The organism is Salinivirga sp., from assembly GCF_055145285.1.
Genome location: NZ_JBSRDC010000062.1, coordinates 115,343 through 173,013, shown reverse-complemented (window position 1 = coordinate 173,013; position 57,671 = coordinate 115,343). Strand labels below are relative to the sequence as shown.

50 protein-coding genes (2 of these 50 running past the window's edge) are annotated in these 57,671 nt (G+C 39.6%); 22 read left to right on the top strand and 28 right to left on the bottom strand.

All coding sequences use genetic code 11. The features are described 5' to 3' along the window. On the bottom strand, positions 1-2,840 hold the 5' portion of the coding sequence (locus tag ACTB0Y_RS13260) for a choice-of-anchor J domain-containing protein (protein WP_463207310.1). The gene continues 1,075 nt to the left of window position 1, outside the view; 2,840 of the gene's 3,915 nt are visible here — the first part of the coding sequence; it begins with the start codon at positions 2,838-2,840; its stop codon lies beyond the left edge, outside the window. A gap of 307 nt (positions 2,841-3,147) precedes the next feature. Between ACTB0Y_RS13260 and queG the strand changes: the two genes are divergently transcribed. The 7 genes from queG (at position 3,148) to ACTB0Y_RS13225 (ending at position 10,452) form a co-directional block, all read left to right on the top strand. Further along, positions 3,148-4,077 carry a tRNA epoxyqueuosine(34) reductase QueG gene (queG, locus tag ACTB0Y_RS13255; RefSeq protein WP_463207309.1) on the top strand — a complete coding sequence of 310 codons (930 nt, stop codon included), beginning with the start codon at positions 3,148-3,150 and terminating at the stop codon, positions 4,075-4,077. Beyond that, complete coding sequence (locus ACTB0Y_RS13250; RefSeq protein ID WP_463207308.1) at positions 4,074-5,873, top strand: carboxypeptidase-like regulatory domain-containing protein; 1,800 nt, start codon at positions 4,074-4,076, stop codon at positions 5,871-5,873. The genes queG and ACTB0Y_RS13250 overlap by 4 nt, the downstream gene beginning before the upstream one ends. 601 nt (positions 5,874-6,474) lie before the next feature. After that, positions 6,475-7,383, top strand: coding sequence for an aspartate carbamoyltransferase (gene pyrB, locus ACTB0Y_RS13245; protein ID WP_463207307.1), 909 nt, complete (start codon positions 6,475-6,477; stop codon positions 7,381-7,383). Between the two features lie 13 nt (positions 7,384-7,396). Continuing rightward, entirely contained in the window at positions 7,397-7,852 is a 456-nt protein-coding gene (gene pyrI / locus ACTB0Y_RS13240) for an aspartate carbamoyltransferase regulatory subunit (RefSeq protein ID WP_463207306.1), read from the top strand. 506 nt (positions 7,853-8,358) lie between these two features. Continuing rightward, complete coding sequence (locus tag ACTB0Y_RS13235; RefSeq protein ID WP_463207305.1) at positions 8,359-8,838, top strand: PaaI family thioesterase; 480 nt, start codon at positions 8,359-8,361, stop codon at positions 8,836-8,838. A gap of 35 nt (positions 8,839-8,873) precedes the next feature. Continuing rightward, complete coding sequence (locus ACTB0Y_RS13230; protein WP_463207304.1) at positions 8,874-10,070, top strand: FprA family A-type flavoprotein; 1,197 nt, start codon at positions 8,874-8,876, stop codon at positions 10,068-10,070. 4 nt (positions 10,071-10,074) lie between these two features. Beyond that, positions 10,075-10,452 (top strand): DUF1987 domain-containing protein, encoded by a 378-nt coding sequence (locus ACTB0Y_RS13225; RefSeq protein ID WP_463207303.1) that lies wholly within the window; start codon positions 10,075-10,077, stop codon positions 10,450-10,452. 794 nt (positions 10,453-11,246) lie between these two features. Here ACTB0Y_RS13225 and ACTB0Y_RS13220 read toward each other — a convergent pair. Both ACTB0Y_RS13220 and ACTB0Y_RS13215 read right to left on the bottom strand, forming a co-directional pair. Further along, positions 11,247-15,572, bottom strand: a complete 4,326-nt coding sequence (locus ACTB0Y_RS13220) for a right-handed parallel beta-helix repeat-containing protein (RefSeq protein ID WP_463207302.1) — start codon at positions 15,570-15,572, stop codon at positions 11,247-11,249. Between the two features lie 236 nt (positions 15,573-15,808). Further along, the gene (locus ACTB0Y_RS13215; protein ID WP_463207301.1) at positions 15,809-17,419 is read right to left on the bottom strand and encodes a C1 family peptidase; all 1,611 of its coding nucleotides are present in this window, start codon (positions 17,417-17,419) and stop codon (positions 15,809-15,811) included. Between the two features lie 244 nt (positions 17,420-17,663). Between ACTB0Y_RS13215 and ACTB0Y_RS13210 the strand changes: the two genes are divergently transcribed. The 4 genes from ACTB0Y_RS13210 to ACTB0Y_RS13195 all read left to right on the top strand — a co-directional run bounded on the left by ACTB0Y_RS13210 (position 17,664) and on the right by ACTB0Y_RS13195 (position 22,028). Then, positions 17,664-18,875, top strand: a complete 1,212-nt coding sequence (locus ACTB0Y_RS13210) for a carboxypeptidase-like regulatory domain-containing protein (RefSeq protein ID WP_463207300.1) — start codon at positions 17,664-17,666, stop codon at positions 18,873-18,875. A gap of 164 nt (positions 18,876-19,039) precedes the next feature. After that, the gene (locus ACTB0Y_RS13205; protein ID WP_463207299.1) at positions 19,040-19,579 is read left to right on the top strand and encodes an RNA polymerase sigma-70 factor; all 540 of its coding nucleotides are present in this window, start codon (positions 19,040-19,042) and stop codon (positions 19,577-19,579) included. Beyond that, positions 19,576-20,541, top strand: a complete 966-nt coding sequence (locus tag ACTB0Y_RS13200; protein WP_463207298.1) for a FecR family protein — start codon at positions 19,576-19,578, stop codon at positions 20,539-20,541. The genes ACTB0Y_RS13205 and ACTB0Y_RS13200 overlap by 4 nt, the downstream gene beginning before the upstream one ends. Continuing rightward, positions 20,538-22,028, top strand: a complete 1,491-nt coding sequence (locus tag ACTB0Y_RS13195) for a carboxypeptidase-like regulatory domain-containing protein (RefSeq protein WP_463207297.1) — start codon at positions 20,538-20,540, stop codon at positions 22,026-22,028. Before ACTB0Y_RS13200 ends, ACTB0Y_RS13195 begins: the two co-directional genes overlap by 4 nt. A gap of 271 nt (positions 22,029-22,299) precedes the next feature. Here ACTB0Y_RS13195 and ACTB0Y_RS13190 read toward each other — a convergent pair whose 3' ends face one another. The 20 genes from ACTB0Y_RS13190 to msrB all read right to left on the bottom strand — a co-directional run bounded on the left by ACTB0Y_RS13190 (position 22,300) and on the right by msrB (position 40,076). After that, positions 22,300-25,074: a glycoside hydrolase family 3 N-terminal domain-containing protein gene (locus ACTB0Y_RS13190; RefSeq protein WP_463207296.1), complete on the bottom strand. Its 2,775-nt coding sequence runs from the start codon at positions 25,072-25,074 to the stop codon at positions 22,300-22,302. A 292-nt stretch (positions 25,075-25,366) separates the two neighbouring features. Continuing rightward, positions 25,367-25,747, bottom strand: a complete 381-nt coding sequence (locus ACTB0Y_RS13185; RefSeq protein WP_463207295.1) for a hypothetical protein — start codon at positions 25,745-25,747, stop codon at positions 25,367-25,369. 341 nt (positions 25,748-26,088) lie between these two features. After that, positions 26,089-26,496: a hypothetical protein gene (locus ACTB0Y_RS13180; protein WP_463207294.1), complete on the bottom strand. Its 408-nt coding sequence runs from the start codon at positions 26,494-26,496 to the stop codon at positions 26,089-26,091. 194 nt (positions 26,497-26,690) lie between these two features. Beyond that, positions 26,691-27,251 (bottom strand): hypothetical protein, encoded by a 561-nt coding sequence (locus tag ACTB0Y_RS13175; protein WP_463207293.1) that lies wholly within the window; start codon positions 27,249-27,251, stop codon positions 26,691-26,693. A gap of 11 nt (positions 27,252-27,262) precedes the next feature. Continuing rightward, a complete protein-coding gene (locus tag ACTB0Y_RS13170) occupies positions 27,263-27,646 on the bottom strand; it encodes a septum formation initiator family protein (RefSeq protein ID WP_463207292.1) in 384 nt (127 codons plus the stop codon). A 248-nt stretch (positions 27,647-27,894) separates the two neighbouring features. Further along, positions 27,895-28,416, bottom strand: a complete 522-nt coding sequence (locus tag ACTB0Y_RS13165; RefSeq protein WP_463207291.1) for a YkgJ family cysteine cluster protein — start codon at positions 28,414-28,416, stop codon at positions 27,895-27,897. A 130-nt stretch (positions 28,417-28,546) separates the two neighbouring features. Then, positions 28,547-29,149 (bottom strand): toxin-antitoxin system YwqK family antitoxin, encoded by a 603-nt coding sequence (locus tag ACTB0Y_RS13160; protein ID WP_463207290.1) that lies wholly within the window; start codon positions 29,147-29,149, stop codon positions 28,547-28,549. A gap of 253 nt (positions 29,150-29,402) precedes the next feature. Next, on the bottom strand, positions 29,403-30,254 hold the full coding sequence (locus ACTB0Y_RS13155; RefSeq protein WP_463207289.1) for a hypothetical protein: 852 nt from the start codon (positions 30,252-30,254) through the stop codon (positions 29,403-29,405). Between the two features lie 19 nt (positions 30,255-30,273). After that, entirely contained in the window at positions 30,274-31,260 is a 987-nt protein-coding gene (locus ACTB0Y_RS13150; RefSeq protein WP_463207288.1) for a DUF4339 domain-containing protein, read from the bottom strand. A gap of 292 nt (positions 31,261-31,552) precedes the next feature. Then, the gene (locus ACTB0Y_RS13145) at positions 31,553-31,780 is read right to left on the bottom strand and encodes a UPF0175 family protein (protein ID WP_463207287.1); all 228 of its coding nucleotides are present in this window, start codon (positions 31,778-31,780) and stop codon (positions 31,553-31,555) included. Positions 31,781-32,015: 235 nt separating this feature from the next. After that, entirely contained in the window at positions 32,016-33,416 is a 1,401-nt protein-coding gene (locus tag ACTB0Y_RS13140; RefSeq protein ID WP_463207286.1) for a DUF4932 domain-containing protein, read from the bottom strand. Positions 33,417-33,825: 409 nt separating this feature from the next. Beyond that, complete coding sequence (locus ACTB0Y_RS13135; protein WP_463207285.1) at positions 33,826-34,944, bottom strand: Fic family protein; 1,119 nt, start codon at positions 34,942-34,944, stop codon at positions 33,826-33,828. A gap of 324 nt (positions 34,945-35,268) precedes the next feature. Continuing rightward, positions 35,269-35,682 (bottom strand): PIN domain-containing protein, encoded by a 414-nt coding sequence (locus tag ACTB0Y_RS13130; protein ID WP_463207284.1) that lies wholly within the window; start codon positions 35,680-35,682, stop codon positions 35,269-35,271. Next, positions 35,675-35,911, bottom strand: coding sequence for a hypothetical protein (locus tag ACTB0Y_RS13125; RefSeq protein WP_463207283.1), 237 nt, complete (start codon positions 35,909-35,911; stop codon positions 35,675-35,677). Before ACTB0Y_RS13125 ends, ACTB0Y_RS13130 begins: the two co-directional genes overlap by 8 nt. Positions 35,912-36,293: 382 nt before the next feature. After that, a complete protein-coding gene (locus ACTB0Y_RS13120; RefSeq protein WP_463207282.1) occupies positions 36,294-36,620 on the bottom strand; it encodes a helix-turn-helix domain-containing protein in 327 nt (108 codons plus the stop codon). 111 nt (positions 36,621-36,731) lie between these two features. Further along, complete coding sequence (locus ACTB0Y_RS13115; protein WP_463207281.1) at positions 36,732-36,968, bottom strand: type II toxin-antitoxin system RelE/ParE family toxin; 237 nt, start codon at positions 36,966-36,968, stop codon at positions 36,732-36,734. Positions 36,969-37,312: 344 nt separating this feature from the next. Further along, positions 37,313-38,437, bottom strand: a complete 1,125-nt coding sequence (locus tag ACTB0Y_RS13110; protein WP_463207280.1) for an alanine racemase — start codon at positions 38,435-38,437, stop codon at positions 37,313-37,315. 345 nt (positions 38,438-38,782) lie between these two features. Beyond that, a complete protein-coding gene (locus ACTB0Y_RS13105) occupies positions 38,783-39,097 on the bottom strand; it encodes a nucleotidyltransferase family protein (RefSeq protein WP_463207279.1) in 315 nt (104 codons plus the stop codon). Further along, on the bottom strand, positions 39,076-39,477 hold the full coding sequence (locus ACTB0Y_RS13100) for a HEPN domain-containing protein (RefSeq protein WP_463207278.1): 402 nt from the start codon (positions 39,475-39,477) through the stop codon (positions 39,076-39,078). Before ACTB0Y_RS13100 ends, ACTB0Y_RS13105 begins: the two co-directional genes overlap by 22 nt. Positions 39,478-39,563: 86 nt before the next feature. Next, complete coding sequence (gene msrB / locus ACTB0Y_RS13095) at positions 39,564-40,076, bottom strand: peptide-methionine (R)-S-oxide reductase MsrB (protein WP_463207277.1); 513 nt, start codon at positions 40,074-40,076, stop codon at positions 39,564-39,566. 335 nt (positions 40,077-40,411) lie between these two features. On the opposite strand from msrB, the gene ACTB0Y_RS13090 reads away from it, so the two are divergent. From ACTB0Y_RS13090 to ACTB0Y_RS13075, 4 genes are all read left to right on the top strand, one after another. Next, complete coding sequence (locus tag ACTB0Y_RS13090) at positions 40,412-42,337, top strand: aminotransferase class I/II-fold pyridoxal phosphate-dependent enzyme (protein ID WP_463207276.1); 1,926 nt, start codon at positions 40,412-40,414, stop codon at positions 42,335-42,337. 54 nt (positions 42,338-42,391) lie between these two features. Continuing rightward, positions 42,392-43,891, top strand: a complete 1,500-nt coding sequence (locus ACTB0Y_RS13085; protein ID WP_463207275.1) for a Na+/H+ antiporter NhaC family protein — start codon at positions 42,392-42,394, stop codon at positions 43,889-43,891. A 185-nt stretch (positions 43,892-44,076) separates the two neighbouring features. Continuing rightward, positions 44,077-45,333, top strand: a complete 1,257-nt coding sequence (locus ACTB0Y_RS13080; RefSeq protein WP_463207274.1) for an arginine deiminase — start codon at positions 44,077-44,079, stop codon at positions 45,331-45,333. A 126-nt stretch (positions 45,334-45,459) separates the two neighbouring features. Next, positions 45,460-47,418, top strand: coding sequence for a putative porin (locus ACTB0Y_RS13075; protein ID WP_463207273.1), 1,959 nt, complete (start codon positions 45,460-45,462; stop codon positions 47,416-47,418). 230 nt (positions 47,419-47,648) lie between these two features. Here ACTB0Y_RS13075 and mgtE read toward each other — a convergent pair whose 3' ends face one another. Continuing rightward, positions 47,649-49,007 (bottom strand): magnesium transporter, encoded by a 1,359-nt coding sequence (mgtE, locus tag ACTB0Y_RS13070; RefSeq protein WP_463207272.1) that lies wholly within the window; start codon positions 49,005-49,007, stop codon positions 47,649-47,651. A 16-nt stretch (positions 49,008-49,023) separates the two neighbouring features. Continuing rightward, a complete protein-coding gene (gene rsmA / locus ACTB0Y_RS13065; RefSeq protein ID WP_463207271.1) occupies positions 49,024-49,779 on the bottom strand; it encodes a 16S rRNA (adenine(1518)-N(6)/adenine(1519)-N(6))-dimethyltransferase RsmA in 756 nt (251 codons plus the stop codon). 77 nt (positions 49,780-49,856) lie between these two features. Here rsmA and ACTB0Y_RS13060 point away from each other — a divergent pair, with 77 nt between their 5' ends. The 4 genes from ACTB0Y_RS13060 to ACTB0Y_RS13045 all read left to right on the top strand — a co-directional run bounded on the left by ACTB0Y_RS13060 (position 49,857) and on the right by ACTB0Y_RS13045 (position 53,350). Further along, complete coding sequence (locus tag ACTB0Y_RS13060; protein ID WP_463207270.1) at positions 49,857-50,816, top strand: lysylphosphatidylglycerol synthase domain-containing protein; 960 nt, start codon at positions 49,857-49,859, stop codon at positions 50,814-50,816. Further along, positions 50,810-51,292 carry a DUF456 domain-containing protein gene (locus ACTB0Y_RS13055; protein ID WP_463207269.1) on the top strand — a complete coding sequence of 161 codons (483 nt, stop codon included), beginning with the start codon at positions 50,810-50,812 and terminating at the stop codon, positions 51,290-51,292. The genes ACTB0Y_RS13060 and ACTB0Y_RS13055 overlap by 7 nt, the downstream gene beginning before the upstream one ends. Before the next feature lie 70 nt (positions 51,293-51,362). After that, the gene (locus ACTB0Y_RS13050) at positions 51,363-52,034 is read left to right on the top strand and encodes an inorganic pyrophosphatase (protein ID WP_463207268.1); all 672 of its coding nucleotides are present in this window, start codon (positions 51,363-51,365) and stop codon (positions 52,032-52,034) included. Between the two features lie 98 nt (positions 52,035-52,132). Continuing rightward, on the top strand, positions 52,133-53,350 hold the full coding sequence (locus ACTB0Y_RS13045; protein ID WP_463207267.1) for a serine hydrolase domain-containing protein: 1,218 nt from the start codon (positions 52,133-52,135) through the stop codon (positions 53,348-53,350). Here the strand turns inward: ACTB0Y_RS13045 and ACTB0Y_RS13040 are convergent, their stop codons facing one another. Next, positions 53,351-53,695, bottom strand: coding sequence for a phenylpyruvate tautomerase MIF-related protein (locus ACTB0Y_RS13040; RefSeq protein WP_463207266.1), 345 nt, complete (start codon positions 53,693-53,695; stop codon positions 53,351-53,353). It abuts the gene before it with no gap. A gap of 60 nt (positions 53,696-53,755) precedes the next feature. Here ACTB0Y_RS13040 and ACTB0Y_RS13035 point away from each other — a divergent pair, with 60 nt between their 5' ends. Together ACTB0Y_RS13035 and ACTB0Y_RS13030 are read left to right on the top strand one after the other, a co-directional pair. Next, positions 53,756-53,893 carry a hypothetical protein gene (locus ACTB0Y_RS13035; RefSeq protein WP_463207265.1) on the top strand — a complete coding sequence of 46 codons (138 nt, stop codon included), beginning with the start codon at positions 53,756-53,758 and terminating at the stop codon, positions 53,891-53,893. A 69-nt stretch (positions 53,894-53,962) separates the two neighbouring features. Next, on the top strand, positions 53,963-55,207 hold the full coding sequence (locus ACTB0Y_RS13030) for a radical SAM protein (protein ID WP_463207264.1): 1,245 nt from the start codon (positions 53,963-53,965) through the stop codon (positions 55,205-55,207). A gap of 3 nt (positions 55,208-55,210) precedes the next feature. Here ACTB0Y_RS13030 and ACTB0Y_RS13025 read toward each other — a convergent pair whose 3' ends face one another. Together ACTB0Y_RS13025 and ACTB0Y_RS13020 are read right to left on the bottom strand one after the other, a co-directional pair. Then, on the bottom strand, positions 55,211-56,077 hold the full coding sequence (locus tag ACTB0Y_RS13025; RefSeq protein WP_463207263.1) for an N-acetylmuramoyl-L-alanine amidase: 867 nt from the start codon (positions 56,075-56,077) through the stop codon (positions 55,211-55,213). Beyond that, positions 56,070-56,534 (bottom strand): 3TM-type holin, encoded by a 465-nt coding sequence (locus tag ACTB0Y_RS13020; protein ID WP_463207262.1) that lies wholly within the window; start codon positions 56,532-56,534, stop codon positions 56,070-56,072. The genes ACTB0Y_RS13025 and ACTB0Y_RS13020 overlap by 8 nt, the downstream gene beginning before the upstream one ends. 210 nt (positions 56,535-56,744) lie before the next feature. Here ACTB0Y_RS13020 and ACTB0Y_RS13015 point away from each other — a divergent pair, with 210 nt between their 5' ends. Beyond that, a protein-coding gene (locus ACTB0Y_RS13015; protein WP_463207261.1) for a right-handed parallel beta-helix repeat-containing protein crosses the window boundary here: on the top strand, positions 56,745-57,671 show its 5' portion. It continues 807 nt past the right edge of the window; the window shows 927 of its 1,734 coding nt (coding positions 1-927); the start codon lies at positions 56,745-56,747; its stop codon lies off the right edge, out of view.

The following is a 57,671-nucleotide window of genomic DNA, read 5'->3' as shown; positions in this document are numbered from 1 at the left end:
GCAATAGAGTTATCAGCTACATAGTCACCTTCGGCGTAAGCCTCAAAGTCGTCCATAAATGGGAATGGTATTGGTGTAATGAACTCTAAATTTACAGTTTCATTACCACCAGCCACTGTAACAGTACCAGTAATATCATCAAAACCGGTGAGTGAAACCGTGTATGGATAATCTCCATCCATAAGTCCAATGTAGGCCATGCCGTCAACATCTGTCGTCAGATCCTGTCCATCAATGCTAATTGTTGCACCTTCTGCAGGATTTCCATCTTGCATTACATTGAAAGTTACCAAATATTCATTGGCCCAAACATCGTTAAGCGTAACAGGAGCACCAGCTACTGTAAAGGAACGGTTATCGGCGCCTTCCCATTCGCCACCGCTCCATCCTGCACCATTGAAATACTTGTACTCATAGGTACCGTCTGCAAGCTCCATACTTAATGTATAGATACCGTCTTGATCCGGGTCTTCCATGAACATTGAAGGATCAGTTCCTGGTTCAGCCCAGGTATTCATATCACCAGCAAGAATTACTGTATCATTAGCGGGATCGAATTCACCCATCAGGATAGGCTTATTCATATCTACATTGAACGTAACAACCGGGGCCAATTGTGGTCCAACAACGTGGTCAATGGCATATAAAGTGCTATAACTTCCGTCACCGGTAACTTGTGCTCTGAAACCAATATGATAGGCTCCTGCGGGTATTGCACTTAGATCATAAGAATAAAGCTCCATTCCACCTGTTACGGGTATATCAACTGCGATATCTGTCCATGTAACACCATCGGCTGAATAAACAAGATCTAATTGATGCGCTCCTATGCCTGCATTACCAAGTGCCGCGTAAAAATGGAACATCTCATTGGTTCCGGTTATCGCAACTTTTGGTGTAGCAAGGATTACGCTATCGCGTGTACTTGCATCTGGTACGGAGGTACCGGCTACTGTAGTTCCTTCATAAGCTCCTACAAATGGATCGGCCCACTGGAACCAAATACTACCAGTATCTGCTACCCAACCATCTGGCGGGAATGCAGCTTCAAATCCCTCATAGAGCCATCCATCGCCAACTACAACGCCTTCAATAGACTTGATGTCGTTTCCTGTAGCATCATCAGCCGGAACGGCTACTTCAAATACATGGTGTCCTGCTGTGGCTGTCCATGTAAATTCAACCATTTCAGTTTGGCTATAAGCTAAAGTTCCAATATTAGCTGTAGCTGCTGGAGCTCCATCAACATTTAATGTAACTTCAGTCCCTGTTTGCTCAGTAGTACCAAAATTTTGTACTTCGGCCATTAAGGTTATTACATCGCCGTCCATTACAAAATCATTGGGGTATGAAACAGAAACAATTCCAAGGTCATTGGCCTGAACATTTGTCATCATAGGTCCCATAACGTTATCAATTCCAACCCAGGCTGTATAACCTGCAAGATCAAAGGTGGAAGTAACCTCAAAGGCAAAATAATAATCACCATTAGGAATGGCGCTGAGGTCAACTACAACTCTTTGAAGCGCCTCTCCTGCTGCTAAATCAAGAGTATCGCCAACATCAGTCCATGTTGTACCATCAGCGGAATATTTAACAACAATTTTTGAGCTACCATATCCACCTGTATTATTACCACCTATTACGTCATAACTCAGTTCAGTAACTGAACCGTCAAGTGTAAGTTGAGGAGTAACCAGTGTATCCATTGTTGTATTGATATCTCCCTGTACATAGGTAAAATATCCATCCATTGGTCCAAACCAGGTGTTGTCATCTCCCAATTCCCATGTAAAATCGTTTGGTCCGGCAGATGTTGCCCAACCAGTAGGTACCGCCATGCCAGCGCTGAAATTTTCTAATAATTGTCCGGCATAAATTACATTAACCGGATCTACCATAAGTGTATCATTGGCATTGTTTTCATCCACACCAGCATTGGGAGCTTCAGTCCAAACCTTCAATGTGTGCGCACCAACTGGAAAATCAAAAGTACCCAGTGTTACTTCTTCAGATGCTCCATAGGCCAGATCACCTGTCCAACTAAATGGTGTTTGGGCTGTTCCATTAACTTCCCAGGCTAATGTAGCCTCTGTTAAGTTGTTTACACCATAATTAGAAATCTCAACTGTAACATCTTTAACTCCTGCAATAACTGGATTTTGTGGTGCAACAAAAGCTGAAACACCAGCATCAAGTTCGGGTTCATAAACCGAGACATCATCAACCAACCAATACCAACTATAATCGCCAGTCCAGTGAAATTTCACTAGTACTTCTGTTTGGCCAGCTGCAATACTTGAAATATCGTACATTGCTAATTCAGCATTGTCGGTATCCGAAGCATCCCATCCTTCTAATGAAGTCCATGTGGTACCATTATCACCACTTACAAGAACTTCTGCTGCTCCACCCCAACCTGAATTAAAATAATGCTCAAAAGAAAGCATCACCAATGTGTTTGTAGAACAATCAATAGGTGGTGTGATCAAATCACAATCTTCAGCACCACCGCCAGAGCCATAAAAATCACTATCAAATGCGGCAAAACCATTGGCACTTGATGTTGAATTTAATGTTTGTGCTCCTGGGTTGTCAAAACGCCAGATTTCACCTGCTCCGGCATTATCAACAATTTGCCAGCCAGTAGGTAAGGTGTCAGAGGCAAAATCCTCTGAAAAAACAACGGCCTTCGATGCTAAAACATTGTTTTGTTTGACAATACTTTTAGCCGGCTGCCATGTTTTCTTTCCATTATCCGGTACTTTGAACTTTTGCGCATCAGCTGCAAAAATAAAAAACAGCATGCTAATGGCAAGTGTAAAAATTTTTTGTCTCATAATAATTTTAACTTTTGGTTAATAATTTTGAAAATTCACTCTCACCTGTAAATTTAATTTTTTTTTGCTTCCAATCAAAAATAAGCATGACAAAAATCAGTTATCTAAATCCCTTCGATACGTTAAAAAACTACAAAACAAGGAATTAAATAATAAAACAAATATCGGTCACACCTGTTAATCATTTGTTAAACATCCGTGCTTAAAAGGATAACACAGAGCATACTGATAAAAACAAAATTGTTTTGCGCGTTTTAATCTACCGGTTTATAAAACTCACGCTTATATTTTTTCATTATTTTCGCATATGATCCGAATCGAAAAACACGGAAAAACCATCAAGCAAAAAGCACTGGAACTGGGCTTCTATACTGTAGGGTTCAGTGATTTAACCCAACCAAACCGGGAGCTTGAAAAGTTTTATGATACCTGGCTGGAAAAAGATTTTCATGGTGAGATGCACTACCTGAAAAAACATGCAGCACAACGGTTTAAACCCGATTTGTTGGTTCAAAATGCAAAATCGGCCATAGTAGTGCTGGCACCATACAACCACGGCAAGCCACAACTAACAAGCAAATACAAAATTTCGCGCTATGCGGTAGGGCTGGATTACCATTACGTGGTTAAACAAAAACTAAGCGATTTACTGGCATTTTTGAAAACACTCGATCCTGCAATTGAAGGACGCGCTTTTACAGATACAGCCCCGGTGCCCGAACGATACCTCGCTGCCAAAGCCGGGCTGGGCTTTATCGGCAAAAACGGCATGTTGATTAATCCCGAAATTGGTTCGTATGTTTTTATTGGAGAGCTCTACATTAATGCCACACTCGAATACGATAAACCACTGGAAGGGTACAGCTGTGGCGAGTGCACCCGCTGCCTGCAAGCCTGCCCCAACAATGCAATTGTAGCACCGGGAGAGGTCGACAGCCGCAGGTGCATATCTTATAAAACCATTGAGCATAAAAGTGAATTTGAGCAGCCCGAAAACCTCTCCGGACACATTTTCGGTTGTGACATTTGCCAAAACGTGTGTCCTTACAATAAAAACGCTCCGGTAAATGGCTGGCAGGAATTTCGTGTTAAACCAGAAATAGCCGGCATGGCCACAGAAGATTGGGAGGCTTTGGGTAGTAGCGCTTTCAAAAAGCAGTTTAGTGATACAGTGCTATTCCGCACAGGCTTGAGAAGGCTCAGAAGAAATATGAAACAAATAACAAAAACGCAATGAAACAGCAACTCTTCTTAATACTAATATTTATTTTACCTGTCTATTTGTACGGACAATCAGCAGGTAAGAAAGGATTGAAGGCGAAAGTTATCAATCAGCAAACCGGTAAACCTTTAATTTATGCCAACATTTATAACCTAAACACTGATAATGGTACACTTTCAGACCACAATGGTTTTTTTAGTCTTCCCCAATACAATCCTGGCGACAGTGTAAAAATATCATATATTGGCTTTTATGACACTACATTAAGTAATAAAGATGTTTCTTATGAAACAATAGCACTGAGGCCCAAGGTAGAATTACTCAGTGAAGTACTTGTTTTTGCTGATAGTGATTATCTATACAGTTTGTTGGCAAAAATCAGAAGGAATTACATGTTCTCGAATGCAATAGAATTACCATCTAAGGTCAGGTCCGGTAAAACATATTATCAATTAGAAACTTATTGCAAAGGGCAAAGGACAGAACTGCTTGAGGCATATTACAACGGAGAATTTTCGCCATATGAGATAGATAAATTACACATCAAAAAAGGGAGAGCCGGAATAAAACCATTAGATTCTAATATTTATATTACCTCTGAAACATCCAAAACATTTTACTTGCATAAACTTTTCTATAAAAATGAGCATTTTCCCATAAATCCGCTTCAGCTTAATAAAAGAAAACTAAAAAAACACTACTCCCTCAAACTAACAAACGCATTTAACGAACAGAAAAATAAAATCTTACAAATTAAATTTATCCCAAAAGAACACCCTGCTAAATACTTCACAGGCACCGTTTGGGTGGATATTAAGAATCTTTTTGTAAAAAAAATCAAGTTAAACGCAATTAAGACAAATAGGCATCCCTTTCTTGCATTTGGAAATATAAAGGAAATCAGCCAGGTTGATATGTCAATTACAAAAACTTTTCAATTAACAGAGAATGAAGTTTATGTAAAATCTATTGACTTTAATTACGACCTCCAATGTAACTATAAGCATAAAAAAACAAGGAAATATAGTACAAGAGCTGTAATTCAGGCTTATAATTATTATGAACAATTTAATTTACCTTTCTTTGAATTCTCAAAATCATTACATCAGGATTACCGCAATATCAGCGCTTTACCTTACGATACTACTTTTTGGGAACAAACAAAAGAATTCGCGATGCATATGAATAGTGAAGCGAAACGGGAATTTATAGAGCAGCATTCCATCCAGATCAAAAGACCTCCACTAAAAACCTTATCGCCCAAATCCAGTATCCATGACTTTTTTTACAGACCGTGGCAAACAAAAAGATTATCTTTTAAAGATATGACCAGGTACAATCCGGACCAACGAGCAATTATCAAGAAAAACGGGCTGGAACACCCAACTACGAATTACTTCCTCAACACAAAACTATATCTGGATTATGTCTTAATGAACGATTCTGTTTGGTTTACAACAAAAACACTAATAGATCCGGTTGGTACATTTGATGAGCATGAATTGACGCGTGAAACAAAGGCTTTCATTAATATGTATTTTGACCTACTGGAGATAACAAGACGGGACCTTATCGAAGACCTAAAGTCAATAAAGCATCCTGACATTAATAAAATTACACAACTGTACAACAAGCATTTAACACTGCACAATAAAACAATTAAAAAATTCATTTCCGATGTGCATCATGGTGAAACATATGATGCTATGCGGTTATGGAACAGGGTTATCCTGGAAAAGACAGGAGTAAACAATATTGAAAAATATAAACTTTTTGAATCATTAGAAAAAGAAATATTATACAAGGAATAAAGAACCGGAAAAGCAAAGATTATTGCTAATGAAACCTCCATGACAAGGCTTTTGACACACTTCGCCTTCGCATAGCTTCATCGGAGCAAGGCTGCGCCTTTGCGAAGCTTTCGCTTCCCTTCGGTCGCCATAGGCTTGCCGCAGGTGAAACGCTATAGCTTCAGCGAACGCGGACAGCGGAGCAAGGCTGCGCCTTCGCATAGCTTCGGCGGAGCAAGGCACGACCATGATTATTTGGAAGAATGCAGTTAAAGTTTTGTTTGTGAGTTAAAAAGAGGTTCCCCCGCCTTCTGCGGGGCAGGCTATCCGATAGTTATCGGATGACAAATAAAATCAAAATTATAAACGGATGAAACAACCCTTTATTCATTAATTTATTAGATAAAACACAGGACAATTGATAGTAAAAAAATAATGGGGAAAGACTACAAATTTACGAAAAACAAAGTTGATATCCTATATTGACTCGTGAAATATCTTGCCTTAATTTTACCTGATTTTTGTGCTTAAAAAAAGCCAATACAACACAGACCTTAGTAACGTTACATAAGATGACTGCGAACCTTAAATTGCTATTGAAAACGTAAACAAAACAAATCCTATGAAGAACAAAAGCCTGATTTCAATCACCGATTATTCCAAAGCGGAATATCTCAGGTTAATTGAAATTGCCGAAGAATTTGAGCAAAATCCAAAACAGCAATTATTAGAAGGGGTCGTTATCGCGTCCCTTTTTTTTGAGCCTTCTACGCGCACACGACTAAGCTTCGAAAGCGCCATCAACCGACTGGGAGGTAGAATAGTAGGCTTCACAGACGCCTCTTCTTCCAGTGTAAAAAAGGGCGAATCGCTCAAAGACACCATTCTTACGGTGAGCAACTACAGTGACCTTATTGTAATGCGCCATCCGCTTGAAGGAAGTTCCCGTTTTGCCAGCGAAATTGCCCCTGTACCAGTGGTTAATGCCGGTGATGGCGCCAACCAGCATCCAACCCAGTGCATGCTGGACCTTTACAGTATAAAAAAGACGCAGGGCACCCTCGACAACCTCAATGTAGCGCTGGTAGGCGACCTGAAATACGGACGCACGGTTCACTCATTAATGATGGCCATGTCGAATTTCAACACCACTTTTAACTTCATCTCACCCGATGAACTGCGTATGCCCGACACTTACAAAAAGTACCTTGATGAGCAAGATATCAAGTATTTCGAGCACGACAACCTGGAGGAAGCCATCCCACACGCGGACATCATTTACATGACCCGCGTTCAGCGGGAACGTTTCTCCGACCCTATTGAATACGAAAAGGTTAAAAACACGTATGTGTTGCGCAATTCAATGCTGGAGGAAACCAAAGGTAATACGCGTATTCTGCACCCACTGCCCCGCGTAAACGAAATTCACGAAGATGTGGACAGCAACCCAAAAGCATACTATTTTGAGCAGGCACTCAACGGTGTTTACATGCGTCAGGCGATAATTTCTTCAATTCTCGGACTTAAATAAAACGCTAAAAACTATGAAAGATACAACACTCAGCGTAAGCGCAATAAAGGAAGGTACAGTAATCGACCACATACCAGCAGGCAGCCTGTTCGATGTGCTTTCGATATTGAAATTAGAGGAATTCGATAGTCAAATCACTTTTGGAACCAACCTAAAAAGTGAAAGGTACGGTAAAAAAGCCATTATTAAACTCGAAAGTAAGTTTTTTAAAGACGATGAAATCAACCGTATTGCCCTTGTGGCGCCGGAAGCCAAACTAAACATTATTAGAGATTACCATGTGGTTGAGAAAAAAGTAGTGGGACTACCCGACGAAGTAGAAGGTATCGCTAAATGTATGAATCCCAAATGCGTTACTAACCAGGAAAATATCGTCACCAAATTCACAGTAATCGATAAAAAACATGTGGATTTGAAATGTCACTATTGCGAAAAAGTAACCGATAAACCAAATCTGGAAATCATATAGAAGCGCTTTGGTGCATAAGACTGAATTTGTTTGAGGCTGAAGCGAATTGCTGAATTATTCTATTCTGCAACAGCCATCAGGAACTTGAGTGGTTTTTTAATTTTCGCAACCTGCAATGATTCCAATTTTGTGGATGGGAAAATTCAGCTTAAAAGTTTAAACGCAAAAAACACAACACATCAACGGCTATTAGTATGCATTGAGAATTGAAACCTGGAATTTCCTCAAGCATTCATCGGTCTGAAAGGGCGGCAGAATTTAACCCACGGGCAACGTCTTGGGTTAGCGCACCCAAAGCATAAGTCGCCGCGTTTGGCAGAAATTACATCCAGGAACAAAATCATCGGCGAAAATATATGCCGGTGCAAAATCAAAATTGCCCGGCAGCTGCCTTCAGGGAATGGAAAAGGTACGTACAGGCATTTAATCAGTCGGAGGAGAATCATTAAGTTTTTGAATTTTCATTAGATTTGAAATCTGTATCTCATCAATTTAACCAAACTTCTATGATTAAACTCAACAACCCCTATGCAAAACTAGAAGGCTATAACTGTTTTGGTTGTGCGCCGGAGAATGAGGAAGGCCTTAAACTAACCTTTTATGAAGATGGAGAAGAAATCGTTACTGAATGGCAGCCCACCAAGCAGTATGAAGGTTTCTATCAGGTGCTCCATGGAGGCATACAGGCCACATTAATGGATGAAATTGCCAACTGGGTAGTAGTAGTAAAAACCAATACTTCGGGTATGACAATTGAGATGACCACACAATACCATAAACCTGTAATGATTGAAGACGGCCACCCTGTTACGATACGTGCCAGATTGACAGAAAAAAACCGAAAAAAAGCTCATATTCATGCTCAAATTTTTAATTTTGCCGGCGATTTATGTTCAGAAGGCAAAGTGGTGTATTATTTGTTTCCTCCACAAGTAGCGGCCAAAAAGCTATATTATCCGGGCCGTGATGCTTTTTATGAAAAGTGAAACATTATAGATAAAAAATAGTAAATTATAGTGGCATGAAGCACGTAAAACTCTCAGATGATATTTATTACCTTGGCGTTAATGACCGCCGTACAAATTTATTTGAAAATGCATGGCCATTGCCAAATGGCGTAGCCTACAATTCGTACCTCATTGTAGATGAAAAAGTGGCGCTAATAGACACCGTTGAATACGGTCATATGGAAGATTTTTTGCTCAAAATTGAAGAAATTCTCGGGCAAACTCCCATTGACTACCTGGTTGTAAACCATATGGAGCCAGACCACAGTGGTGCCATTAAACAAATTGTAAACCAGTACCCCGACATAGAAATTGTGGGCAACAAAAAAACCTTTCCCATGCTGGAGGGCTTTTTCGGCATTGAGGAAGGTAAAAAAGAGGTGACCGAAGGCGATACGCTTAAACTTGGAAAACACGAACTGAGTTTTTACATGGCCCCGATGGTGCACTGGCCAGAGACAATGGTCACCTATGAAAGCACCACCAAAACACTGTTTTCAGCCGATGCATTTGGCAGTTTTGGTACCCTCGATGGTGGTGTGTTCGATGATGAACTCAATTTAGACTTTTACCACGATGAACTGCGCAGGTACTACAGCAACATTGTAGGAAAATACGGCAACCAAACCCAAAAAGCACTTGCCAAACTCAGTACGCTGGACATTAAACAAATTGCTGCCACACACGGTCCCGTATGGCGTTGCCACATCGACTACATCATGGATAAATACCAGAAATGGTCGAAATATGAGGCAGAAGAAGACGGTGTGGTAATCGTTTTTGGATCTATGTACGGCAATACCGAAAAAATGGCCGACCATATTGCCCGTAAACTTTCAGAAGAAGGCATTAAGAACATTCGAATATACGATGCATCAAAAACCCATGCATCCTACATAATAAGTGACATTTGGAAATACAATGGTTTGATTATCGGCAGTGCTGCGTACAACGGTGGTATTTTTCCACCTGTTGGCTCGCTACTCGATAAACTCAAAAACATGTACATTAAGAATCGGCATTTGGGTATTTTCGGCAACTCCTCATGGGGTGGCGGAGGCCATCGCACGCTGCAAAAATGGGCAGAAGAGCTAAAACTTGAGCCGCTAGGACCTAAAGCAGAAGCACGATGTGCACCAAATAACGACGAGTTGGCCCTTTGTGAAGAAATTGCCACAGAAGTAGCCAATGCAATAAAAAACCAGAATTAAAACCATGGAAGACCTATTTTATGAAGCCACACATTCCACGCCTGGAATTGCTTTAAACAGCAGTACCGGAACTTTTGAATTGTATGGCCGCTCAATACCAGAAAACGCAATGAATGTTTATAAACCAGTGCTTAACTGGCTGGATGAATATTCAGTGCAACCGAAAAAAACTACAACCCTTAATTTTAAAATTGAATTTTTTAATACCAGTTCAAGCAAGTTTATTTTACAAATTCTTAAAAAACTTGAGGAACTACACCGCCAAAACTTTGAAGTGAAAGTGAACTGGTTTTATAACGATGAGGATATTCTTGATTTGGCAGAAGATTACAAGGAACTTGTAAAAATTCCATTTGCCTTTCACGAAGCTGTACTCAAATAAACATGAATTACAATACAAATAAACAGGAGGAAAGAATACTTTATTTTCCTCCTCCTGTTTTGCGCATGAAAACGATATATGCTGAAATAGATATTGATTATTAGTAACTTAACTCTTAAGTCTTTCTCTTTTGGGTGTCTCGTTCTGTTACGTTCAGTTTAATTAAACGGTGTTCCGTAAATCTATGCATTTATGATGATTAATTTCTTTTTTAAAGATTTCTCGCCACGCACGCCACGATAAAAAGACGCCACGAACGCTACGAGTCATCACGTTGCGAACGTTGCGCCTTCGTTGCGGTCGCTGCGTGAAGTATGATTCCAAAACGTTATTAGTAGGAGGTACAATAAAGCCATCCGCATAAAATTTCTGCGGCTGTGGATTGGAATAGAAAAGGCTGAGCTTGCACTTCGTGCAGCGGTTACAGCAGGCTACACTCTCGTAACGAACGGCGAGGTTTGACTTTTTGGACGGCCACCGGGTTCGTGAAATTTAGCCATAATGAGAAGATTTTAGCATTTTTCTGTAAGCGGCGGGTTTTCACCAGTTATCGGATACAGTTTTTGCTTACTCTTTTTGACCTGAAACAAAAAAGTACGATTAAATTGAATATTCCATTTTAACGCATTCTGCAGTATGGGTGCCCCATTGCACAAAACAGGAAATAAACTTGAATTACAATACAAACAAACAGGAGGAAAGAATACTTTATTTTCCTCCTGTTTTATTTTACTACATCCTACTACTTTCCTATATCAACTTTTTGCCAAATAATTCTCCTCATTACAAAATTACTATTCTATAAAAACAAGTTTGGAAATGATAAATTTACCGGTATTGATTTGTAAAACATAAGCTCCCGGCTGATATGACGAAACGTTGAGGCTCACTTTTGGTTTTCCGCCATAATTATTTGTAGCCACGATTTTTCCGCGGGTATCCTGAATACGAATCGACTCAATAGCACCGCCTTCAATGGTAACAGTTTCCTTCGCCGGATTTGGATAAATATGGTAACTTCCTGAAACAGCATCATACTGCTCCAACCCATCAAGATTAATGGTGTAGCAAGATGATGTATCGCGACAACCTAACTGGTCAAGCGCAACCGCGTATGTTCCGCTCTCAGTAACCTCGAACGTTTGATTGAAACCTACTGAAAAGCCGGTATTACAGTTAAACCACTGGTAAATAACGCTACCAGAGGCATTTGCTGTCAATACATTATCTAGAACCGTAACTGATGTGTCAATAGTGTAAACCTCAAGAAAAAGACTATAAACACTGTCGCAACCAAAAATGGTTGTATATTCATCAAAATAATCGCCTTGCTCACTGAAATAGTTCCCCCGCCACAAAATGCTATCACCGTTACATATCGTTTCATCATCATCGTATTCATAAGTAGGATTCACCACAAGATCGAGTTGATATATGCTATCGCAACCGTGTTCCGTTGTATAGTTGTCAAAATAAGTTCCTGCATCGAAATAATAGTTTCCGTGCCAGAAAACGCTGTCGTTATCGCAAATGGATGTTGTTTCAAGATAATGATATGCCGGATTTACAGTCAAATCGAGCATATACATACTGTCGCAACCGTGTTGAGAAACCAGGCTATCGTAGTAAATGCCGGTTTCACTGTAATAATTATCTTGCCACAATACACTGTCGTCGCTGCAAATTGTGTAAACCTGCTCATTATAGAAAGTTGAATTTACAGTCAGGTCGAGTACAAATACGCTATCGCAGCCCAACCCGGTTGTAAGACTGTCGTAATACATGCCGGAAACATGGTAATAATCGTCACGCCAAAATGCACTATCGGTATCACAAATAGCGGTTGTTTCCACAAATTCATAAGCCGGATTTACGGTTAAATCGAGCATAATTACACTGTCGCAGCCATCTACAGACGATAAGCTGTCGTAATAATAGCCGGTTTCGTTGTAATAATTGTCGTGCCACAAAATACTATCATTAGAGCAAATTGTGTACGCTTCAGAGCTAAAAAATGTGGGGTTTACAAATAAGTCAAGCACATAAACACTATCGCAGCCCAAATCGGTTATAAGACTATCGTAATACGTGCCGGCATTTTTGTAATAATCGCCCCGCCAGAGCAGGCTGTCGTTATCGCAAATTGTGGCTGATTCATAGAAACTGTATGCCGGATTAACCGTAAGATCGAGCATGTAAACACTATCGCAGACATACATTGATTCGAGACTATCGTAATAAATGCCGGTTTCATTAAAATAACTTCCGCGCCAAAGCAGGCTGTCGTTGCTGCATATCGTTGATATCTGCTCATCGAGGAATGTTGGATTGTTTTCTAATTGAAGCACATAAACACTATCGCAACCATTAATGCTCAAAAGGCTGTCGTAATAAATGCCCGGTTCTTTGTAATATTCTTCGTGCCATAAAAGGCTGTCATTATCACAAATGCTATAAGTTTCAGAATACGTGTATGTAGGATTGACCGTTAAATTAAGCGTAAACGTGCTGTCGCAGCCAAGTTCTGCCTGCAAATTATCATAGTACGTTCCTGTTTCATCATAAACCTGTCCGTGCCATTCGAGGGTTTCGCTGTCGCAAATAGCGGTATCTTTCACAAACGAATAGGATGGATTGACAGTTAGCGCAACGGTATCCTTTGAGATAATTCCGGCATCGGAATACACATGAACAAAATAGGTGCCTGCCACATCGGTGGCGTAAGTCTGCGTTTTGGTGAGGGTATCCGTACTTCCATCTTTAAACCAGGCATAAGTGTGTCCCACTCCTGCTCCCGCATCGAAGGTGACGGGTGTTCCTTCACAGGTTATTTGGTCTGCTCCAAGTTCAACCACCGGCTTTTCACCGATAATGATATTGTCTACATAAATATACGGTGAGCTTCTTACGCAGGATTGAAACATAAGTTCAAAATTATCTATACTAAGCTGGTTAAGTGGAAAAACTTTGGTTTCAAAGGGTGTAGTGCTGGTGACATGAAATTCTTCCACGCCCTCTACATCGGTCAATTCGGTAGCTCCATCGACTAACACCCGAAACCAGGCCTGCTTTGCTGAGGAGGTTACGTATATCTTCATATCAAACTGTAGCGCCGGATTGGTCATGCCTGAAACATCAACATTGCAGGATGTAGCAAAACCATGAAAATAAGCGTTATCGACCCAAAGTTGGGTAGAATCAGGAGTATCGCCTCCTACCCAGTCCCATAAATGACCGCCTTCACTGGAATAGTCGAACATAAGGCCGTAATTGCTATTATTTGCTGCTGCTGAATTCACATTTACCTGTGCATCGGAGTTAGAAGACCGCTTGAAATAATATGAATCGCCCACTTCGAAATCTTCCTCAAATGGATAGCTATTTATGGAGCCATAACTTTTATAAGCTTTGTTCAGTGAATTATCGTCCGGCAACTCATCATTGGGTTCTTCTACAGAAGCAGTACAAATATATTCATTGGGAACAGCCATATCTACCGTAGCAGTAAAAGTGTATTCCACCGTATCGCCTGCATTCACTGCCTGTGAAACGGTTTCGTTTATAAAAGTTGTACCGCCATCGAGGGTATAACGAACCGGAACAGAGCCATAATTAGCCGTTCCCCTATTCACAAACTTAATAGAAACCGGCTCGGTAGCTGTTAAATCGCAACCAGAAGGCAATACCACATCTACCATAGCCAGATTATACACTTGCGGTGTAAATTCATCGGCACCCATGTCAGGGTTAGCGCCATCGCGCGGCTCACCATCAATATCGGTTGTTTCTAACCCGGCTAACGCAGCTCCATTCAAATTGGTCGAGAACGTATGCAGATCGTCAGGTGCCAGAAACTCCGGGTTTACAGATATAGCATTTGCATTTTGTCCGGAGGTAGTTTGCAAATCGCTTAGTGTTGCACAAGCTGTACCTTTCCATGTGGCTAATTGCGCCCCATCAGTGTAATAATTGTTATAATCAAAATCAACAATGTCATAATCAGAATCGGTATTTATTACCTGCCCACCGGCATAATTTTGAAATACATTATTGTACACATCCGTTTCATCTGATTGAAGTTTCAGACAAATTCCTGATGAATATATGCTATTATGATAAATTTCATAATAATCGGAAAAAGCAATATTAATTCCTGTGCGTTCGCCAATAATAAAGTTATTTGAAATACGCGGATTTACGCTGCCATCATCCTCACCATAATACATTTCAATTCCAGTTGTGCTAAAATTGCTTATTATATTTTGCCGTATATCAATCTGAGCAGAATAATACAAAAATATACCAACGTTCATATCAATAGTAGTTCCTGTAGGAGAATTGGCCAATATTTCATTAGCTTCTATATCTACATTAAAACATTGGTCGCACTTAATTGCAGAATAACTCGGGCTACCCGTAAAAAGGTTGTTGGTAATAATTGCATCGCTGTGGTAAATCAATTCAACTCCCCGCCATACCTGATTATGAAAAATATTACCTGTAATTACAGCATTAACGGCTCTTACAGGCTCATTTATCCCATTCAACAGCAAACCATACCCTCCGTTCAGGAAGTAACAATCTTCTACCCTAAAATTATCGCCTCGGACATCTGTTTCAACGGTTACTAAAAGGTTTTCGGTGTAATTAAAATCTGTGGCCGACAACGATCCGGCAAAGTGGCAATTATAAAACTGAATATCTTGCGAATTACACAGCACAACCATATTGTGATCGTAAATTTCGCTTTGCGAGTGAATTGTAATGTACCGGAAAGTAATATTTTGCGTTGTGTCGAATTTAATGACAAAAGCTGAATCGCCATTAGTTGAAGCATAAGTGAGCTCAACATCAGTACTGTCGTTGGTTGTTGATTGAAAAGTGATATTGTTTGCGGCTGAAGCGCCTGTTATTTCAGGCACCACAACCTGCTCGTTGTAAACTCCCGGTTCAACATTAAACGTTACTGCGGCTGAAACACCTTCCGTACTAAGCGCCTCAACAGCCTCATTAAAAGTACCATAATCGCCAGAGGCGCCGATGGTATAAGAACCACTTAATTGTGAAAAGACATTCAACGAAGTGGCTAAAACAATGGTAAAAGCCAATAGTGTTTTCATTTTGGGATTTTTTTGGTATGATGTTTTAATGTTTAAAGTTAAACTTTAATTATTTTAAATCCAATTTAAATAAGGACACCCAAAAACTGGCAATCAGGTATTTATATATTACTAAGTAGTTTCCAGATAAGTGGGGCGGGCTTCACTATTATTTGCAAAATTTTACAAATACAGCAAAAATAAAAAAGGACTGATCATAAGTAAATGAGCAGTCCCTCTCTTTAAAAAGTACTTTCCTATTGCTTTATCAACTTACCAGTAGTCACACCCTGTTTGGTATGTACCTGGTAAAGATAGATGCCACTTGCAAAGCTGGATATATCCACGTCCACTTGTTCCTGGCTATTAAATGTTACTGTTTTCACAAGCTGACCACTCACATTTAAAATGTAAACCTGTCCGACGCCCACTTTGCCTTTTATAGCAAATGAGACCTGATCTTTAGCCGGTTGTGGCCAAACATTTACATCAATATTTGTACGTGGTTCGGAGATAATACCATTGCCGGCCTCCATACCTTTATCGGCAATAGCTTTAATACAAAAATTGCCTGAATACTGCCAAAAACTATCGCCTTCAGCGTAAAAATCAATCCAGTGCCCCTGATCATCTTTATAGAAACTCTCACCAGCCGATGCCGTTGAATGAACCACTGTGCGGGTATTTTCTGCACACAGCAAAACGGGCACTTCAGATGTGCGATCAAAAGGTTGTCCTCCCTTATCGAACTCCAGTTCCATGTAAAAATCATCGCCTTCGGGGATACCAATCAATTCGGGCAAATCTATAGTATGAAAGCCTTTAAGTTCAATAAAACCTGCAACCTCCCCGAGGCTATTAGAAAGCTCTGTGTCAAAATCATCATAAATGGTGCAGGTATAATTCACACTATCGGCGGCCGTGTAAAAACTTACAGCTTTAAGAGAGATCGAATCCACTGCTGAAAAAGCGTTCATTGCCGTATTCGATTCAGTCCACGTATCGCGCCAACCATGATAATCGTGATAGTAAATGGTATCGAAAAATGGTTCAACGGTATTTGAAAAAGAGATAGCGCCCATTTCAGGCTCCCGGCCAGCCCATTTATCGTAATAAGAAATCCAGAAATATCCATCATAGCCCCATCCTGAGCCCCAACTGTTCTTACACAACCAGGCTCCCGGTTGCGGAGCTCCTGTAATATGGGTATCGTCCCACCCTACAATAGCAATGGCATGATTTGGCAGCACATCGGAACTGGGCGGCTGATAATGGTTGTATGAATAATCTATAAACTGTCCATCATAAGCCATGCATGTTCCCATGACACCATTTTCCATTATTTTGGTCTTAAGTAAATCAATACGTTCCAGGCTATCACCCATGGTAAGCCACTCAATGTTGCGCACGTAAAAGTAATTGTAACTTGATGCAGCACGTCGTGGCATATTCGAATGCCAATAACCTTCAAGGGCAGTATCTTGAATTGCCCCCTCACCTCTCGACAAATAGGCTGAAGTAACCAGGTAGTCGCCGCCATAATGCACTTCAAGACCACTCCCATCATTAGGCATGGTATCCTGGTTAAACTCCTGGTTAAAACCGTTCCACCAGTCAAGATGGTATTCTGCAAGGTTGGGTTCTCCTTCGAGACCGGCATTGGTCCAATTTGCGTTCATCATCAGGTTGCCTTCAATGGCAGCCACGGCTCCGTGTGTCCAGCAGGTGCCATCAATCTGGCTTTTCACTGAAGTAACATAATTTTCGCCGTTATAATCGCGTAAATCAAATTGCTCAGGTAATTCCTGGGCAAAGGAAGAATTTAGAACAAAAAGCGTTAAAAAAATAAAGGTGTAGTAGTGTTTCATAGCGTTTCTTTTTATTGTAAAAGGATAGTATAATACAATTCAAATTTAATAAAATATTCTGATTTTCAAAGCTGTAAGTTAAAGCATATCTACCAGCAATAATTCTGATTGAAACTTTTTTTAGTTTTTTATAGGGTAAAACCATCCTGAAACGTCATTATGGTAAAAGGGCCCAAAAATGTTAAATTTAATCCACAGAATTATGAAACTTAAAAACTCCCATAAAACGTTAAAAGCATCGGTAATGATATTGTTACTGATCGCAGCCTCTGCTTTCCAAACTATTGCCCAACCAGCCACACATACTTATGAGGGTAAAATTATAGACAAGCAGACAGAGGATCCCAAATTTTACGCTTCTGTTGCTATTGAAAACACAAGCATTGGTACGGTGACCAACAGCGAAGGTACATTTGTTTTAAAAGTACCTGAAACCCTCATGGATGCAAATCTTGTGGTCTCTTTTATAGGTTACAAAAATGCTGTAGTACCTATTAAAAGCCTGAAAAAAGATAAGATTAATACCATTTCAATAGAATCCAACAGTATTCAGATATCTGAAATTACAGCCACGCCCAAAGAGCCAGAAACCATCGTAAGGGCTATGTTTCGCAATATCAAAGAGAAATACTATTCAGACCCTGCAATGCTGGAAGCGTTTTATCGTGAAAGTGTAAAAGAGCGTTGGAAATACCAGATTTTGGCAGAAGCAGTGGTAGATATTTATAAAGCTCCGCTGGGCGCCATATTTGGCACCGACCAGGTAAGTATTCAAAAAGGCCGTAAAAAAGTAAATCATAGCGAAATTGATACGCTTTTAGTAAAGCTACGTGGTGGCCCAAGGGTTTTGATGTACCTTGATCTGATAAAAAACCCTTCATTGATTCTGAATGAGGAGTACATGAAATTTTATGAATACGAGCTCGAAGATATTGTAATGGTAAATAACCGCGCGCACTACATTGTCTCATTTAAGCAACTACCACATGTTAATTTTCCGCTGTACAATGGAAAATTCTATGTAGATGTTAAAAAGCTTGCCCTTAAGGAGGCTGTATTCTCCATGAATATGGTAAATGACCTTGAAACACAGAGGCGCTTTATTCGGAAAAAGCCCATTGGAATGATCTTCGAACCACTATCAGCCAACTACCATATTCGTTACGAAAATATTGATGGAAAATGGTTATTCGACTACGCCCGTGCTATCGTAGAGTTTAAATGCGACTACCGCAGAAGGCTCTTCAAAAATAAATACACAATTACATCTGAAATGGTTATTACCGACCGCAAATTTACCAATATTCAGCCCTTCCCGCGCCATCACCGTTTTTACACTAGCGACGTACTCTCAGAAGAGATTGATAGTTTTACCGATGGAGACTTCTGGGGTAGAAAAAACATTATTGACCCGAGTAGCGATATCAGCAAAGCTGTGAAGCAACTTATTAAGTAATAAGTAGGCTGAGCTTTAACATGATTTAGTTTAACAAAAATAATTGTACCTTTATCTGACAAATAAAACCATGGCCAATTCAAATTAACAAACCCGGTAAAGTTTGCCAACCTTTAGAATTTAAAGGCTGGCAGACTTAGGCCATTGGATTATTGCGGTAACGAATGGAAAAGTCTGACAAGCACATAATTAAACAAATAAGAAAAGGAGATAAAACAGCGTTTGAGCACCTGTTCAAAACGCATTATAGCGAACTCTGCCACTTTGCAAATAGTTTTGTGAAAGATCCGGACGAAGCCGAAGAAATTGTACAGGACGCCTTTTACAAATTGTGGCAAAAAAGGAAACAACTAATAATTCAGAAAAACCTCAGAGGGTATTTATACAAAACCATACGCAACAAGTGTACAGCTTATGGCAGACATCTTAAAATTAAACAACAGTACGAGCAAGATCCACACACAGGCCATACACCGGAAAGTCCGCTTGAGTTACTAGAAGCCACACAGTTGGAGAAACTATTTAACCAAACCCTGATGCAACTTCCCGAGCGGTGTCGTAAAATATTTAATCTGAGCCGGCAGCAGGGACTAAAATACAGAGAAATTGCCAATGAATTATCCATATCAATTAAGACCGTGGAAGCAGATATGGGTAGTACCCTAAAAGCCCTAAGAGAAGCACTCAAAACAGCCCAAAAATGAATGATGCATTTCACATACAAGCAGCCCGTTTCTTGTCCGGAGAGTTAAACGCTTCTGAACATGAGGAGTTTGCAGCACAAATAAACCAAAATCCGGAACTCAACAAAGAGTTCCAGACAATAGCACAATACTGGAATAAAATGGATGATCAAAATTCAACCCGGTTCGATTCTGAGCAGGCATGGAGCAATCTGGAGCACAGAATAGCCAACCAGCAAGATGAAAAACGTAAAAAATTCATCAAAGCACCCAAAATGGCCATTGCTGCTGCCATAATTTTGGGATTTGGCCTCCTGGCACTGTTAGTGGCCTATTTTCTGCCCGGACATAACCAAATACGCTATGTGGCAGAGCACCGCATGGAAATAACCCTGCCTGACAACAGTACTGTTATTTTGAAAAAAGGCAGTGAACTTACACTCGATGAGCGGTTCAACAAAAAAACACGCAACACAAATCTTAAAGGCCAGGCATGGTTCGATGTGGAAGCAAATGATGAAAAACCCTTCATAATTGAAGCAGCCAGAACAAACATCGAAGTGGTAGGAACCGCTTTCAGCGTTGACTCACGTCCCAACAGACCGGACCTGATTATAGTAAAATCAGGTAAAGTAAAAGTAAACCATAAATATACTAAAGAAAGCATGGTATTACAGGCCGATGAGTATGCCGAAGCAGACAATAAAAGGTTGTATGCCATTAAAAACGTTAATCCCAACTACCTCAGCTGGGCACTACGGGACTTCTATTTTTCAAATGCCAATTTGGGCTATGTAGCTACAAAACTGGAGGAAGCATTTGGCAAAAATGTGGTTTTCGCTGATTCATCAATTGGAAAAATGCAAATATCTGCTACCTTTAAAAATCAATCCCTGAAAGAAATTGTTGACATTATTTCTGAAACACACAATCTGCAATACACCATTGCGGATGAAAATGTGGTACTAAAACAGAGGAATTGATTGAACGGCGCAGAATATGGTTATTTTTAATTTTGCTTTTACCGGTATTTGCCAATGCCCAGGAAAAAGCAAACGATACGCTTATTTCGTTAAAACTTGAGCAAACCAACATACGGACTGTACTGGACACCATTTCAGCAACTACAGGTTACCTCTTTTCTTACAACAGCAAATACCTGAATGATACCACAGAAATCGACATTAACGTTGATAGTGCTTCTGTGGAGGATATTATTAAGCTAGTGGCCGATGACAGGGAAGTACAATTGGTTCGCAGAAACCGGCATATCATCATTAAAGAAGCACCCGGTAAAAATTATTTTATCCTCACCGGATCGGTCAGAAGCAACGAAGAACCCTTAATTGCAGCCTCAGTGTATCTTAAAAACACATTCCAGGGCGTAATCACCAATGCCGATGGTGAATTTGTACTTAAAATTCAATCGCAATCAAAGAATGACACCCTAGTAGTTTCGCACCTGGGTTATTACAGCATGGAAGTTCCTGTACAAGAAATTCAGAACAAACATATTGATGTAAAGCTTAAAACACACAGCATTAAACTGGAAGAAATTATTGTCAGTGGGGCCAGCGCCCGTACAATTGTTAAAAACATGATGGAAAATCTGACTGGTCATTACCCGCAAAAAGATGTGGCCTACACTGGTTTTTACCGTGAAGAGGTAAAGCGTGGCAACGACTACCAGTATTTTTCAGAAGCAGTGCTGAAGGTTTACAAAAACAATTACCAAAAAACAATTAACACAGAGCGCATCCAGCGTATACAAAGCCGCACCATAAAATCGGCCAGTAAAAAAGACTCGGTTTTGCTAAAAATTAAATCAGGGCTGCGCACATCACTCTACCTCGATGTGGTGCGCAATCGACCCTCATTCATGCATCCGCTTACCTACGAACATTACACCTACAAAATAGAACGCACATCGTACATCAACGGGCAAATGGTGTACATCATTAACTTTAAACCCATTGCAGGGACTAAAGTACGGTACCAGGGCCAAATGGTGATTAATGCAGAAAACTTCGCCCTCGAAGGCGTGGACTTTGCCTATGCCGAATCCCGTAAAGATGCCCTCGAAGAGCTGGTATCGAAACGTTCCAGGGGTGTAAAGAAAAAATTCAACCAGGCCAGTTATAAAGTGCGCTACAAACGCATTGGAAACACCTGGTATTTGCAGCGCACTGAAACGCTACTCTCTGTAAAAGTAAAAAAACGCGGCAATTGGTTTTATAAACCTTACACCTCGCAAACAGCTTTTTACGTAGTAAATACCGATACTACAAACGTGGAGAAACCCAGCAGGCGTGAATCGGTTAATCCGAGTGTGATTTTTTCTGATGAAACCTTTAGTTACGCACCTGAATTCTGGGGACAGTACGACTATTTTAAACCATCAGACAAAGTAATCAATGACCTCAAGAAAATTAAACAGATTGAACGTGCTGTTTCACAAGGCATGGAATAATGCCCTGTTTATTTCCCTGTTTGAACCTTTTTTGCAAAAGTCACCTGAAGCGATATCCGTTTTAAACAGTTTATCCATGAAATTTCTGCAAGAGCACAAATAACTAAATGCCATCAATTATAAAAGACCACATATTTATTGAATTAACAGCTTAACCTGCTTTATTCATGAAGCGAGGACAAAGTACGTACTCAGCTCAACTAATTTTTCGGGTTAATCCGTGTGCTGTTTTTAACCCGGAAACCCGGGTAATTCAATATATTAAGACTGGTTATTTTTTTATGATTTTCTTGAAATACCTTCTGACTCCATCCTTAATTTCAATAAAATAAATACCTGCGGGTAAAGCTTCATTTACAGGAAATGTAAAACTGTTACCACCCTGGATTATTCCTCCATGGTAAAGCTCTTCAACATACTTACCTGTTGCATCAATAAGTTTGATGGAGGCTTTGTGACTGAGTGTATTTGAAAAATCTACTGTAAGTTGGTTGCTTACAGGATTTGGATAAACTTTAATATCCCCGATACGGGTTACAGATTGCTCAATTCGTGTTTCATGCAGTTCAAAATCGAAGTAATTAATATTCAAAGCATTGGTTTGCGCAACCACTTCCATGATGTAGGTGCCGGCTTCCAGGTATTCCCAGGTTGAGAAATCCTGCCAGGTTTGCCATCCATCGGTAGCTGTGTAATCAATTCCGGTTTCTATGGTGTCGTTAAACCTGATGAGTAAGGTACCATTCGAATATCCAGCTAAACGTCCGTTAATTGTATAAAAACCCGATTCAGAAACCTGTATTTTATATTTCATCCAATCGCCCGGATCAATGTACCCTACGTTTTCACCACCGCCCACGTCTGTGCAGGCTTCGGTTTGTACACCTTCCATTTCAAAGAAATGCTCAGCTTCAAGTCTCCCTGGCACAGCATACCAAATACCAGCACCACCTGCGGCATTATGCACATAAAACCCATCGAGGTTGCCAAGTGCAAGTTCCGAAGCAGTAATATCGCTGCCGGAATAAGATATTGTTATTTTTTGTCCCTGTTCAATTACAGTATTTAACGGGAACACGAGTGCACTTTCATCATAACCGGCAATACCTACCCCGCTTAAGATACCGGTGGCAGCGACGCCGTCTATCTCAACTGTAAAATCTGAAACTGTGGCATTCATAGTTGTAATTTCATCTGAAAGCGTCAATATTATTGAATCACCAGCTTTGTTTGTAGTGGCTGCATAAGCCAATAGTTGAGCTGCTCCGGCACTGGCAGGAAATTCCTGCAGACCATGTTTATACTCGTACAAAGGATTATAAAGGCTATCGCCAAAATTGATGGGCACCTGCCACATAGCTTTTGGCCAGGAGTGCGTCAGCATACCCGAAGGTTGATAATCACCGTACAACACTTCTGCTACACCCTGTCCTTCAGTGCCCGGATACCAGGCTGCCAAAATAGCATCGGTATAGGGCAACAATTCGCCCAACACCATCGGACGTCCCGAAACCAATACGGCCACAGTGGGGATTCCGGCTTTTTTGAGCTTTTTCATCAACTGAATATCAGTTTCATCGAGATTTAGCGATGTGCGGTCACCCTCGCCTTCGGCATAGGGTGTTTTCTCACCAACCACGACCACAGCCACATCAGGAGCTGCACTGTAGTTGCCATCGGGCGCGTATGTTATCTCGCTGGTTTCTGCGAGGTTATTTATACCGGTCAGTATATTGGTACCTGTGGTGATATCGCCGTTACTCCCCTGCCATGAGATGGTCCATCCGCCGCATTGTGCGCCAAGGTCAGCAGCCAACTCACCGGCTACTAAAATTGATTGTCCGTTTTTTTGCAGCGGTAAAACATCATTTTTGGCGTTCAACAACACCATGGATTCACGCACCACCTGGCGGGCAACATCTCTGTGCGCCTGCGATCCGAAATCACCGGCAGTTGCATTATCTGCATAAGGTTGCTCAAAAAGGTTGAGTAGTAATTTTTGCTTTAGTATGCGGCGCACGGCATCGTCTATGCGGGACTGGCTCACTTCATTATCATTTACCAGGCTGGTCAAATGGCTAATGAATACTTCGTAGCGATCGGGTACCATCACCATATCGATTCCTGCATTGATGGCCCTTTTTATGGCGGTACGATAGTCCTCATCGATCTGGTCCACTCCTGCCCAGTCTGAAATAACAAATCCTTCGAAGCCCAGTTCATTTTTCAACACATCGGTGAGCAGGTATTGGTGGCCATGCAATTTATCACCATTCCAACTGTTAAATGATGCCATAACAGTTCCAACTCCCTGGTCAATGGCATCGATGTAACCCTGCATGTGAATCTGCCGCAACGAATCTTCAGACATTACGGTATTGCCCTGGTCAATGCCATCGCTGGTTCCTCCATCGCCTACGTAGTGTTTGGCACAGGCAAGAATGGTCTCGTTCAGGCTCAGATTAGTGCCTTGCAACCCGAGTACCGATTCAGCTGCCATAATTTTTTGTATTTCGGGTGTTTCGCCAAAACCTTCATAAGTTCTGCCCCAACGCTCGTTGCGAGCCACGGCTATACATGGTGCAAAGGTCCAGTCGATACCGGTGGCAGCCACCTCTTTTGCGACTATTTCGTTTGCCGTTCTAATCAGCTCAGGGTTCCAGGTACAGCCCATTCCGATGTTGTGCGGAAAAATTACGGCTCCCTGCACATTATTGTGTCCGTGCACGGCATCAATGCCATAAATAAGCGGAATACCCAAATTACTTTGCAATGCTATGCTCTGATAATTGTCGTACATACTGGCCCAACCCTCCTGGCTATTGGATGCTGGCGATGAGCCGCCTCCACTGAGCAACGAGCCTATACTGTAGGTGGCAATATCCTGGTCATTTATCAATGCATTGCGTTCCACCTGGGTCATCTGCCCGATTTTCTCCTCAAGTGTCATTAAGTTTAAAATACTGTCTGCCTGCTGGTCGATGGTCTGGCCAATAACGCTTATGCTAATAACAAGAACCGTAAAAAATATAGAAATATGCTTCATCAGTTGTTCAGTGTTTGTGTACTTTCGTGAGCGAAAAATGCTCAATTTGGATTAAATTAAGCGCTAAAAATAATCATTTCTTTGAAGGTTAGATAACTTCGCTATTGTTTATCTATAATTTTTTAAGACAAGCGGTGTCGTGCTGATTTAAAGATTGTTTCGATTATGCCTTGTCATACCCGGATTAAATTAAAGAAATGGCAACGAAAACATAAGCTAGCCCCGTGTTCTATAAATACTGACAAATAAAAAAGGAATTTAATACAGATAAATACTTTCTCAAAAGTGCTACTTATCCTATCTGATCTTTTTTTAAATCTTTAAGGTAAGACTCCAAAATACCCCTGCCGGCTTTAAACAGTTCATCATCGAAGCGTATACCTCTTATGGAGCCCGATTTTACCTTATATAAGTTTTCTATATCATCAACTGTTTTCGTGATCCATGCGGCATCTCTCAAACGCTTCTCAACCAGCACACACACCTTGCTGATGTATTCAAAATCATTCTCTGTAAGATTGCCCACTTTTGCCTGGTCGAAATTTTTAGGATTAACTCCCAAATCAAGCTCCGACTCAAATTGCGCAATTTTAATAGTTTTTTTGAACAAAGGGCCATTGTTTTTTAGCTCCTGAACCGTTTTTATTGTTCTATTTTTTTTTGCCTCGTTCATGTGTATTCCTTTTTGCCGGAACTATACAATTGCCGCCAGAAACTGGACAACCAAGCATGTCCTTCATTTCAACGAAAAATTTACAGCAAGGTAAAACTTCATTCTATAAATTTACAACGCATTACACGAATACGAAAGTTTTTCTTTGATTAAATCAGATCAACAAAACCTTTTAAGTGGATAGCTGGCCGTTCACAATTTCATGGAAATTAAAAGGGTCACTTCATAAAGTTGTGGAGTGAAGTTAAACTGCCAAAAAAGCCTTACCAAAAATAGAACGCGGATTACACTGTCAATATCAATAAAAAAACAGGCAATTTATAAAACCGCCTGATGTCATGTCAATAATTTTCTTTTTCCAGTTCTTCCAGGTAATGCTCCAAAATACCCCTGCCACTTTTGAATAACTCATCATTGAACCGTATACCTTTTTGTGTTCGTGAATGTGTTCGGAATTTCTGCTCAATTGCTTTCAGTGTATTGGTAATCCATGCCGAATTGCTCATACGTTGCTCTGCCAGCAGGCATACCTTGCTGATGTATTCAGTATCCCGCTCTGAAAGTTTACTAACATCGGCCTGATCGAAGTTTCTTGGATTGACACCCATATCGAGTTCTGATTCGAATTGGGCAATGTTTAAAACCTTCTCATACAAACCCTCATGGTGCTTCAATGCTTCAACAGTAGTAATTTCGTTATATGGACTATTCTCCCGCATTTCGACTAAAAAAAATACTTCAGTAACCAAATTTACAATTCATTAACAGAAAAACCAACTTTTTTATTAAACATTATTATAATTACAGTCGCACTCACAAATTAATAAACTGTTAAACAAAACATACCGGCGAAAATCGAAACATCCCTAACTTAGTATACAAGAATACTTCAGAAAAGTAAATACCTGGTTACAGCATTGTGCCGGAATTTATTATACGTTTATCATATCAGCAACAAAATAAGTGCACCTACAACAACGCCTCCGCCAAAAGCCGCAAACTTATCTTTTACACCATTCCACCACACGCCTCTTGTTTTTTTCTGCAGTTGGTTTATATCTTTTTCCTGTTCCAAAATCAGGGTTTGCTGCTTTTTTTGTATTTGTTGCAGTTTAGAGTTTTCGTTTTGTAACCTGTCATTAATTCGGTTCAAATTTTCAATTGACCTTTTAAAAGACTGTGCAATAGAGACGCTATCCACCACAGCCCGCTTTTGCAAGCTATCGATATAAGCATTAAGTGCTTCGAGTTTACCAGTATTCGATATTAAAAGCGCCTCCAGCGAATCGTTTATGCTTCGCATGCGCAATAGTTCCAGTCTTCGTTGTTTCACCACTTGCCCGCTCGAATAGCTCAAAACGTAAGCCGTATCTGCTTTTATCGATACCAGGTCTCCGTTGGTGACCACAATTGCCTTCGATCGCGCCTTAAAATCGATGGTTTCCTGCGTTTTGGCAACGGTTGCCAGTAAACAAAGAAGCAACAGCAATATTAAATTCTTCATTTCCAGATGCTTTAAGGTATTATGGGTTCCAATGAATCATTTGTTGTGGCACTATCCGATGCATGTATAGCCTCATTGGTTTGGGCTACAATGTCAGCTATTTCACTGTTTATTATACCGAAAGCTGCAATATAATTCGCTACTACACCGGCCACCTCATCATTGATGGTATTTAAGTCGCCAATAGCCACATTAAGTGAATCGGCCACCTGCATGTATTGCACCAAAGAGGCTTTAAGTTTTTTGTTCTCCGTTTGAAGTTTTTTGTTGTTTTTTTCTATCTGGTGGGCCTCAGACCTGAGCTCTTTTAGCTCAGCCCTTCCCCTGAAAAAGAAGATCAGTAATACAGCTATGATTATGGCCAGGGCAACCACCAAAACTTTATCTCTTTGCATAACTTGTTTTATTTGTTCCTAAAATTAAGAAAGTCTGCAAAATTAAACAATGATTCTTTTGGCTTATGCACAAAAAAATAATTGTCGCCTGATCAGCAGGGTTAAAACGACTGACAAAAATCGTATTGAGCATTAGAATTTATGAAGTTAGCAGAGATTTTCAGGACATTTGAACAGAAAGCCCTCTGTACTTTGTGGGATGAACGAAGACGCTTGTTCACCGTTTCAGGCTTTGGACGAATCCCACGTTACAAAATTTTGCTACTCTGTGATCTAAATCCCAGTTCCATTTTTAATCGCTCATACAAATTGAATACAATCGGACAAATCCCATAATTATCTATCACTCCCCAAAGTCTGCAAACAAACTCATCTTTATGGGTGTGGGGATAAGATCGGCACTCTTCGGGTCGGTCAGGATAAATTGTACATTTTTTATTTCGAAGATATTTACACGGCGTATCTTTTAGATATTTAATATCATCATCTGATAATTCTACAAATTGTTTTTCAAAGTCATCCGGTGAAATCTTATCAATCCTGGACAGGCGCAAAATCTCTGCCTCAGAAACACCTGGTATCAAAACATTACAACAATTGCCGCATTCGGTACAATCAATCTGTGCGACAATTTCATCATGAAGTCTATGCACAACTTCATCGACTTCATCTATTTCTTTTCCTTTTAGAAAGGCTCGAAAATCAAAGTTTTCAATTTCCCGCTCTCTTCCTAGTCGTTTTATTACTTCCAAATCTAATTCCAGTTCCATTTATCTGTTTTTTTATGTGCTCAACCAGGCGCTTGCATATCACAGTTAGCATTAAGCTGGTAACCATTTTATCGCTAAACAACCCGCACCTATTTGGAGCAGCCCGGAGCGGGGTGCCGTTTTTCGGCGATCATTCAGAAGCCTCCAACTCACGCCTAACTCTATCAATGTCAATTGCTTGATTGATTATTATGTCGGTATTGAATTTTCGATCGCGATACTTTGCGCCAGTATCATAAAATTCAGTGCCTTCGAAGAACTGTTGACTTTGATCAATCTTGCCTTTATACTTCATTTCCCCATTGGGATGAAACTGTACAAAAAGCCCGTTTATCGTATCATTATGAACCATTGTTAAGCATTTTAATCCATCTTTTTGATAAACCTTAAGAGGTCCATTCATCACACCATTTTTTAAAACCACTTCATACAAAAGATCTCCGATAACCAGCGTATTTTCCGGTCGTTTTTTCCTCAGGTTATAGGTGTAAATCTTCCAAATACCATGTTTTTCACCATTTATATAATCTCCTGTTTTCCATAACTTTTTCCGTACCACGGTATCGAACCTGTCGGTTCGAAGATTCTCAAACACCAGGGTATCGTATTTATAATACTTCCAAAGGCCTTGTTTCAGACCTCTTGAATCTGTGCGGTTCACAGTGGCATCCTCTTGCGAAAACAAAGCAAGCGATGAAAAAACAAGCGTTATAACCAAAATTGTTTTATGCATGTATCTAAAAAGCTATTATATTATTTTACCTGATGTTTTAAAACGGCAAAATACAATATTATATTAAATTTTCTAATGATTTTTTATGAATCAGCCTATTCGCATTATAGATCGCCTGCTGAGATAATCGATAGAACGGTTGCGGTATGAAACGTTGGGGATTGCGGGCTACTTTTCTGTCCAGTTACACTGAACTTTATGCGGGGAAGAATGCTTGCGTAATCACTTAATCCCCAATGTTTTATACCGCGTGTTAGCGGCTGGCAATTTTTAATATCTCTCCCCATATCAATTTATTTTCTTCAGTTCTTATTGTTTCTTTTGTTTCAAAATGCTGATATTGTTTTTCTCCAACTTTCTTGAATTTGTCATGTGTCGCATTAATAAAACGCAATTTCTTTTTTACTGAATCTGGTTTGATTGCAAAATTTAAACCCTCAAATTGTCTTTGTAATGATGGATAAACAATACCATCTGATGATTCTAAAGCTAATTGAGCAAATGCACAACTAATTTTATAATAATTTGAATTTCCCATAGTATTGTAGGCGAATTCGTTTGAAATAAAATTTAGCATTTCTAAGACTTTATCAGAATCATTTTGAAATAATTCTTTAGTAAAACTCTCAATATCAATATTAAATCTGTTTACTAATTCGTTATTTTCATGAGCATTTTTATTTCCAATTATAAGAGTAAGCTTTAGCTCTTTAATTGATTCCCAATGGCTTGTTGTAATTGATATTTCATCAATATCCTTATAATTTTCTCCTCGAAATGCTTTACTCGTTTCACTGATTGCTGTTGGTCTTACATCAGCACAGTAAAAAATCGATTGATTTGGTTCATTTGCTCTTCCAAATTCTTTGATATTTTCTAAATCTTGTCGAAATGATAGTCTATCAACTGTCTGAAATACCTCATTGTCAAAATTATTACAGCATCTATGTAATCTGATTCCTGGTTCGAATATTTTACTTGGTAAAGCTATTTGAACTAAATTCTCTTTAATTATTCTATTTATTGCGGTATAAGCACCATCATTGTTCAAGTCAATTATTTTTAATCTACTTAAGGCAAGTTTTATTTCCGATAATTCTTTCATAGTAAGATGAATATGGTTTTTACCATTTAAAGGGATTAAATATTAAAAGCAATATAAATAACAAAATAGATATACCACCAGTTAATAAAGAAAACTTAATATAATCTTCTTCAATTTTCCAATCTCTTTCTGAGATTTCATAATACCAACCTTCAGATTTATAGAATACCTTTCTATAATTATTATAAACATTACCTTCTCCACTTGACCACCAATGTGAGGAATACGGAGAAGAAGGTTTTTCAGTATTCTCTAAATAATAATAATCATTTTTTAAATATTTAAAGTTTTCAATCAATTCATAGTACCCACTTGAATAACAACCAGAATTTTCTTCTAAAATATAATCATATGCAGAATTATAGGCTTCTTGAACTGTTCCTCTCCAATAATTTGTAGAAATATATGCCATATCAGTGGATGTAATAACTTCCAATTCAAAGCCTAAATCAATTTTCTTTAACTTTTTAAATGTAAATCCACCTTCATCGCAATAAAATTTTTCTATAATTCCTTCTTCTTTTGCCTTCTCGTATTTATCCATTTCTATTGAGTATTCAAAATCAAAATCTTTATTAGGGTCTTTAACAGGTCTTTTTATTTTTTTTAACTCACCTTTAACACCATATTTTACCCCATCACAAATAATTGTTTTCCCATTAAATACTCTTTCAATTCTATCAGAAAGTTCTTCTTTAGATTTAGCTTTGTTGCTTTCAATTATGAAATATACTATTATGAAAGAGATGATTAATAAAAATAATAAAGTAAGAAATGAGTAACCTACTTTTTTAGATTTTTTCTTTTTTTCAGTTTCAGGTTTAATGTTTTCAGGTAAAGGTGGAGGAATTATTTTCAATAAATCAGGAAAATCTTTTAATGGTTTCCAATTATCAAAACCTTCAGTCCAGATTAAAGTTTCGTGACTTAAATTTAGATTTATAAATTCCTCTTCAGTAAAAGGGCCTTTCTTTTCAGGGCCATCTAAATAATAGTATTTTTTCATAGTTTTTTAATTTAAGGCTCTGTTATTTTGTTTCTTTGCTTGCCGCTAACTTCTGTCTATTGACAAGTCTCCAAAATCATTGTCAATAGCATTCCATTTTCCGGAGAAAAGCGAACATTTGATGTTCGGTTATCTGATTTTGGTAAACGTTTAGTAAACGCCTGATGACACAAATCAAATTTAACAAAGTTTGTTGGGGATTCCTATTTTTTGGTAAAAAACAGTGTGCGGTCAGTTTGTAAGAAAACCACACGTGAGGTCACGTACGGTAGCGGGGGGGGGAATAACTATTTTAGGCATTTTCAATTTCGTTATGTAAGTCAGAAATTGAAGTACTAAAAACAGATACTCCGTATTTACCTAATAACTCGATAAATGCTCGTTTTGATAATCCTGCTATTTTTGCAGCGTCGCCGGCCGACAATTTCTCGTCTTCGTATAATTTTGAAGCAACTATCATTGAAAAATCATAGTCCTTTAAATCAACATTATCAGGTATGTTTAATTGAATAGTTCTCATAATTCCTCTTTTAACCAAAAATACAAAAAAAAACATGAAATACCCACTTGCAATGCTCAATTCTGCTTGCTCCTAACGTTTAGCTATATGCGCCTGAGCGGGATTTCAAGGTACAATCCTGTCAAATTGCAGAAAAGTTTAATAGAATTACAAACATTCAAATACGCTATATCCCCCGCATGGCGTATATAGCCTGTTGTGTGCTGCCCTTTCATAACTCTTATTTAAACTTTTATTATTTAGTTTTAAAATCTAAATAAACAGTATTTTTTGCATTTATTCCTTCCTCGCTAAAAAACCATTTAGCAGGAAATGCTATTGAATATTTTTTATTTTTTTTCAACTTAACATCTAAAATCCATTCCCTTTTTGTTTCTTCATTCCATTTTGCTCCAATAACTTCAGGAAAATAGTCCTTGCCTTTTTTTCCATAAGTAGAACCGTTTGCACCAGTATCCATTTTTTTATTAAAACTTACGATTATTTGTGATGTTGTTGCAGCGTCAACGTCTTGTTGATTATTTTTAATATTCTTGACAGACATTATAGGCATATGCTTTTCCTGCTCTTCGACCATCTTTTGAGGATTTAACTCATTTTGAGCTTTTATTATTTCTGGCATATAGCTTTTTAAGCTTGGGTATTGTTTGCGATTCTGTTCATAATTTAATAGAGAATTGTATAATTCTTCAATCCAGACAAATCCGTTTCTTTTCTCCTTAGAAAAATATTTTTGGAGATTTACCGGATAATGATCTGCCATGTATTTGATAACACTTGCTCTTACCAATATCTCAAACAACATTGTTTGTGAGCTTCCATATGCTTGTCTGTTTAATACTTCTTGCCTAATTTTGTAAAACTCATCTGCTTTTTCCTTCATTTTGTCATAGTTCTCAATAATTAAATGATTGCAAAATGAGTGGCAAAATTCGTGAATTACTAACTCTAAAACTCTGTGGTTGTTAAAGACCGGGTTGTTCAAACTATCAACTGAACAGCCGATTATAGAGTACAAATCCTCTTCATTTTTAATATATTTAACTCTAGCACCATAATTATTTCCTCCATTAGACAGGCTAATCACAAGATTATAATTGCCTTCAGGTACTTCACCATAGAATTGCTTGTACCATCCCATATCTACTTTCTTGAAATTTTCAGTTGCTGACTGTTCGACTTGCTCAATAAAGGCTGAATGACTTACAAAAAACTCATGAAATTTTGATGTTGTGTAAAAATCATTTAATAATTCAATAAAACGTGGGAGGGAATCCCTGTTCCAGCGATATTCTAAACTGCTTTCTTTCACATTTGGAATTAACGAAATTTTTTTATCAACTATTTGCAAATGAACAGCCAAACTCATTGGTGCATTGTAACCTACTTTGTAATTTTCACGATACATTTTGCAATAATCGATGATCTCATGATTTTTGTATGGCTCAAAATACTTGTCCAAACTATTCACATAGAATGGAATTTCATGTTTTACATACTCTTTTGCATTTGCCAATCGAAAAATTGTACTTAACAATTCACAACGCTCATCAACTTTTGCGTTTAATTCAATTTTTTGTGCAAAAATGAATGAGCTTACTATCAAAAATACTGTTAGAAGTGCTACTCTTTTCATACTTGTTAATTATTTATACTCTATGTCTTAAAATCTAATATTTTTCCGAATGCTTCCTACTTTGGGTTGCACACAACTAACGACTAACTCCAACAACTGCAATCAATCTTCCTCATATCCACCTACCGTTTATTGGCTAACTGCAACCTTTGGATGCGGCTAGTTGTTTTTGGTAAACGTTTAATAAACGCCTGCCGTAACCATCCAAATTTAACAAAGGTTGTTGGGGATTCCTATTTTTTCGTGAAAAAACAGTGTGCGGGTAGTTTGTAAGAAAACCACACGTGGGGACACGTGCGGTAGCGGGGGGCTCCAACCTATCAAGCCGATATGATTTTTAATAAATGTACAAAAGTTTAAATTACCTACTTTGCCCCGCATTACGTATATTTTTTGTTAGGCTTTGTTGCTAATGTCCTTCTAATATTCTTATTAAATCTTCGTTAATATAAAAAACTTCTACACCGTCTTTTCTTGGCGTTAATATTTTATAATTGACTAATTCATTCATATATTTAGTCAAAGTAGTCCTTGAGGTTTTTCCAATTATTTCGCCAATCAAACTAGGCTTAATGTATGGTTGACCGAATATCGCTTCATTTACTTCTTTGTTATACCATTTAATTTTTCCTTTTGCATATTCAAGGGTTGATTCCATTTGCAGTAAAATCTCGTTAATCCTGGTATTTGTTAATAAAGAAGTCTTTTCTGTTGCTTCTAACATAAATTCAATCCATGATTCCCATGAGTTTCGTTGAGTTACTGCTCCCAATTTAAAATAATAATCCTCTTTGTTTAGGATAATGAATTTTGACATGTATAAGATTGGTTGACTCAACAATCCCTTACTAAATAAATATAAAAGATTCAAAATCCGACCGGTTCGACCATTACCGTCTTGAAATGGATGGATTGCTTCGAACTGATAATGTGCAATACACATTTTTAATAATGGGTCTATTGGATACTTTTCATCATCATTTAAATATTCAACCAAATTATCCATTAGAGTTTCTATCAATCCTTCCCCTATCGGAGGTGTGTAAATAATTTCCCCGGAACGAAATTCACTTTCCCCCCGTTTTATTACAACTTGAGACTGGGGAGGTCTATAACCAGATTTAGTTTCCTTTATTTGGTTAAAAATCCGTGTAATTAAATTCGTGTCAATTGTCTGATTTTCCTGTAATTCTTTGTAACCAGCCCAAAGTGCTTCTCTGTATTTTAACACTTCTTTGGTAGCTGGATTTACATTTGTTTCTTTATATGTGTCAGAAATTGCTTTATAGAGCTCGTCCTCAGTTGTGAAAATATTTTCAATTTCTGTTGATGTTTTTGCTTCTTGTAGGGCTAATGTATTTATCAACATTAATGGATTCGGGAGTCTGTTTAAATTACCATTAACAGTTGCTAAAGCTCTCGATGCCAATACTAATCGCTTTAGAATTACAGGATTGTTTTCAACATCCTGATTAGGAGGTAATAACGGCAATTTATTGTAAGGTATTTTCCTATCAAAGTTTTCCATTTTAATATTTGTTCATTTTTTCGTTTTTTATGAACACAATGCAAATATATGTCCAATTTTTGAAATACCGACAATATCTGTTCAATTATTGCCTAATTTTGAACAATCAAATTTAACAAAGGTTGTTGGGGATTCCTATTTTTTCGTGAAAAAACAGTGTGCGGGTAGTTTGTAAGAAAACCACACGTGAGGATACGTGGGGTAGCGGGGGGAGGAGCAAACCAAAGTTTCAACTTCGTTGAGCTTTCTTCGGTCGGTTGGCGGGGTAATTTAACTCCTTGAGCCTAAAAACCAGCTGCAGCGCAAAATTCTCACTCGCCGCTGTTATAGCACGTGCTTAGACCAATTTTCAACTCGTAATCCTGGTATACGATTAAAATGATTTTCATTATTTGTGATCAATGTCAAATCGTTATCAATTGCAATTCCTGCTATTAATAGGTCAATATCATCAACTGCGTTGCCTTGCTGTCTGAGGGTCGCATATAATTCAGCTGAAATCTTTGCTGAATTTTCTGTCATAGGGACAACAATATTTTGATCAACAAAATCCTGAAAAATATTGAGTTGCTTAAGAGCGTTTTTTGCCATCAATCCACCAATTATTTCATAATAAGTAATGATACTAATCTCAATTAAATCAAAATCTTGAAGATATTTCTCAAAGTTTTTAATAACTGTCTGATTGCCCTTAAAGTAGTATGATAAAATGTCGGTGTCAATTAAAGTCCTATTCATCTATCCGTTTTCTATTTTTGCTACGATTGTCGATTAATTTTTCCGTCAATTCGCTAAATACGTCGTCATCAATGTCATTCCAAGCTCCAGCAAAAGATAGGACTTTTTGTTTTTTTCCAAAGTTATCTTCAAGTTTTGATAAAAAATCGTTTAATTCCCTCAGCTTTTCTTTAGGAATCCTGCTTACCCTGCGAAATATTTGATGTCTTATTTGATTGTCCGTAATCATAAGTTTTTATTTCAAATTTACGAAAATTATTGGAATATGTTTCCTTTAGTAACAGTCCCAAATAGCATGCCGCATGTGCTATACTACTGGCTATTGACAAGTTTCCAAAATCATTGTCAATAGCATTCCATTTCCCGGGGATAAGCGAACATTTGATGTTCGGTTATCTGATTTTGGTAAACGTTTAATAAACGCCTGCCGTAACCAATCAAATTTAACAAAGGTTGTTGGGGATTCCTATTTTTTCGTGAAAAAACAGTGTGCGGTCAGTTTGTAAGAAAACCACACGTGAGGACACGGGGGGTAGCGGTACAAAAGAACCTGTAAAGCCCGCAGTTACGCGGCTCCGCATGCTCTATTCGCGGCAGTTAGCAACCGTAGTTTATGCTATTTTGAAATCTCCATCCATGAGTTCTACATTAAAATTAACTTTTGCTTTTAATGCATGAAAAACTCTTAAAATCGTCGCAATCGTAACATTTTTAGCATTACTTTCTATTCGAGATATTTGGGATTTTTGAACTCCAATCAATTCACCTAATTGTGATTGAGTCAGATGTCTTTCTTTACGGGCTTTTTTTATCATTTCGCCCAATAAGTCAAGTCGTAATTCGTACTCGTATTTATCACGCTGCTCTGTGTCTTCTTTACCAATGAATCTGTCTTTTGCTTCATTTAAAGTATAGATTCTTAATTTATTGTTTGTCATAGTTTTATTTTTTAGGTTTTTGCTCAAAATAAAGTTCCATAATTGCTTTTGCTTTTTCCAATTCAGCCCTGGGAATCTTGTCCGTCTTCTTTATTATTTCATGTGTCGCAATTACAATGTTTCTGTCTTATCGGATTTGTCCCAGAATGAAAACAATCTGTAATACTTTTTCTTATATTTTGTCCGAAATTCCCATATCAAATCGTCTATTTTCTTGAATAGTTCGGGATCGTTTATATACTTTGCTTTGTCAATGTTATAAAGTATTTTATTTCTTGATTTTTCATCGATTTTATCAAGCAAGTCCCAGACTTCTCCAAGTAAAATTACCTCAAATTTTTGTTGCATCGTTGAACTTATTTACGACAAAAATATGAAAAAGTTCTAATATATGGAAACTTTTACGTAAGAAGGCCACACTATGGTTGCTAAGGAGCAGCTAACTTCAATAAGTCCAATAACGCTTCCACATATCCACCTACCGTTTATTGGCTGTCTACACCTTTTCGATGCGGCTATCTGTTTTTGGTAAACGTTTAATAAACGCCTGCCGTAACCAATCAAATTTAACAAAGGTTGTTGGGGATTCCTATTTTCGTAAAAAAACAGTGGGGGTCAGTTTGTAAGAAAACCACACGTGAGGACACTTGCGGTAGCGGGGGGATGGATGTAGCTTGCCAATGGCTCGGTTTTTAACTGTGACGAAAGCGTTCAATATTTTTACCTTCGGTGGTAATATATTGGCTGTAAATATCGGCGGTCATGCACGAGTGCACAGGCAGCACGTATAGCAAATCGCCAATGTTGTATTTACCTTTCTGCGCATCGGGCAAACTGAGGATGCCATGTTCCTGCGACAAGCGTTTTACAATCATTTCAGGAATGGGATTACCCCAGTCATCCCCCTCTTTTTCAACAACCTGGCCATAAACCGATTTTTGATTAATTTGGATCATATCTTTCGAAAGGTGTACGCCTCCGCCATATATCACCATCTCATTGCGATTTTTATGCAGAGCAACCACCGGGCAAGCCACAGCAACTGCGATTTGGCCGGGGCTACAGGAGCCAAAACTCAATTGCATGAGATCATAAAAAACGAAGTTGCCAGGGCGAATTTCATCTATCCCCGAAAAATAGTCAACCAAACTACATGATGGTGTGTCGCCTATGGAAGCAATAATATCCGGATGTGACCCAATATAGTGAGCTTTTAATTGGAGCATGGCCAAATTTTCGTCGTTCCGAATTTTAAGAATATCCGTAATGGCATTGGTATGATAAGTGTGTCCGGCATGAGATAAAAATCCGGTGAATTGCAGCTTATCACTGGTTTTGGCACGGGCCAAAATTTGGTCAATCGACTCAAAATCTGTGGGAGCCAAACCCGTGCGGTGTGCGCCGGTGTCAATTTTAATGTAAAAATGCACAGGGTGGGTCAGTTTTTCATGCAGTAACTCGAGCACTTCTGCACTTTCTACCAGCAGGCTCAATTTTACCTGCCCGGCCAGTGCGTTAATAGCCGCAATCTCCCGCACATTCACCGGAAAAGCAATGAGTATATCGTTCCATTCCTTGGCAAAATAGCGCGCCATGGCTACGGACGAAACCGTAATTTTTGTAACGCCCTGGGTCCTGAACCAGCGTCCAACCTCCAACGACTGGTGGGTTTTAAAATGTGGTCGAAAAGTGACTCCAGCATCTTTTGCCTTGTGAGTCATTCGGGCAATGTTGGCTTTGCATTTTTGCTCGTCGAGGATCAGTGTAGGTTGAGTGATTTGTTGCATGTTGGCAATTTTCAATGTAATTTTATTCAAAAATATACATTTTACGCCGTATTTATCTAAATATCACCTTCAAAGTGTAAATAATAAATACCTCCATCCACTACTACTCTTACCGTTCGCGGTTATGATGCGAAGGCTTTACTTGAAAAGACCAATCAAACTTCACAGAGCCAAAACTTTGTTTTACAAGTTTACATCTTTTGCCGTCAAAACAAAGTTTTGGCGGTGTTAAAATAAAATCCCAAATCCCGAATTGTCAAAATTTCTAATTTTGCTTACAATTCGAGGACTCTCGTAAAATTAGACAAATTAAAAATTCGTCATTTTACGGAGCCCACAAAAACGCACTTGGCGCCTTTGCTTTATGAACCGCTGTTAGGCTGCGTGGGTTATATCAATTCCATTCTTTTTAATCTCAGCAACCATTGGATTTGACAGATTGAAATCAGAAATTTTAAATGGATGTGGTTCAATCAAAAGATCGTCGTCCGTTCTCAATTGCATTAATTGAATCTGCAAGTCGATAATGTCGTCCACTGATTTAAAAACAATAGCTATGTCAATATCACTGTCAGCATGATAATTTCCTTTCGCAAACGATCCAAATAGAATCGCACTTTCAACCTGAAATTTAGCGCTGATTGATTCTACATACCGTTTTGCTATATTTAAAGCTTCGTTTTTATCCATTGTCGTAATGTCTTAATGTTTGAAATCCATGTTCCTGCAAAATCAGCAGTACATTTTTTATAGAAATCTTGTTTATAGTCGTCATATCGTGCATTCAAATTGAATGTGGAAATCGTATCAAGCCACTTTTTCTGCTCATCGTCCATTTCTAATCCAGTCAACTTTGCAAGTCTCCTTAAATCATGAGTGAATGGCGCATGAGTTTCATTTTTTCGAACCAAATAGGCTTTCAATAATCTCTCAATCACTAAATGTCCAATAAACAAAGCCCAATGAAAGTCGTTGGTTTTCATTAAGTTGTTCATCGTGTCGAAATCTCTGTCCGACCTTGAAATCCAGTGATTGGAAATCTTTTCTATGTCGATATTGTCATTTCCCATATCTCAAAAATATGCAAAAAATGAAAGTTTTCCTATAAGCCGGCAAAATTTTCCTCCATGCAGCCTAACTACTAAATATCAAAACCTTACTCCTCATCGGGCTCAAAATCGAGCACAATGGAGTTCATGCAGAAGCGTTTGCCGGTGGGCTCGGGGCCATCGTCAAAAATGTGTCCCAGGTGGGAGTCGCAGCGTGCGCACTCCACCTCGATGCGGCTCATACCCATGGAATGGTCGGGTTTATAATTCACGCTGTTGGGCCTGACCGGCTCATAAAAACTGGGCCAGCCGCATGAGCTGGCGAATTTGGCCGTGGAGCGGAATAACTTGTTGCCACAAACAGCACAGTAATAAGTTCCTCTTGTTTCGGCATCCCAATATTCGCCGGTAAAAGGTCGTTCTGTACCCTCCTTGCGTGCCACCCTGTATACATCTTCGGGTAAAATCTTTTTCCATTCCGCATCGCTTACATCCAAATGGGTGGTATCCGTTTGCGAATAGTACGGGTTATCGGCCTTTTGGCGGCCTTTATCATCTTGCTCCTGCGAGCTACAATTCGTTGTCATTGCAAATAATATGGTTATTAAAACAATTCTCATTGTCTGAAATTATTAAATATGGCAAGCTTTAATGCTCGTTAAAAGAAAGACAAATACAGGCATAATTTGTTTGTTGCTAAAAGTGATAATATGCCATGGGCACATTTCAACAAACAGCTTAATCGGATGCATATTCAAATTATGGTTCAATCATGGACATAACAAAACAAGATATGCAACAGAAAACATAACTCACCAATATATGTAATTAATACTAAAACCAGAAAAGAAGAGACATCATACATTTTCGGCTGTAAAACAGCCATTTTTAGCGCGTACATCAAAAAAATGTTGCTAATTTTGCGCGATATTTAAATCAAATACCCGGACAAGACATGTACTACTCAGTATTAATTGTTGATAATGACACCGCTGCCCTGGAAAAAAGCATCCAGGAACTCTCAGGAAGAGGATTAAACACCATAGCCTGCTCCACTTTTGAGAGTGCGTGCGAAAAGCTTAAAGAAGACGGCACCATCCATGTTGTATTATCGGAATGGTCGCTGCCACAAAGCCGAAACAATAAAAAACGTATAGAAGGTACAGCTATCTTCAAAAAATTTCTTGCGCTCAGAAATGAGGTCAACATATTTATTTATACATCTATTACTGATATTAAGCAACTCTCCACAGGGGGTATTACCGATGGTTATTTTTTCAAGGAAGATAATGTGTATGGCGATATTTTCAATAAAATTACTGCTGCAGTAGATGAGAAAAAGAGTGCGCCGTTTTACGAAAAACTGGTGCAATATGCCCGAAAATCGAAAGACTCATGGCACACACCAGGTCACGCTTCGGGAAACAGCGTAAAAAATTCGCCTTATGTAAAAGATTATTTTGAGTTTTTTGGCGAAAATTTGTTCAAAAGCGATGTTTCTGTTTCCGTACCGGAGCTCGACTCGCTGCTACACCCTGAAGGAGTAATACAAGAGGCACAGGAACTCGCTGCACGGGCATTTAATGCGCGATACACCTATTTTGTAACAAATGGAACTTCCACGGCCAACAAAATACTCATACAAACCCTGCTCAAGCCGGGCGATGCCATTTTGCTCGACCGAAACTGCCACAAATCAGCGCACTACGGGGTTATTATTGCCGGGGCAGAGCCCATTTACCTGATGCCGTCGGTAAACAACAAATACGGCATTTTTGGCCCCATACCCAAAAAGAACATCATCAAGGCCATGGACGATGCACTGGCCCAGAACAAAAGACTGAAAGCCATTATCCTCACCAACTGCACCTACGATGGGCTGATTTACGACATCGAGGACATTGTTAACGAGGCACACAAACGCAACATCAAGGTGATTGTGGATGAAGCCTGGTTTGGCCATGCCAATTTCCACCGCGAATTTTATCCCACGGCCATGGCTGCCGGCGCCGATTATGCCACGCAATCGACCCACAAAACCATGAGCGCCTTTTCGCAGTCATCCATGATTCATGTAAACGACCCTGATTTCGAAGATATTCAGGATTTCTTCATGGAAAACTACAACATGCACGCCTCCACCTCACCTCAGTACCCGATGATTGCTTCACTTGATGTGGCCCGCAAACAAATGGCCATGGAAGGATATTCGTTGCTAAACAGAGTATTCAAACTGGCAGAACAGTTAAAATCGTCGATTAATTCCCTTAAAAAATTCCGGGTATTGGAACTGGAAGACCTCATCAGCGACGAAATCAAAGATGATAACATTCGCGTTGATAAAACCAAAATCACTATTGACATTAGCAAGTCGGGCTTCAGCAGCAAAGAGCTTGAACACCTTTTGTTGAACAAACATAACATCCAGATAGAAAAAACTACTTTCAACACCATCTCCATATTGCTTACTATCGGAGCTACTTATTCGCGCATCAACCGCCTGTATCTGGCGCTGGAAAGTATCGAGAAGCAATCGGGCAACCGCAAAAAAGACAGCGGCTCATCAAAAATCATCAAAAATTTCAAGCTGGCCCTGTCGCCCATCAAGTACAGGCCCCGCTTTGCTTTTTATTCCGACAGCGAGGAAATTCCCCTGCGCGACAGTCTGAAGCGTGTATCGACCATGATGGTAACCCCCTACCCGCCGGGCATTCCACTTTTGGTTCCGGGACAGCTCATTACACAGGAGATTATCAATGCGCTGGTTATGTACCGCGATTATGGTGTGGAGATACACGGTTTCAATAACGGACTGGTACAGGTTATGCCGGAAGAAGAGGAAGCACGCCTGAAAAAAGAAGGCTTCAGCATACTCAGCTAAACATCATTATCCTGCTGCATGTTTTTGGTCAATTAATTTAAGCGATTTTGAAAAATGGAATATGGAATATTATCATTAACCCCGGCAATTGTAACCATCATAGTGGCGCTGGCTACCCGTAAAGTGGCTTTTGCCCTTTTCATGGGTATTGTGGGCGGTGCTATTGTGGGCGGCGAATACACGTTTGCAGGCTTTTTTGAACACATGTACGACTACCTGCTCGTATCTTTTACCGAGCCGGAGCGTCTTAAAATAGTGCTTTTCATATTGCTCATAGGTGGATTATTAGAAATTATAAACCGCTCTGGCGGATATGGGAAATTTGCAGCCAGGCTCTCTAAAAAACTTGACAGTCCGCGCAAAAGCAGGCTATCGACATGGGGGTTGAGCATGACCCTGTTTTTTGATGATTATGCCAATGTTCTCATTTCAGGAGCCTCCATGCGGGAAATCAATATCCGCAACAAGGTTACGCCGGCCATGTTGGCCTATATTGTAGATGTGGTCGCCATCATGGCCAGCATCATGATCATCTCCACATGGGCATCATTCGAGGGTGCGGTAATGGCTGAGGCAGGCGCCGAAGTGGGCGTGGAGAAATCTATCAGCTTGTTTTTCATTGAATCTATCCCCTACCACATGTACACGGTGCTGGCTATATTTCTAACCTTTCTTGTGGCGCTCACAGGTAAATGGTTCGGATATGGCCTCGACAAAGCCCCTTTGCCCGAAATTATTGAAGAAAAAAACCGATCGAACAGTGTGCGTATTTATCATGTGCTGGCGCCAATTCTTACTTTGCTCGGGTTTGCCATAACCTCTATGTTTGCGGTAGGCTCATGGATATTAATGCAGGAAAATGAGCCCCTCACCCTGATTAATATTCTGGGCAGCGCACCATCTGTTGACTTATTAATATTGAGCACCATAATGGCCATTGGTGTAGCCATTGGGCTAACCAAAAAAGACAAGCTGCTCAAATTACCAACAATTGGGAAAGGATTTCTGAGCGGGACAAAAGGCATGATTGGTGTAAGCCTTGTAATTCTATTGGCTACAGGACTGTCGGCGGTCTCAGAAACACTGGGCACAGGCGAATTCATTACAGGCAGTGTAGCCGATTATATTTCGCCAGAAATGCTGCTGTTCATCATCTTCGTAGTATCAATGCTTATTACGGTTGCCACAGGTTTTAGCTGGAGCTCAATGGCCATTGTGATGCCTATCGCCTTCCAAATGGCCATGGCCAACGGTATGGAAGCGAGCTTACCGGCCATTTCAGCCGCTGTAATAACCGGCGCTGTAAGCGGTGAACACATCATTCCATTTTCAGAAAAAGCAGTAATGAGCTCTGCAGCTACCAAAATAGCACCGGTTTATCATGTAAAAACCATGTTTTTCCAAACCATCACAGCATTTATTGCCGCAGGAGCAGGATACATTTTATTGGGACATGACTGGCCATTATGGTCAGCCTATGTGCTGCCTGCTACTTTTGTTTTAACAGTACATTTGCTGTTTGCTAAGAAAAACAAAATACCCATGCATAAATAAATTGCAGAAGCAATTACCGAAAAAACATGTGGTCGCACTAAAAGCAATTGATTCGCTCTATACAAACAGGATCAGAAATATTTATGCGATCAAGACAAAAAGTTATATTAAATTTGCAACGGAATAAGAACAAACACATACGATATTGACAGGAATTTTAAGTAAAAACACAAAAGTTCAGCTTTATGGAAACTTATCAAATCAGGGTGAATAGTGAGATAGGAGAACTGGAAGGTGTAATTGTACATTCTCCCGGCAAGGAAGTAGAAAACATGACCCCCAAGAATGCGGAGCGGGCTTTGTATAGCGACATATTAAATTTATCTGTAGCTCAAAAAGAATACAGTCATTTTAAAAATGCACTGGCCCAACACACCCCTGTTTTTGAGGTAAGAGACTTGCTACAAGAGGTATTGAACAACCAGCGGGTGAAAGAAACCCTGATTGACCATATTTTTGACAATGAACATACCATGGCCAGCCGGCATTTCCTTTTGGGACTGTCAGATGAAGAACTGGCACGCCAACTGCTCGAAGGAGTTATTTTAATCAAAGACAACCTTACCAAATATTTTAGTAAGGAACGTTATGCATTGAGGCCATTGCATAATTTTTTCTTTACCCGTGATGCTTCCATGGCCGTGCGCGACAAAGTACTCATAGGTCGCATGGCCAATCAGGTACGGGGACGCGAGGCACTTATCATGCAGGCCATTTTCGATTATCACCCCTTGTTCAGAACACAAACCGTTAACCCGGTACAACATGCCACTTTTAACGATAAAATATCAATAGAAGGCGGAGATGTACTGGTGGCTCGCGAAGATGTGCTGCTTATTGGCACAGGCACACGCACCTCATCACAGGGCATTGACTTTATACTGGAGCAAATCGAAAGTAAAGACCAGGTAAGACATATCATCGTGCAGGAACTGCCAGAAAGCCCAGAATCCTTTATTCACCTCGATATGGTTTTCACTTTCCTCGACAAAAACAAATGTATGGTGTTTGAACCGATCATTCTGAAGCCTAACAGGTACCAAACAGTACACATCACGGTCGACAACGGACGGGTTAGCATTAAAAACGAAAAAAATATTGTGGAATGTCTCAACAACCTGGGTTTCGATCTTGAGCCTGTATTTTGCGGAGGCACAAAAGACCCATGGGCACAGGAGCGCGAGCAATGGCACAGTGGCGCTAACTTTTTTGCAGTTGCACCGGGTAAAGTTTTAGGCTATGCGCGCAATGTATACACCATGGAGCAAATGAGTAAACATGGTTTTGAGATACTGAGTGCAGAAGATGTTGGCTCGGGGAAAATTGATATTAACCAGTACGATAAATATGTAGTGTCTGTTGAAGGCTCAGAGTTACCACGCGGGGGCGGCGGCGCAAGGTGCATGACCATGCCATTCAAAAGAAAGCCCATAAATTGGTAAAATAACAATGCTATCTAACTTATAGGTATTTTAAAAAATATGCTGCACAAATCCGCATGTTTTTTGTACTTTTAGCGTTCTATATAAAATGCACCAATGAAATACTAACGGCGAAATTGTCAAATAATGCAGAGGCTGATTATTGCCATATTCTTATTTCTATTAAGTTCCACATTTCTGTTTGCTCAGGAAACAATGGATTCGACAGATGTCAAAGGAGCGGGTATTGTAAAACGTTCGTTTAAAGACACACTGCCCGAACCCGATACCTTAATCTATTCATGGCAATATGCTGATAACACTTTCGTTAAGCTTTATGCTGGATTTGACACTACACTTTTAGACATACAAGTACCCGAAGATTACCGAAGAAATTGGCCCGGTTTTGTATATCTGGGCAACCCCGGTTCAGCAGTGCAAAACATATTTTTTTCAGAAAGAAGAGACATTGAAGTAAACTGGCAAATGAGGAACTATTATCCTTATCTGAAAACACATAAAAAACAAAAGTTCTACAATACAAAAACCCCATACACTCAAATGCACTATGTAAGTGGTGGCGAAAATTACGAGTATTTCACTTTCAATCATACCCAGAACTACGATGAACATATCAACCTGGGGATGTCTTATGAAATATTTAATTCCGAAGGATACCTCATTTATCAGAAGACCCGTAACCGTAACTTTAGTTTTTGGACCGACATAGACTACGACCGCTACAAAATGTATGGGTCTATTAATTTTAATGGTATCAATTCAAACGAAAACGGAGGTATTAGTTCAGATTACATGCTTTCAGATTCATCTGTGAACCTGAGAGAAATCAACACAAAACTCAGCGATGCCAACAACCGGCTTAGTTATTTCAATGGTGCTATTAATCACCAGTTACGACTTTTAAATTTCGGAGTCGACAGCATTTCTAAAAATGGCCTTTGGTTGTCGCATCATTTTTCTTTTGATAAAATGCAGCGCCTATACACCGATGATGGCGATGAATACACCGATCCGGTAACCGAAGAAGTTTTTAATTTTTATGCCAACACTTACAATGGAACGCGAAGTTATGATACCACATCATTTATCGATTATAAAAACCGGGGCGCAATAATCTTCCAATCAAGGGGCAAAACAAAAATGGATATCGGCCCGTTTGTTGAGCATCATCAAATTAAAAACACTAATTTATACCGCGATACGCTGTTCACTTACAATAACGACACCACGTACGAAACAATATCTATTGGCGGACAGGCTACTATACGACAATCAGAGGATTTTACAATAGCCTTACAGGCTTTGTATTACCCTTTTAAAGACTACAATTACCAAAACTACCAGATTACAGCAAACCTGGTGAAGTGGCAAGATTTGCCTAATGATACTTTGTACATGCACCTCATGTTGTATTACAGGGAAAAAACACCAGATTACCTTCTGGGTCAGTTTTTTTCCAACCATCTGAAGTGGGTCAATAATTTGCAGGATGAAAACAATCGCAAATTTCAATTCAACCTGCGACTTATCAGAAGTCGAGTGGCCTTACAATTGACCATTGATCATCTGGACAACTACATTTATTTCGACAAGAACATGAAGGTAGCACAGCATGACCAGGAAATAATGATGTTTGGCGGTAAAATCAGCAAAGAATTTACTTTCTGGAAACATTTTAATTTTGAATTAAACCTGTTGGGCCAATATACAGCCACAGACTTTATTGATGTACCAGAATTTAGTGCGAAAGGAAATTTTTTTTACAAGCGGGAAATAAAATTCAAAAACACTGGCGGCAAAATTGATTTATACGGAGGTTTTTCCGGGCGGATTCACACCAAATATTACGCGCCCGCTTATTCTCCGGCTATCGCACAGTTTTACCTGCAAGATGAGAAACTTATTGGTAATTATCCGATAATCAATGTTTTTGTTGGAGCAAGAGTAGAACGGTTTCTTTTCTCAGTGCGCTTCGACCATGTGAACAGTGGTTTAACGCGCGGTAAAAGTTACTTTTCGGCCTATGGATACCCTTTACGGCCAAGAAACGTACGCTTCAGCGTCAGTTGGAATTTTTATAATTAAATACGAAAAGAAAATTCCAATAGTTTTTCTCAACGCCCAGCCCTATTTTATTTGTAAATTGATATTTATTACCGGTGCTTGTAATCTTATCGTTTCCAAAGCCTACGAAACATCGCAATGCGCACACACAACAACAAATTGACAAAAAAAAACTGAGCAATAGTTACCACTGCGCAAGTCAAAAAAAAAAACAAATCATTCAGCAAAGCTTGAGAAACCCAAAACAACTTTTATCCCAAAAGCCCATAGAAAATATGACCTATGAGAAAATAAAGCAGCAATCCCATAATATCGTTCACGGTTGTAATAAAAGGTCCTGTAGCCAGAGCCGGATCAATTTTAAATTTATTAAGTCCCAAAGGCACGAATGTTCCAAAAACAGAAGCGAAGATAATGACCACCAAAAGTGCACTGCTTACTGTTATGGTCAAGGCCAGAGAATCGCTATCGATTAAGTTATAGAGTAATAAAATGGCGGCCAAGGAGAGGCCGTTGAGTAAGGCAACGCCCAACTCTTTCATAAGCTTTTTAAGATTAGACTCGATACCGAGTGAATTGCTAGCCAGACCCTGTACAATAATCGCACTGGATTGTATACCTACGTTTCCTCCCATTGCCGCAATAAGCGGAATAAAGAAAGCCATTTCAGGATAGAGGGATAATTGTCCTTCATACATTTCAATGACTCTGGCGCCAAACACACCACCTATCATCCCAATCATGAGCCATGGTAAACGAGCCCGCAAGAGCTGCCAAACATTATCTGAGGCCTCCACGTCTGAAGAAATACCCGACGCCATCTGATAGTCACGTTCAGCTTCTTCCCGAATCACATCCACCACATCATCAATGGTAATGCGCCCCTTAAGGCGACCAATGCCATCTACAACCGGCAGTGCAACCAGGTCGTACTTGTTCATGATGTTTGCTACCTCTTCTGCTGAAGCATCAACTGAAACCGAGATAACATCTTTATCATAAACGTCGGCTACATGGTCGCTTTTGGTAAACAGTAGTTTTTTAAGCGAAAGGGTTCCTTTCAAAATGCCATCATTATCTATGACATAGACGAAATAAATTTCATCAATTTCCTGAGCCTGGCCGCGCATTTCGCGTAAACAAGTGGCAACGGTCCAGTTTTCATTAACTGTAATTAACTCTTTGGCCATTAAACCACCCGCTGTATCCTCATCGTAATTCAGCAGGTCGGCAATATCGCCGGCATGTTCACGGTCGGCAATATTACTCAGCACATCGGTTTTTACATCGTCGGGCAACCTGGCAATAATATCGGCCGCATCATCGGAATCCATCCGGTCGATGAATTTGCGTGCCACCATATCACCCGGCACATTCTCTAAAAGGCGATCGCGGTCGTCCTCTTCAAGTTCAACAAGCACATCAGCTGCTCGTTCAGGCTCCAATAAAATAAACACAAAACGCGCCTCTTCGAGGTTTAGCTCTTCGTAAACCTCAACTATATCAGCAGGGTGAAAGTCCTGCAACATGCTGGCAGTCTTGCGCTTGTCCTGTGTATCAATAGCAGACTTCAGCTCTTCGATAAATTCCCGGGTGAGTTCAAAATTCATGACAACGGGATTTTAATTATTCTAATAATTTACAAATATCTTCAAAATCTTCCGGCCTTAACTGCTCCGGACGCATATTAAATATCTCTTTTCCGGCAATCTCCGGACCAATAACCGGCTTTAAACTATTCCTCAGCGTTTTTCTACGCTGGTTAAAAGCCATTTTCACCACCTTGAAAAAAGTTTTTTCGTCACAATCGAGTTTTTCACGTGCATTCCGTTTCAACCTTATTACACCCGACTTTACTTTGGGTGGCGGGAAGAAAGAACCCGGCTGCACGGTAAATAAATACTCAACATGATAAAAAGCCTGAACCAACACACTCAAAATACCATAGGTTTTACTGCCTTCAGGTGCGGCAACTCTGTCGGCCACCTCTTTCTGAAACATCCCCACCAACTGGTATATTGTGTCGCGATGGTCCAATACCTTAAATAAAATTTGACTGGAAATGTTGTATGGGAAATTCCCAACCACATCAAACCGATTATCAAAATGTGTGCTAAAGTCAGTTTTCAAAAAGTCTCCGAATATTACCTTACCCTCGAGCTCCGGAAAATGAACTGCCAGGTAATCAACCGATTCATTATCTACTTCTATTACCTTGAGCAAACCGGGAAAACGGTCCAGTAAGAACTGTGTTAATTTTCCCTTACCCGGTCCAATTTCCAACACCGGTACATCAGTTCTTTCAACTGAGTCGGCTATGCGCCGGGCAATACCATCATTGGTAAGAAAATGCTGCCCCAGTGTTTTCTTTGGTCTTACCATTTTGCAATTATTTTAAAACGCAAAATTAGCAAATACTCCCAGAAAGCCGTATTTTTAGCACCCTAAAATATCCCTGAATGGCTCTAAACCAACGAAAAATATGGGTAATACTATTTAAAAGCATCATTTTCATTGCTTCCTATAGTTTTGTAGCATACCGCATTTATGCCGATGACCATTTGAGAAGTTGGCTATTTAATGGTGAGATTCCAACTAAAGCAGACGGATGGCTTTGGCTGGTTTTTTTGCTCATGCCCTTAAACTGGCTCATTGAATCGGAAAAATGGCGATTGCTCCTCAGTCCAATAGAAAAAGTTGGGATACTAAAAGCCTTTGGCGGAGTATTGGCCGGACTCAGCATTGCTATTTTCACCCCCAACCGCACAGGCGAATATGCAGGCCGGATATGGATATTACGCCAACGAAACCGTTTGGCCGGCATTTCAGTAACCATTGCCGGCAGCATTGCGCAAAGTGGTGTAACTTTCATGATAGGCATTATTACCGGCTGGCTTTGGTTAATTGACGTACAAAAAGAATCCCTCACCACACCCACACAACTTACATTAGCTGTAGTGGCTGTATTAGCCGGATTTATTGTTTTTATGATGTTGCCTACGATTGCAGAAAAAATCAGTAAGCTTAAAACCCCAAAAGTAATCGCTAAAATCAACGATGGCATAAAAAACCTAAACCGCATACTGCTAATAAAATCGCTCCTCATTGCAGCTCTACGCTATGGCATTTTCATGACACAGTTTATATTTCTACTCATCTATTTCAAAACAGACATTTCGCTATACGAAAGTTTCTTATGCATTGGTATGTTATATGCTGCCATGTTGGTAATACCAACTATTACCATTGCTGAACCCGGCATCAGGGGGAGTCTGTCTTTACTGATTTTTGGAGTTTTTTCGCCAAATGAGGCAGGAATTCTGGCGGCTTCATTAACTTTGTGGATTATTAACCTGGCCATTCCGGCGCTCATTGGTGCGCTGTACCTGGCTGCTCTCAAAATAGATAAACTATGGTAGAAATCTTACTGATTGTCCTGGCTGCCCTGCTGCTGTTAATAGGTCTATTAGGGTGTATTTTACCAATTATACCAGGTCCTCCAATTTCTTTTGTTGGATTACTGGTGCTTGAAGCAACAGAGAAAGTTGATTTTTCCAATAATTTTCTACTGCTGATGCTTTTGCTTGCAGCTGCAGTAACTGTTTTAGATTACATTATTCCTATTTGGGGCACCAAAAAGTTTGGTGGCACACGGGCAGGCGTAATTGGAAGCACCCTGGGTTTAATTATTGGCCTGATCTTTTTTCCCCCTCTGGGCATCATTATTGGGCCCTTCGCAGGTGCGATTATTGGAGAAATGATTCAAAAAGATGATTTTCACAATGCCCTTAAAAGTGGAATTGGCTCGTTTATAGGCTTTCTGCTTGGGACGGGAATAAAACTAATTGTATCTTCATTGATGATTTATTACTTTTTTAAGGAAGTGTTTGCATAATGAACCACAAGAACAAACTTTTTAACCTAAAACTTGTTGAAGCAAACTTACACACATAAAATATATTAAAATGAGAAACAAAATCATGGATCCCATTGGAAAATTAATGGGTTTACGTTATAAGTCTCATCCCTGGCACGGTGTTGATCCAGGCCCGGATGCGCCAAATCTAATGACTGCCTACATTGAAATGGTACCTACAGACACGGTAAAATATGAAGTTGATAAATCGAGTGGCTACCTCCGAATAGACCGACCTCAAAAGTACAGTAATGTTATTCCGGCACTGTACGGTTTTTTTCCGCAAACATTTTGTGGCGAAAATGTAGGTAAATATTGCGCAGAAAAGACCGACCGAAAGAAAATTGAAGGAGATGGTGATCCTTTAGATGTTTGCGTCCTTACAGAGCGAACCATTTCTCATGGCGACATTCTGGCACATGTTATTCCTATAGGGGGGTTCAGAATGATTGATGGAGAAATGGCAGATGATAAAATTATAGCTGTATTGAAAAATGATGCCGGGTATGGACATTATACCCATATTGACGATGTGCCACAAGCAGTGGTGGAAAGATTAAAACACTATTTTCTCACCTACAAAGATATTCCGGGCAAAGAACGCATATCAGAAATAACTCATACGTATGATGCCGATGAGGCCATAAAAGTTATTGATTTTGCATTGAACGATTATCATCACCGATTCGACAGCCTCGAAAGCGTGTTGGATAAGGTATAATTTTTTATTTTTACCTTGTATTTGGTTTATTTCAACTAAACCAACACTTACAAGATCAACACAAAAAACTGGATATTAGGAAAATAACACAGTAGTCGATGAAAAATACAGGTAAAGCGGAAATTATTTTTTTTATTTTAACACTCGGGGTAGTATTACTATTTTTCAGCCTTGACCGACAATATTTTTCCACTGTTCAGGCACCAGAAGCTCTAACTGTAACACCCGATACTATTTGGCACGAGCACCTCAGACAAGACCTTGAGCAAATACTTAGTAAAAAAAACAAATTTGGGTTTAATGGTGCTTTGCTGGTCGGTTGGGATAACCAAATTATTTATGAAGGATACGTGGGGTACGAAGATTATGCCAGCAGAGATAGCATAAGCACAAAAACACGTTTCCAATCCGGGTCAGTTACCAAACAATTTACAGCAGTGGCTATCCTGCAACTTTATGCCAATGGACAGTTAAACCTGAATGATTCCATCAGTAAATTTTTTCCGGATTTGCCCTACCAGGGTTTTACCATCCATCATTTACTTGTGCATCGCAGTGGGTTGTCTAATTATATTTATTTCATAGACAAAATTGTGGAAAATAAAGGTAAACCCTATACCAACAAAGATATCATAAGGCTGTGGAAACAACATGAACCTTTACCTTATTACCCGCCAAACAAACGCTTCGACTACAGTAATTCAGGTTACATGCTGCTGGCTTCTGTTGTCGAAAAAGTTAGTGGTATGTCATATCCCGAATACATGCGTAAAAATGTATTTGAACCGCTGGACATGGATGACTCTTTTGTATATATCGCCGGTGAAAATGACACATTATCAAATTTGGCCGAGGGCTACAAATATCATTGGAGGATTGTTACAGAAGCCTACCTAAACGGTACATATGGTGATAAAGGCATCTACACCACTGCCCGGGATCTTTTTAAATGGGATCAGGGACTGTATACCAATATTCTTTTACCCGAAGATACATTGCAAAAGGCATTTCGACCAATGGGGAAACCCAAACATTATAAGCATAACTATGGTTATGGATGGCGCATATTTGAATACAAAGACAATAAAATATACTACCATGCTGGTTGGTGGCAGGGATTTAAAACCTTACTTATCAGAGTGCCGGAATATAAGCTCAGTATTATTGTGCTGAAAAATATTAAAACCGGAGCCATGTTCAGCCGGCACGAACTACTACGCGTTATTATTAATCGTTATCTGAATGTGTCGAAAGAGGCCTTAGCACCAAACATTCCTGAATTCCAACAGCGCGAAATCCCAACTGAGTCTACCTGATTATTTCTCGAAGGTAGTTCGGTTATGTCCGAATTTATTGCGTGGTTCATCCGTAAATTCAATATAAACCCGATCGGGCTTAATATCAAATTCAACTGCAATAAGGTCACAAATCGCAGCTGATAACTTTTGTGTGTCTGGTAATCCAATGCTTTTGAATTCCACAAAAGCCAACGGATCGTCCGACAGACCAAAATACATTACCTTGCTGTCTTCAATTGCCGTCATCACAAACCGATCAGGCTTTTTTAGTTCATCGACCACTAATTGATGCATTGCCTTCAACGCTTTATGTTTTTGTTCACCAGACAACAACTGATTCATTGATATCCTGAAATATGGCATAACTATTTTTTCGGGCAAATTATATAAATCTGTTGCTAACACCAAAATTTAACCTGAGTTTTGAACTATAAACTATGGCAAAAAAGTAGTATCTTTATTACCGCAATGCACTACGTTTTTGAACATACCAAAACCCACAAAGGACACATCAGGCTCGATCGGTTCCTTATGTTCCTGTATGTCTTTTCTGACCTGTAGATTATTGTCTTTTTACTACAACACCCTCGGAGCAAAGGCTGAAAAACGTTTAATTAATACTTCAATAAAATGGATGCTTACTACAGGTATCTGAACACACTTGTAAATAAAAACAAACAAGAGTTTGGAAAATATAACTTAAATTGGATTAATGCATGGCAAGCTGATGAGCTGGAAGCCAAAAGACAAACACTTCTTGGTGAATCAGGCAATCAATCGTTATTCAAAGGCACAAAACCTTTTATCAACCATATATCCAGGGGTTGTCAGATTTGTGGTGCAGGCGCATGGAGTTGTCTGTTTATTACCGGAAAATGCAATGCCAGTTGTTTTTATTGTCCGGCACCACAGCATAATGATGAACCACCGGAATCTCAAGGTATAACCTTTAACACACCCGAGGCCTATGCTGAATACATTAACCACTTTGGCTTTAAAGGTGTAAGTTTTAGTGGTGGCGAACCATTGCTGTTTAAAGACCGGGTATTACAATATTTGAAAGCTGTAAGATTGTATTGCGCACCGGATGTTTACACATGGATGTACACCAATGGCATACTGGCCAACACTGAAATATTTGAAAAACTGGGACATGCCGGATTAAATGAAATCAGGTTCGATATTGGAGCTTCAGGATATCAGCTTAAAGCACTGAAAAAGGCAAAAGGCTTCATACCAAACATTACCATAGAGATTCCGTCCATACCGGAAGAAAAAGAACGATTGAAGCACCTGCTCCCCGAGATGGTAAAAGCAGGAGTAACCAATCTGAACCTGCACCAAATCAGGCTGACACATCACAACGCAGACAAATTGTTGAGGCGCAATTACACCTATATTCCAGCCGAGCGACCTATAGTACTTGAATCGGAGCTAGCAGCATTAGAAATAATGTCGTTTGCAAAAAAGCAACAAATACCAATCGGGATAAACTACTGTTCATTCTTTTTTAAATACAGATTCCAGAAAGCAGGCTATCGAAAAATAATTGCCAATAAACTGAAGCGCTCCGATGATTTTATTACTGAAAAAGGTTTTGTAAGAAACAGAAATGAAGCAGCAGTAAATTACGAAGGTTTTACATTGTATGACGAAGAGCAGCCAAAAGATTTTAATTCCATTGAAATTCTTGAATTAAAACACAAAAAATATGGCGTACTCAAATCGTTGGCGAAAAAGGTAAAGACAGATGCGCACGATCAAATCGCCATTACCGACCTGCTCAATAATTCAGGAAGCAACGTACGGGGGCGTGAAGAATTGTTTGATATTTGGCAACATGAGTTTATTGAATCCGGTCTGCGGGCATATTAACATTCAGTGTATATCTTTGTTGTAATCCGGAAAATCATTTTCTATATCAACATACCTGCCGGCCACCCACCCTTCAATCTCAGTTTTTACCCGGTACCATCCGTTATATTCTTCAAAAATAGTCAGGTCTGTTCCTTCCGGTAATGACTGTGCTACCTTATTGGCACCGAGGGCAGGCAGCCTGCGTATATTTAGGTATGGCACCCGAACCTTTCCTGATAGATTATTGACTGGTGCAGAATCCTCATCGCGGTCGTTAAGCAGCCGTTGCCTGATTTTATCAAGCGGAAAAGCCGGCCCGGGATCCTGTTTGCGTCCCGGCGAAATTTCATCGTGCCCTAAAATCTCCTTAATGGCCGGGTAGCCATCCATCAGAAGCTCACAAACAGCCTCAACCAATAATATTTGCTGTTCGTTATATAAATGCCAGTAACGTTTTTGTGATTCATTCCGGTGAGTAGCTTCCATAACCTCATCTTCAGCGTATTTCCTCCCAAACCACGATGTATAAGCGGTACCCGACCTGGTTAAAATACCGGCATTGTCAATTTCAATGCCAATGGCGTAATTATTTAAACCAGCACGGCCTTTCCATTGGCTTTTGCCGGCATGCCAGGCAACAGTGTCAAAAGGTACTAATTGAAAAACTGTACCATTGCGATCGATAACAAGATGGGCTGAAGCTTTAACCGTATCCTTGCAAAGATATTCCGCCGCTGACCGTCCATCACGGCCGGCCGTATAGTGCAAGACTATGGTATCTGGCATACCCGGAGCAAATTTTACAGTGTTTTTCCTGCATGGTAACTGCTCAACTTTATCACCCAACAAAAGGTGCTCATTAGAAATTCTCAGTACTGTATTATCCATAGTATTTGTTTCGGTCTTTTTTACGCATAAATGGCATATCAATACGGCTGGTTACCGTACTGGCTACTTTTTCAGTAGAACGTCCAATGATGTAGCCGCCTACACCAAGCTTAAGTAATCCCCAGAAATTAGGGTTTAGATTCTGGGCAATACCCTCTTCACCATCGCTTAAAACAAAAGCCGGTTCAAAAAAATAAGCATACATCACAATAAAGCCGAAAGCCAGCATCAAAATGGGTCGCCAACTGCGCTGCAACCAATTGCCGCGTGCTTCAGTAACCAGTACCTCCCGCTGGGCTTGCTGTAACTCACCCATGGCATTAAAAACCAGTTCAGTAAGTTTATTTTTGGCCTGCATCTTTTCCTCATCCGATGTAGCCAGTTTATCAATGACATCGCCACCGTTTTTAATCAAATCGTTGGCGCCTTTGCTGAAAATTTTAGATAGAAATGGCATAATGTGCTGTTTTAATGATTGTATTCTAACAAGCAAATTACAAAAAATATGTTTAGCAAACATTAGTTTCAAGGTCATATTCCTTTTACTGGAATGAACATGGTTTAGTTAAATTATTGTTATCCTTATTTTTATAATAGGTTTATGACTAAAATGAACGTAATTTTACAAATACTAAAAATCATAATCATCTAACAAAGAATCACAGTTATGAAAAAAATTACTGCATTATTAACCATGCTGGCTTTCATGGCAGCTATTATGTATTCTTGCGATGAGCTTGAAGAAGCAGAAGATGAGGGAACTACGCAGGAATACATCAACGAAACCATTACTACCAATGTTACATGGCAGAGCGGGACCTACATTATTGAAGGTACACTTCAAATACAAGAAGGCGGACACCTCACCATTGAACCGGGTACAACTATTAAATTTGAGGATGGAGCAAAAATTTCCGTGACAGGAGCTAACTCTGCATTGACTGCAGTGGGAACGGCCAATGATCCGATAACATTTACAAGCATTTCAAACTCACCTTCAGCCGGTAGTTGGGATTACATAAATTTCACATCTTCTGCCACAGGCACAAGTACTTTTCAGTATTGTACAATTGAATACGGTGGCGGTTATGCATCTACCTATGGCGGTGCCTTATGGATAGAAGGCCCTTCTGTGAGCGTGGACCATTGCACAATAACCAACTCTGCCGTTTATGGGGTAGTTTGTGAAGATGGCTCCACATTCGCGAGCTTTACAAACAACACGCTGATGAACAACGATAGCTATGATATTTTTGTTGAAGGAAATGCAGCACACACCATCGGCACAGGCAACATCATTGATGGCAGTGGCATTTTGGTGGATGGAGGTGCGTACACACAAACCCAGGGCACCTGGAGATTCCAAACTTCACCATACACAATTGACGGTGCTCTTAACATCGAAACAGATGGTGGAGCATCCCTGAATATAGAAGCCGGAAATACAATTCAGTTTACCGATGGTTCAAAACTTAATATTGGCAATAGTGGATATGGCACATTGAAAGCTATAGGGACAGAAAGCCTGCCAATTCTTTTCACATCAACATCAGCTCAGAAGCAAGGCGGGCAATGGGACTTTATCAGTTTTGGA

Coding starts and splice junctions, on each gene's coding strand:
- ACTB0Y_RS13220 (WP_463207302.1), bottom strand. CDS start 15,572: ATGAAAACACTATTGGCTTTTACCATTGTTTTAGCCACTTCGTTGAAT.
- rsmA (WP_463207271.1), bottom strand. CDS start 49,779: ATGGTAAGACCAAAGAAAACACTGGGGCAGCATTTTCTTACCAATGAT.
- ACTB0Y_RS13105 (WP_463207279.1), bottom strand. CDS start 39,097: ATGGATAAAAACGAAGCTTTAAATATAGCAAAACGGTATGTAGAATCA.
- ACTB0Y_RS13145 (WP_463207287.1), bottom strand. CDS start 31,780: ATGAGAACTATTCAATTAAACATACCTGATAATGTTGATTTAAAGGAC.
- ACTB0Y_RS13140 (WP_463207286.1), bottom strand. CDS start 33,416: ATGAAAAGAGTAGCACTTCTAACAGTATTTTTGATAGTAAGCTCATTC.
- ACTB0Y_RS13175 (WP_463207293.1), bottom strand. CDS start 27,251: ATGAAGAATTTAATATTGCTGTTGCTTCTTTGTTTACTGGCAACCGTT.
- ACTB0Y_RS13130 (WP_463207284.1), bottom strand. CDS start 35,682: ATGAATAGGACTTTAATTGACACCGACATTTTATCATACTACTTTAAG.
- ACTB0Y_RS13060 (WP_463207270.1), top strand. CDS start 49,857: ATGGCTCTAAACCAACGAAAAATATGGGTAATACTATTTAAAAGCATC.
- ACTB0Y_RS13120 (WP_463207282.1), bottom strand. CDS start 36,620: ATGACAAACAATAAATTAAGAATCTATACTTTAAATGAAGCAAAAGAC.
- ACTB0Y_RS13200 (WP_463207298.1), top strand. CDS start 19,576: ATGAATGATGCATTTCACATACAAGCAGCCCGTTTCTTGTCCGGAGAG.
- ACTB0Y_RS13055 (WP_463207269.1), top strand. CDS start 50,810: ATGGTAGAAATCTTACTGATTGTCCTGGCTGCCCTGCTGCTGTTAATA.
- ACTB0Y_RS13205 (WP_463207299.1), top strand. CDS start 19,040: ATGGAAAAGTCTGACAAGCACATAATTAAACAAATAAGAAAAGGAGAT.
- ACTB0Y_RS13020 (WP_463207262.1), bottom strand. CDS start 56,534: ATGCCATTTCTATCTAAAATTTTCAGCAAAGGCGCCAACGATTTGATT.
- ACTB0Y_RS13050 (WP_463207268.1), top strand. CDS start 51,363: ATGAGAAACAAAATCATGGATCCCATTGGAAAATTAATGGGTTTACGT.
- ACTB0Y_RS13025 (WP_463207263.1), bottom strand. CDS start 56,077: ATGGATAATACAGTACTGAGAATTTCTAATGAGCACCTTTTGTTGGGT.
- ACTB0Y_RS13225 (WP_463207303.1), top strand. CDS start 10,075: ATGGAAGACCTATTTTATGAAGCCACACATTCCACGCCTGGAATTGCT.
- ACTB0Y_RS13165 (WP_463207291.1), bottom strand. CDS start 28,416: ATGGAACTGGAATTAGATTTGGAAGTAATAAAACGACTAGGAAGAGAG.
- ACTB0Y_RS13100 (WP_463207278.1), bottom strand. CDS start 39,477: ATGGGAAATGACAATATCGACATAGAAAAGATTTCCAATCACTGGATT.
- ACTB0Y_RS13135 (WP_463207285.1), bottom strand. CDS start 34,944: ATGGAAAACTTTGATAGGAAAATACCTTACAATAAATTGCCGTTATTA.
- ACTB0Y_RS13250 (WP_463207308.1), top strand. CDS start 4,074: ATGAAACAGCAACTCTTCTTAATACTAATATTTATTTTACCTGTCTAT.
- ACTB0Y_RS13155 (WP_463207289.1), bottom strand. CDS start 30,254: ATGAAAGAATTATCGGAAATAAAACTTGCCTTAAGTAGATTAAAAATA.
- ACTB0Y_RS13040 (WP_463207266.1), bottom strand. CDS start 53,695: ATGCCATATTTCAGGATATCAATGAATCAGTTGTTGTCTGGTGAACAA.
- ACTB0Y_RS13045 (WP_463207267.1), top strand. CDS start 52,133: ATGAAAAATACAGGTAAAGCGGAAATTATTTTTTTTATTTTAACACTC.
- queG (WP_463207309.1), top strand. CDS start 3,148: ATGATCCGAATCGAAAAACACGGAAAAACCATCAAGCAAAAAGCACTG.
- ACTB0Y_RS13160 (WP_463207290.1), bottom strand. CDS start 29,149: ATGCATAAAACAATTTTGGTTATAACGCTTGTTTTTTCATCGCTTGCT.
- ACTB0Y_RS13125 (WP_463207283.1), bottom strand. CDS start 35,911: ATGATTACGGACAATCAAATAAGACATCAAATATTTCGCAGGGTAAGC.
- msrB (WP_463207277.1), bottom strand. CDS start 40,076: ATGAGAATTGTTTTAATAACCATATTATTTGCAATGACAACGAATTGT.
- ACTB0Y_RS13150 (WP_463207288.1), bottom strand. CDS start 31,260: ATGAAAAAATACTATTATTTAGATGGCCCTGAAAAGAAAGGCCCTTTT.
- mgtE (WP_463207272.1), bottom strand. CDS start 49,007: ATGAATTTTGAACTCACCCGGGAATTTATCGAAGAGCTGAAGTCTGCT.
- ACTB0Y_RS13230 (WP_463207304.1), top strand. CDS start 8,874: ATGAAGCACGTAAAACTCTCAGATGATATTTATTACCTTGGCGTTAAT.
- ACTB0Y_RS13210 (WP_463207300.1), top strand. CDS start 17,664: ATGATATTGTTACTGATCGCAGCCTCTGCTTTCCAAACTATTGCCCAA.
- ACTB0Y_RS13075 (WP_463207273.1), top strand. CDS start 45,460: ATGCAGAGGCTGATTATTGCCATATTCTTATTTCTATTAAGTTCCACA.
- ACTB0Y_RS13170 (WP_463207292.1), bottom strand. CDS start 27,646: ATGCAAAGAGATAAAGTTTTGGTGGTTGCCCTGGCCATAATCATAGCT.
- ACTB0Y_RS13030 (WP_463207264.1), top strand. CDS start 53,963: ATGGATGCTTACTACAGGTATCTGAACACACTTGTAAATAAAAACAAA.
- ACTB0Y_RS13235 (WP_463207305.1), top strand. CDS start 8,359: ATGATTAAACTCAACAACCCCTATGCAAAACTAGAAGGCTATAACTGT.
- ACTB0Y_RS13085 (WP_463207275.1), top strand. CDS start 42,392: ATGGAATATGGAATATTATCATTAACCCCGGCAATTGTAACCATCATA.
- ACTB0Y_RS13215 (WP_463207301.1), bottom strand. CDS start 17,419: ATGAAACACTACTACACCTTTATTTTTTTAACGCTTTTTGTTCTAAAT.
- ACTB0Y_RS13090 (WP_463207276.1), top strand. CDS start 40,412: ATGTACTACTCAGTATTAATTGTTGATAATGACACCGCTGCCCTGGAA.
- ACTB0Y_RS13185 (WP_463207295.1), bottom strand. CDS start 25,747: ATGAACGAGGCAAAAAAAAATAGAACAATAAAAACGGTTCAGGAGCTA.
- ACTB0Y_RS13080 (WP_463207274.1), top strand. CDS start 44,077: ATGGAAACTTATCAAATCAGGGTGAATAGTGAGATAGGAGAACTGGAA.
- pyrI (WP_463207306.1), top strand. CDS start 7,397: ATGAAAGATACAACACTCAGCGTAAGCGCAATAAAGGAAGGTACAGTA.
- ACTB0Y_RS13115 (WP_463207281.1), bottom strand. CDS start 36,968: ATGCAACAAAAATTTGAGGTAATTTTACTTGGAGAAGTCTGGGACTTG.
- ACTB0Y_RS13190 (WP_463207296.1), bottom strand. CDS start 25,074: ATGAAGCATATTTCTATATTTTTTACGGTTCTTGTTATTAGCATAAGC.
- pyrB (WP_463207307.1), top strand. CDS start 6,475: ATGAAGAACAAAAGCCTGATTTCAATCACCGATTATTCCAAAGCGGAA.